This window comes from Pedobacter hiemivivus (assembly GCF_004331685.1).
GTDB classification, from domain to species: domain Bacteria; phylum Bacteroidota; class Bacteroidia; order Sphingobacteriales; family Sphingobacteriaceae; genus Pedobacter; species Pedobacter hiemivivus.
In genome coordinates this window covers 1-57,671 of the sequence record NZ_SJSM01000019.1, presented here as the reverse complement: position 1 = coordinate 57,671, position 57,671 = coordinate 1, and the positions used below count along the sequence as shown (strand labels likewise).

At 39.1% G+C, this 57,671-nt stretch carries 46 protein-coding genes and 1 tRNA gene (1 of these 47 running past the window's edge); 26 read left to right on the top strand and 21 right to left on the bottom strand.

The features are described from left to right. The 3 genes in view from EZ444_RS21310 to tgt are tightly spaced (each overlapping or abutting the next) and all read right to left on the bottom strand, a layout consistent with a single transcriptional unit that may run on beyond the window. Positions 1-601 carry the 5' portion of a DMT family transporter gene (locus EZ444_RS21310; RefSeq protein ID WP_131611173.1) on the bottom strand. It extends 290 nt beyond the left edge of the window, so only the first 601 of its 891 coding nucleotides appear in the window; it begins with the start codon at positions 599-601; its stop codon lies beyond the left edge, outside the window. Next, positions 601-1,704: an LptF/LptG family permease gene (locus EZ444_RS21305; protein WP_131611172.1), complete on the bottom strand. Its 1,104-nt coding sequence runs from the start codon at positions 1,702-1,704 to the stop codon at positions 601-603. The genes EZ444_RS21310 and EZ444_RS21305 overlap by 1 nt, the downstream gene beginning before the upstream one ends. Further along, positions 1,705-2,835, bottom strand: a complete 1,131-nt coding sequence (gene tgt, locus EZ444_RS21300) for a tRNA guanosine(34) transglycosylase Tgt (RefSeq protein ID WP_131611171.1) — start codon at positions 2,833-2,835, stop codon at positions 1,705-1,707. 176 nt (positions 2,836-3,011) lie between these two features. Here tgt and EZ444_RS21295 point away from each other — a divergent pair, with 176 nt between their 5' ends. The 4 genes from EZ444_RS21295 (at position 3,012) to EZ444_RS21280 (ending at position 7,484) form a co-directional block, all read left to right on the top strand. Next, positions 3,012-4,157: a glycosyltransferase gene (locus tag EZ444_RS21295; protein ID WP_225874801.1), complete on the top strand. Its 1,146-nt coding sequence runs from the start codon at positions 3,012-3,014 to the stop codon at positions 4,155-4,157. Further along, entirely contained in the window at positions 4,154-4,780 is a 627-nt protein-coding gene (rsmG, locus tag EZ444_RS21290; protein WP_131611170.1) for a 16S rRNA (guanine(527)-N(7))-methyltransferase RsmG, read from the top strand. The genes EZ444_RS21295 and rsmG overlap by 4 nt, the downstream gene beginning before the upstream one ends. A gap of 98 nt (positions 4,781-4,878) precedes the next feature. Next, a complete protein-coding gene (dprA, locus tag EZ444_RS21285) occupies positions 4,879-5,970 on the top strand; it encodes a DNA-processing protein DprA (RefSeq protein WP_131611169.1) in 1,092 nt (363 codons plus the stop codon). Positions 5,971-6,122: 152 nt separating this feature from the next. Continuing rightward, positions 6,123-7,484: a pyridoxal-phosphate dependent enzyme gene (locus EZ444_RS21280; RefSeq protein ID WP_131611168.1), complete on the top strand. Its 1,362-nt coding sequence runs from the start codon at positions 6,123-6,125 to the stop codon at positions 7,482-7,484. 133 nt (positions 7,485-7,617) lie between these two features. Here the strand turns inward: EZ444_RS21280 and murA are convergent, their stop codons facing one another. The 3 genes from murA to EZ444_RS21265 form a co-directional block, all read right to left on the bottom strand. After that, positions 7,618-8,943: a UDP-N-acetylglucosamine 1-carboxyvinyltransferase gene (gene murA / locus EZ444_RS21275; protein ID WP_131611167.1), complete on the bottom strand. Its 1,326-nt coding sequence runs from the start codon at positions 8,941-8,943 to the stop codon at positions 7,618-7,620. 36 nt (positions 8,944-8,979) lie between these two features. Then, positions 8,980-9,657: a DUF4290 domain-containing protein gene (locus tag EZ444_RS21270; RefSeq protein ID WP_131611166.1), complete on the bottom strand. Its 678-nt coding sequence runs from the start codon at positions 9,655-9,657 to the stop codon at positions 8,980-8,982. Between the two features lie 210 nt (positions 9,658-9,867). Further along, the gene (locus EZ444_RS21265) at positions 9,868-12,180 is read right to left on the bottom strand and encodes an ATP-dependent helicase (protein WP_131611165.1); all 2,313 of its coding nucleotides are present in this window, start codon (positions 12,178-12,180) and stop codon (positions 9,868-9,870) included. Between the two features lie 397 nt (positions 12,181-12,577). Between EZ444_RS21265 and EZ444_RS21260 the strand changes: the two genes are divergently transcribed. The 3 genes from EZ444_RS21260 to EZ444_RS21250 all read left to right on the top strand — a co-directional run bounded on the left by EZ444_RS21260 (position 12,578) and on the right by EZ444_RS21250 (position 16,791). Next, entirely contained in the window at positions 12,578-14,311 is a 1,734-nt protein-coding gene (locus tag EZ444_RS21260; RefSeq protein ID WP_131611164.1) for a DUF4091 domain-containing protein, read from the top strand. A 30-nt stretch (positions 14,312-14,341) separates the two neighbouring features. Then, the gene (locus tag EZ444_RS21255) at positions 14,342-15,712 is read left to right on the top strand and encodes a dipeptidase (protein WP_131611163.1); all 1,371 of its coding nucleotides are present in this window, start codon (positions 14,342-14,344) and stop codon (positions 15,710-15,712) included. A 161-nt stretch (positions 15,713-15,873) separates the two neighbouring features. Beyond that, on the top strand, positions 15,874-16,791 hold the full coding sequence (locus EZ444_RS21250) for a glycoside hydrolase family 25 protein (protein ID WP_131611162.1): 918 nt from the start codon (positions 15,874-15,876) through the stop codon (positions 16,789-16,791). Positions 16,792-16,819: 28 nt separating this feature from the next. Here EZ444_RS21250 and cls read toward each other — a convergent pair whose 3' ends face one another. Further along, on the bottom strand, positions 16,820-18,274 hold the full coding sequence (gene cls / locus EZ444_RS21245) for a cardiolipin synthase (protein ID WP_131611161.1): 1,455 nt from the start codon (positions 18,272-18,274) through the stop codon (positions 16,820-16,822). A gap of 158 nt (positions 18,275-18,432) precedes the next feature. Here cls and EZ444_RS21240 point away from each other — a divergent pair. The 5 genes from EZ444_RS21240 (at position 18,433) to EZ444_RS21220 (ending at position 24,937) form a co-directional block, all read left to right on the top strand. Continuing rightward, positions 18,433-18,516: transfer RNA gene (locus EZ444_RS21240), tRNA-Leu, on the top strand. Positions 18,517-18,726: 210 nt separating this feature from the next. Further along, positions 18,727-19,311 (top strand): RNA polymerase sigma factor, encoded by a 585-nt coding sequence (locus EZ444_RS21235; protein ID WP_131611160.1) that lies wholly within the window; start codon positions 18,727-18,729, stop codon positions 19,309-19,311. A 109-nt stretch (positions 19,312-19,420) separates the two neighbouring features. Then, positions 19,421-20,425, top strand: a complete 1,005-nt coding sequence (locus tag EZ444_RS21230) for a FecR family protein (protein WP_131611159.1) — start codon at positions 19,421-19,423, stop codon at positions 20,423-20,425. A 221-nt stretch (positions 20,426-20,646) separates the two neighbouring features. Continuing rightward, complete coding sequence (locus tag EZ444_RS21225) at positions 20,647-23,865, top strand: TonB-dependent receptor (RefSeq protein ID WP_131611158.1); 3,219 nt, start codon at positions 20,647-20,649, stop codon at positions 23,863-23,865. A gap of 10 nt (positions 23,866-23,875) precedes the next feature. After that, positions 23,876-24,937, top strand: a complete 1,062-nt coding sequence (locus EZ444_RS21220) for a hypothetical protein (protein WP_131611157.1) — start codon at positions 23,876-23,878, stop codon at positions 24,935-24,937. 101 nt (positions 24,938-25,038) lie between these two features. Here the strand turns inward: EZ444_RS21220 and EZ444_RS21215 are convergent, their stop codons facing one another. The 6 genes from EZ444_RS21215 to EZ444_RS21190 form a co-directional block, all read right to left on the bottom strand. Continuing rightward, positions 25,039-26,358 carry a DUF4302 domain-containing protein gene (locus tag EZ444_RS21215; RefSeq protein ID WP_131611156.1) on the bottom strand — a complete coding sequence of 440 codons (1,320 nt, stop codon included), beginning with the start codon at positions 26,356-26,358 and terminating at the stop codon, positions 25,039-25,041. 5 nt (positions 26,359-26,363) lie between these two features. Continuing rightward, positions 26,364-27,692 (bottom strand): zinc-binding metallopeptidase, encoded by a 1,329-nt coding sequence (locus EZ444_RS21210; protein WP_131611155.1) that lies wholly within the window; start codon positions 27,690-27,692, stop codon positions 26,364-26,366. Positions 27,693-27,735: 43 nt separating this feature from the next. Further along, entirely contained in the window at positions 27,736-29,211 is a 1,476-nt protein-coding gene (locus EZ444_RS21205) for a RagB/SusD family nutrient uptake outer membrane protein (RefSeq protein ID WP_131611154.1), read from the bottom strand. 12 nt (positions 29,212-29,223) lie between these two features. After that, positions 29,224-32,826 (bottom strand): SusC/RagA family TonB-linked outer membrane protein, encoded by a 3,603-nt coding sequence (locus EZ444_RS21200; protein ID WP_131611153.1) that lies wholly within the window; start codon positions 32,824-32,826, stop codon positions 29,224-29,226. Between the two features lie 92 nt (positions 32,827-32,918). After that, positions 32,919-34,067, bottom strand: coding sequence for a FecR family protein (locus tag EZ444_RS21195; protein ID WP_131611152.1), 1,149 nt, complete (start codon positions 34,065-34,067; stop codon positions 32,919-32,921). Positions 34,068-34,171: 104 nt separating this feature from the next. Continuing rightward, positions 34,172-34,759 (bottom strand): RNA polymerase sigma-70 factor, encoded by a 588-nt coding sequence (locus EZ444_RS21190; RefSeq protein ID WP_131611151.1) that lies wholly within the window; start codon positions 34,757-34,759, stop codon positions 34,172-34,174. Positions 34,760-34,884: 125 nt separating this feature from the next. On the opposite strand from EZ444_RS21190, the gene EZ444_RS21185 reads away from it, so the two are divergent. From EZ444_RS21185 to EZ444_RS21155, 7 genes are all read left to right on the top strand, one after another. Continuing rightward, on the top strand, positions 34,885-35,067 hold the full coding sequence (locus EZ444_RS21185; protein WP_090780399.1) for a hypothetical protein: 183 nt from the start codon (positions 34,885-34,887) through the stop codon (positions 35,065-35,067). A gap of 91 nt (positions 35,068-35,158) precedes the next feature. Next, positions 35,159-35,767, top strand: a complete 609-nt coding sequence (locus EZ444_RS21180) for an RNA polymerase sigma factor (RefSeq protein ID WP_131611150.1) — start codon at positions 35,159-35,161, stop codon at positions 35,765-35,767. Positions 35,768-35,825: 58 nt separating this feature from the next. Further along, the gene (locus EZ444_RS21175; RefSeq protein WP_131611149.1) at positions 35,826-37,022 is read left to right on the top strand and encodes a FecR family protein; all 1,197 of its coding nucleotides are present in this window, start codon (positions 35,826-35,828) and stop codon (positions 37,020-37,022) included. Positions 37,023-37,330: 308 nt separating this feature from the next. After that, positions 37,331-40,762, top strand: coding sequence for a TonB-dependent receptor (locus EZ444_RS21170; RefSeq protein ID WP_205945322.1), 3,432 nt, complete (start codon positions 37,331-37,333; stop codon positions 40,760-40,762). A 17-nt stretch (positions 40,763-40,779) separates the two neighbouring features. After that, entirely contained in the window at positions 40,780-42,192 is a 1,413-nt protein-coding gene (locus tag EZ444_RS21165) for a RagB/SusD family nutrient uptake outer membrane protein (RefSeq protein ID WP_131611147.1), read from the top strand. A 5-nt stretch (positions 42,193-42,197) separates the two neighbouring features. Next, positions 42,198-43,019, top strand: coding sequence for a DUF4465 domain-containing protein (locus EZ444_RS21160; protein WP_131611146.1), 822 nt, complete (start codon positions 42,198-42,200; stop codon positions 43,017-43,019). Between the two features lie 20 nt (positions 43,020-43,039). Next, a complete protein-coding gene (locus EZ444_RS21155; RefSeq protein WP_131611145.1) occupies positions 43,040-44,173 on the top strand; it encodes a TlpA disulfide reductase family protein in 1,134 nt (377 codons plus the stop codon). A 66-nt stretch (positions 44,174-44,239) separates the two neighbouring features. Here the strand turns inward: EZ444_RS21155 and EZ444_RS21150 are convergent, their stop codons facing one another. Next, on the bottom strand, positions 44,240-45,337 hold the full coding sequence (locus EZ444_RS21150; protein ID WP_131611144.1) for a mandelate racemase/muconate lactonizing enzyme family protein: 1,098 nt from the start codon (positions 45,335-45,337) through the stop codon (positions 44,240-44,242). A gap of 82 nt (positions 45,338-45,419) precedes the next feature. On the opposite strand from EZ444_RS21150, the gene EZ444_RS21145 reads away from it, so the two are divergent. Beyond that, a complete protein-coding gene (locus EZ444_RS21145) occupies positions 45,420-47,441 on the top strand; it encodes a thioredoxin domain-containing protein (protein WP_131611143.1) in 2,022 nt (673 codons plus the stop codon). Between the two features lie 11 nt (positions 47,442-47,452). Beyond that, a complete protein-coding gene (locus EZ444_RS21140; protein WP_131611142.1) occupies positions 47,453-47,953 on the top strand; it encodes an FKBP-type peptidyl-prolyl cis-trans isomerase in 501 nt (166 codons plus the stop codon). Here the strand turns inward: EZ444_RS21140 and EZ444_RS21135 are convergent. From EZ444_RS21135 to EZ444_RS21110, 6 genes are all read right to left on the bottom strand, one after another. Next, on the bottom strand, positions 47,950-48,369 hold the full coding sequence (locus EZ444_RS21135) for a Fur family transcriptional regulator (RefSeq protein ID WP_090780106.1): 420 nt from the start codon (positions 48,367-48,369) through the stop codon (positions 47,950-47,952). The genes EZ444_RS21140 and EZ444_RS21135 overlap by 4 nt on opposite strands. Before the next feature lie 2 nt (positions 48,370-48,371). Beyond that, the gene (locus EZ444_RS21130) at positions 48,372-48,815 is read right to left on the bottom strand and encodes a hypothetical protein (protein ID WP_131611141.1); all 444 of its coding nucleotides are present in this window, start codon (positions 48,813-48,815) and stop codon (positions 48,372-48,374) included. Between the two features lie 23 nt (positions 48,816-48,838). Next, positions 48,839-50,104 (bottom strand): ABC transporter permease, encoded by a 1,266-nt coding sequence (locus EZ444_RS21125; RefSeq protein ID WP_131611140.1) that lies wholly within the window; start codon positions 50,102-50,104, stop codon positions 48,839-48,841. Next, positions 50,101-50,730: an ABC transporter ATP-binding protein gene (locus EZ444_RS21120; RefSeq protein ID WP_131611139.1), complete on the bottom strand. Its 630-nt coding sequence runs from the start codon at positions 50,728-50,730 to the stop codon at positions 50,101-50,103. Before EZ444_RS21120 ends, EZ444_RS21125 begins: the two co-directional genes overlap by 4 nt. Positions 50,731-50,963: 233 nt before the next feature. Further along, positions 50,964-51,980 carry an NAD-dependent epimerase/dehydratase family protein gene (locus tag EZ444_RS21115; protein WP_131611138.1) on the bottom strand — a complete coding sequence of 339 codons (1,017 nt, stop codon included), beginning with the start codon at positions 51,978-51,980 and terminating at the stop codon, positions 50,964-50,966. Positions 51,981-52,064: 84 nt separating this feature from the next. Then, positions 52,065-52,643 (bottom strand): Crp/Fnr family transcriptional regulator, encoded by a 579-nt coding sequence (locus EZ444_RS21110; RefSeq protein WP_225874800.1) that lies wholly within the window; start codon positions 52,641-52,643, stop codon positions 52,065-52,067. Positions 52,644-52,840: 197 nt separating this feature from the next. Between EZ444_RS21110 and EZ444_RS21105 the strand changes: the two genes are divergently transcribed. Continuing rightward, positions 52,841-53,794: an RpnC/YadD family protein gene (locus EZ444_RS21105; RefSeq protein WP_225874799.1), complete on the top strand. Its 954-nt coding sequence runs from the start codon at positions 52,841-52,843 to the stop codon at positions 53,792-53,794. 182 nt (positions 53,795-53,976) lie between these two features. On the opposite strand, the gene EZ444_RS21100 is transcribed toward EZ444_RS21105, so the two are convergent. After that, positions 53,977-55,602, bottom strand: coding sequence for an ABC-F family ATP-binding cassette domain-containing protein (locus EZ444_RS21100; protein ID WP_131611137.1), 1,626 nt, complete (start codon positions 55,600-55,602; stop codon positions 53,977-53,979). 91 nt (positions 55,603-55,693) lie between these two features. Between EZ444_RS21100 and EZ444_RS21095 the strand changes: the two genes are divergently transcribed. From EZ444_RS21095 to EZ444_RS21080, 4 genes are all read left to right on the top strand, one after another. Then, a complete protein-coding gene (locus tag EZ444_RS21095; RefSeq protein WP_131611136.1) occupies positions 55,694-56,266 on the top strand; it encodes a hypothetical protein in 573 nt (190 codons plus the stop codon). Between the two features lie 51 nt (positions 56,267-56,317). Beyond that, positions 56,318-56,896: a nitroreductase family protein gene (locus EZ444_RS21090; RefSeq protein WP_131611135.1), complete on the top strand. Its 579-nt coding sequence runs from the start codon at positions 56,318-56,320 to the stop codon at positions 56,894-56,896. 3 nt (positions 56,897-56,899) lie between these two features. After that, entirely contained in the window at positions 56,900-57,346 is a 447-nt protein-coding gene (locus EZ444_RS21085) for a 3-oxoacyl-ACP synthase (protein WP_131611134.1), read from the top strand. Positions 57,347-57,420: 74 nt separating this feature from the next. After that, positions 57,421-57,671: helix-turn-helix domain-containing protein (locus EZ444_RS21080; RefSeq protein ID WP_131611133.1), on the top strand; the 251-nt coding region annotated here is incomplete at its 3' end.

Below are 57,671 nucleotides of genomic sequence, written 5' to 3'. Positions count from 1 at the left end.
GGCTTTGGTCGAATACACGGTACAAACTGATCCAGAAAAACGCCCCGATGATCTCATAAAAACTGATGACAAGTGGATTGCTTTTTTGTACTAGCGTAGAGTTTATAGTGCCAAAAAGGCTAGAGGCCAGGGCTGCAGAAAGGCCGAAAATGATCCCTTCTGTATACTTGGATTCGAATTTAAAGATGAGATAAATGCCCAGGATGATGATTAATCCGATGATGATATCGGCTACCTGCATCCTTTGTTTCTTGATCAGTGGCTCTAATATGGCCGTAAAAAGGGTAAAGGAAGAGAGGCATACAAGGGTAACGGAAACGGTTGAAACCTTAATGGCATGGAAGAAAAGAATCCAGTGGAGAGCAACGATACTTCCTGTGAAAAAGAACTGTAAAAACTGCTTTTTCGTAACTATAAGGCTTGTTTTGCTCAGTTTGAAGTAAATGAAAAGAGAGATGCTGGCAATCAAAACCCTATACCATACCATTTGTACAGCATTAACGGAGATTAATGCGCCGAGGATGCCTGTAAAGCCCCATATAAATACTGTGAAGTGTAAAATCAGCAGGTTTTTGTTGGGCGTTACAGGTAGCTTTGTCATTATTTTGGTGCTTTTCGAAGTAGATAATAGCCCAATAAACCGAAGCATATGGTGGGCATTAATACTGCCAGGAGCGGCGGAACGCCTCCTTTTAGTGAAAACATTTTTGCGAATTGGTTAAATACAATATAGCCAAAGCTTAGTATTATTCCTATTCCGAGTGGTAGTCCAACGCCCCCACGTACCTTTCTAGAGGATAATGCAACACCAATAAGGGTCAAAACAAAGGCTGATAGGGGGTGTAGATAGCGTTTATATTGCTCAAATAACAGGTCGTTCCATATCCCTGATCCTCTGATTTTCTCTTTTCTAATCTTCTCTGAAAGCTCTTTGTTGGTGAGGTTTTCAAAGATGTTATCATAAGCTGAGAAGTCGTCAGGACGCATATCTAGTACTGTGTCTTTAGTTAGAGATGCGCCGCTCACAAACGTTTCTTTTAGCCCATTGATGTATCGTATAGAGTAGTTAGTTAGCTTCCAGGAGCGTTTTAAAGAGTCCCATTTGATTTCGTCAGCAATCAGCTTCTTAGTTAACACGTCTCCTTTAAAGTTATCCAGAGAGAAGCGAGTGCCTGTTTTACTCTTGCTATCGAAATTGTCCATGAAGATGTAGGTGTTGTTATCCAGTTTCATGTGGATATTACTCTTACTGGATGGATCGTTTTTCTTTACGTAAGTGTTTTCAAAGCTGTTTTTAAGCTGATTGGTATAAGGTAGGATGTATAAATTGGAAGCTAGATTGAATGCAAAGATGATGAATGCCGATACGAAATAGGGCATTAGGAAGCGATTAAAGCTCACTCCTCCGCTTAAAATGGGTACAATCTCGGTCTGGTCAGCCATCTTTGCTGTGAAAAATATTACAGCGATGAAGTTGATCAGTGGTGAGAGCATATTGACATAATATGGGATAGAACCCGCATAATACAGCGATATGACCTGCCAGAAGCTAAGATTGGAGCTTAAAAAGTCGTCCAGTTTCTCAGATAAATCAAAAATAACGATGATCACAACAAATAAGGTTAGGGTATATAGAAATGTACCCAGGTATTTGCTGATGATGTACCAGTCAAGAATTTTGATTCTGTCTTTGATGAAGTTCATTTATAATTTATTACCTAAGATAGTAACCATTTTGTTTTTCCATGCGTAAAATTCGCCGCTTATGATCTTCTCACGGGCTGTTTTAACCAGCCATAGGTAAAAATGCAGGTTGTGTAAGGTAGCTATTTGAGCACCAAGCATCTCTTTTGAGTGCATTAAGTGCCTTAAATAGGCTTTAGAATATACTTTATCGGCAATTAGGTCACTATCAGCTTCAATTGGAGAGAAGTCATCAGCCCACTTTTTATTACCGATATTGATGATACCATTTTTTGTAAATAGCATCCCATTTCTGGCATTTCTGGTTGGCATTACACAATCAAACATGTCTACACCTAATGCAATGTTCTCTAGTATGTTAATTGGTGTACCAACGCCCATTAAATAACGTGGTTTTTCTTCTGGAAGTATATTACATACTACCTCAGTCATACCGTACATCTCTTCTGCAGGTTCACCTACTGATAGTCCGCCAATGGCATTACCTTCGCGGTCCATTGAAGCGATAAACTCTGCAGATTTCATCCTTAAGTCTTTATATACAGAACCTTGTACGATAGGGAACAGGGTTTGATTGAAGCCGTATTTTGGTTCGGTAGTATCAAAACGGTTGCAGCAGCGCTTTAACCAGCGGTGCGTCATGTTGATAGAATTTGCTGCGTATTTATAATCACATGGATATGGCGTACATTCATCAAAGGCCATAATGATGTCGGCCCCAATAGTACGTTGAATATCCATTGCGTATTCTGGTGTAAAAAGGTGTTTTGATCCGTCAATATGGGAGCGAAACGTTACACCTTCCTCTTTAATTTTACGAACTTTACTTAAAGAATACACTTGATAGCCACCACTATCGGTAAGAATTGGTCTTTCCCAGCCAATAAATTTATGTAAACCACCGCCTTTTTCAATGATGTCAAGTCCCGGTCTTAAATATAAATGGTAGGTATTGCCTAAGATGATTTGCGCATTGATGTCATTCTCTAGCTGCTGCTGATTAATTGATTTAACCGTTCCAGCAGTACCCACAGGCATAAAAATAGGCGTTTGTATGTCGCCGTGGTCTGTAGTAACTGTTCCTGCTCTTGCCTTCGAATGTATATCTTTCGCTTCTAAATTAAATTTCATCTTTATGTGTTTATTGTTTTTTTGAGCCTCACCCGTAATAAATGATGATTTTAATGCATTCAAAAAATCTGCGCAAAAATAGCAAAAAACAAGCTATTTATGGGTTAAATTTTTTATCAACATAAAGGAACATTACAGATTAAAAATCAGAAATTTGGCTGCATCAAAATTACGTCGTGGAATTAACCTTTATAGAGGGCGCTTTAGCTGAGCGCTTAGCATATTGCCTGCTCGGCATCTTAGTTTTTTGTTTTCTGATACAGCTGTATTTTAGCTTGTTTGTGCACCTTAAGTTGGCGCGTTTAAAAGTTGCACCTATTCCTGAAACCGGTAAAAAACCTTTAAGTGTGGTGATCTGCGCCCGCAATGAGGCAGAGAATCTGGTTAAATATTTACCTACAGTGCTTGAACAGGATTATCCTGATTTCGAGGTTATTGTGGTGAATGACAGGTCTTGGGATGGGACAAAGGATATCCTTGAAGCCTTTGCAAAGGAATACAAGCACCTTAAAGTTGTAACAGTTAATGATGGTAGTAAGTTTATTGCTGGTAAGAAGTTTGCCGTAACAATGGGCATAAAAGCTGCTGCTCATGAATGGCTGGTTTTTACGGATGCAGACTGTATGCCTGCTTCTTCGAAATGGTTATATGGTATGCAGCAACCCGATCAGGATGATGTAGAAATTGTCCTGGGCTATTCTCCTTATATAAAGAAAAGAGGGATTTTAAATGCCCTGATTCGTTTTGAAACCTTCTTTACAGCTGTAAATTACCTATCGTATGCTATAAAAGGTATGCCTTATATGGGAGTAGGACGGAATATGGCTTACAAAAAATCACTGTTTTTTAACAATAAAGGTTTTGCAGCGCATATGCACATTCCATCGGGTGATGATGATCTTTTTGTAAATGCGCATGCTCATGATGGCAATACAGCTATATGTATACATAAGGATGCACAGGTTTGGTCTGAGCCAAATATCAGCTTTGGGGCTTATTTGAAGCAAAAGAAACGTCATTTTGGTGCAGGTAAATTGTATAAGCCAAAGCATAAGTTCATTTTGTCAGCACAGATTATCATACAATTCTTATTTTATGTTACCTTAGTGTTATCGATGTGTTTTAAAGCAACGCTTTATCCGGCCTTAGGGGTGCTGGGACTGAGTATTATCATCAGATGTTTTGTTTATCCACGAATTTTAAAGCGACTAAATTATGCCGATTTAAGGTGGTGGTTCCCGATTTTAGACATGCTATTATTCATTTTTTTAGTCTTTAATGGCATTCTATCTATATTTGTTAAAAAAGTTCAGTGGAAATGAAATCAACGCTAATACAGAAATACTTTAAAGACTTAACTGATCAACAGATTGCTCAGTTTGATCAGTTGTATGATTTATACAGCTTTTGGAATGCACAAATCAATGTGATTTCGAGGAAGGATATTGATGAACTTTACGAACGCCATATTTTACATTCATTAGGAATTGCTAAATTCTGTACTTTTAAACCCGGGGAAACGGTTTTAGATGTGGGTACAGGTGGTGGTTTTCCTGGAATTCCATTGGCTATTTTGTTCCCGGAAACGGAGTTTCACCTGGTTGATTCTATTGGAAAGAAGATTAAGGTTGTTGCTGAGGTAGCTTGGTCTTTAGGTTTAAAGAATGTTACAGCGAGCCATTTAAGGGCTGAGCAGGTGGTGGATAAGTACGACTTTGTGGTTTCAAGAGCCGTAACGAGACTTATTGATTTCTATCCATGGATACAAGGTAAATTTAATAAGGAGTCTAAAAATTCCATTCAAAATGGGATTCTTTACCTAAAGGGAGGTGATTTAGCTGAGGAAATTGCTGAATCAAAATTAAAAGCTGAACTATATCCACTTTCGGCTTATTTTGAGGAAGAGTTTTTTGAAACTAAATATGTGGTTTATATCCCTCAGTAAGCGCTTTTTTCTGATATCATTGATGAATTTATACCTGTTTTAAAAATAAACAGGATCTAAATTGTGGATGCTTTAGGGCTAATTGCATAAGTTAGCCCATGAGTCTAATCCATAAAATTGCCCTCACGCTAATTAAAAGTGTAGGGCATATACACGCTAAGAAATTACTTGATCATTTTGGTACTGCCGAGGCTGTCTTTAAAGCCAGTAAGGAGCAATTGATAGAAATTAATGGTATAGGTGAGGTTATTGCAAACCTAATCTTGCAAAGCGATGCGCTATCTGAAGCTGAAAGGGAAATTGCTTTCATTAAAAAACATCGTATAAAAGTACTTTTTTACGCAGACGATGATTATCCTCAGCGATTAAAAAACTGCCATGATGCACCTATTTTGCTGTATTATAAAGGTAGTGCGGATTTAAATCACCCTCGAATTATTAGTGTTGTCGGTACAAGAAAGGCAACCGCGTATGGAAGGCAGCTGTGTCAGCAGCTAGCAGAAACACTGGCGCCCTATAACGTGATTATCGTGAGTGGACTGGCTTATGGAATAGATGTGGCCTCGCATAAGGAAAGCTTAGTGCATAACATTCCTACAGTAGGTGTAATGGCACATGGTTTAGATCGTATTTATCCTGCTTTGCATAAGCAGCTAGCTCGAAAAATGGTCCTAAATGGTGGTTTGTTGACGGAGTTTTTGCCAAATACCAATCCAGATAAGGAGAATTTCCCCAAGAGAAACCGCATCATTGCAGGGCTTTCCGATGCTACGATTGTGGTAGAAGCTACCGGAAAGGGTGGGGCCTTGATTACAGCAGATATTGCTAATTCTTATAACAGAGATGTATATGCCTTTCCGGGCCGAACAACCGATCCATTTTCCGAAGGCTGTAACTTCCTAATAAAAACCAATAGGGCAGCCTTAATCAATCACGCAAAGGACTTGGTTTATTACCTGGGTTGGGATGATGTATTGCCAGAAAAGGAAGGGATACAGGTGCAATTACCTATAAAACTCTCTAAAGACGAGCAGAAGGTCGTCTTGCTTTTGAAAGATGCATCCTTGCGGATTGATGAATTGGCTATCTGTCTAAATGTGAATCAGAGTAAGCTGGCGATGCTCTTATTGAACCTCGAAATGCAGGGGATTTTGATTTCTTTACCAGGTAAAGTATATAAACTGAATTAACATATTTTTTGTTCTGCATTATTAACGTTGGTTTGTAAGTCTATTGGAATACTAGATTAAAATGTTATTTTGTTTATTTTAATAATGTAATATTATATATTGAATGTTTGTTTATATGTAAAATTCTAATCTTCAATACGTATTTTTGCATCATGTGGTACAATAATATTTTAGAAACCATTGGCAATACGCCACTGGTAAAATTGAATAACATTACTAAAGAGATTTCCGCTACAGTACTTGCTAAAATCGAAACAACCAACCCTGGAAATTCTATAAAAGACAGGATGGCTTTGAAGATGATAGAAGAGGCTGAGAAGAATGGAAAGCTTAAACCTGGTGGTACAATTATAGAAGGAACATCTGGAAATACAGGTATGGGACTAGCTATGGTGGCCATAATTAAGGGCTACAAATGTATTTTTACAACTACGGATAAGCAATCCAAAGAGAAAGTAGATGCATTGCGTGCTTTTGGTGCTGAAGTAATTGTGTGTCCTACTAACGTAGAGCCAGAAGATCCACGGTCTTATTACTCGGTATCTTCGCGTTTGGAGCGTGAAGTTCCAAACTCATGGAAACCTAATCAGTATGATAATCTAGACAATTCATTGGCGCATTACGAGCAGACAGGACCGGAGATTTGGAAACAAACTGAAGGAAAAATCACACATCTTGTTGTTGGTGTAGGTACTGGTGGTACTATTTCTGGAACAGGAAAATATTTGAAGGAGCAGAATCCGAATATAAAAGTTTGGGGTATTGATACTTACGGATCAGTTTTTAAGAAATATAAGGAGACTGGTATTATGGATAAAAACGAGATTTATCCATACATCACTGAGGGCATTGGTGAGGATTTCCTTCCTAAAAACGTTGATTTCGATATTATAGACCTGTTTGAAAAGGTTACGGATAAGGATGCGGCTTTGATGACTCGTGATATTGCGCGTAAGGAGGGGATCTTTGTAGGTAACTCCGCAGGTTCTGCTATTGCCGGATTGTTGCAGTTGAAAGATAAGTTAAAACCTGAAGATGTGGTTGTTGTGATATTTCATGATCATGGAAGTCGCTACATGGGTAAAATGTACAACGAAGACTGGTTAAGAGAACGCGGTTTCCTTAAAGATGAGAAGCTTACAGCTCGTTCTATTATTGCAAAGAAGGAAGATACGGAGATCGTTACAATTGATTGTGAGAAATCGATTCACGATGCATTTAACAGCATGAGTACGTTGAAGATCTCACAAATACCTGTTACCCAAAAGGGCATGGTGATAGGGAAATTGGCTGAAAGTGACATATTGAAAGCCTTGTTGGAAAATCCGTCCTTAAGATCTGCCCCTGTTCAGCAAATCATGTCGGCCGGATTTCCATTTGTAGACCTGAATACTTCGATAGATAGGATTTCTTCTTTGATAAATAAAGAGAATAGCGCGGTTTTGGTTGAAGATGAGCAAGGAAAAATTGAAATTATCACCCAGTACGATATTATTAACGCGATTTCTGGCTAAAGTATTGAATGCAAGCTGAGAGATGCTGAAATAAATTCAGCATGACGATAGCATATAAAAAAAGCCCCAATTGGGGCTTTTTTTATATGCTAAATTAAGAGCAGTAGCTTTTGCTAACAATGTATTTTTCTTATTAATGCGTTGGAGCTGATGCTTCTACACGCTTAATGTCTGCGCCAAGGGCACGTAATCGAGTGTCAATATCCTGATAACCACGCTCAATCTGTTCGATGTTGAAAATGGTTGATTTCCCTTCAGCAGATAATGCTGCAATAAGCAAGGAAACTCCTGCACGGATATCTGGAGAGGTCATACTGATACCTCTTAGTTTATATTTCTTATCAATACCATTCACAGACGCGCGGTGCGGATCGCAAAGAATGATCTGTGCGCCCATATCGATCAGCTTATCCACAAAGAATAACCTGCTTTCGAACATTTTCTGGTGGATCAATACATTTCCTCTAGCTTGAGTAGCTACGACAAGAACAATACTCAAAAGATCTGGAGTAAAGCCCGGCCAAGGTGAATCGGCAATGGTAAGCATTGAACCATCTATAAATGATTCAATTACGTAGTGCTTTTGAGAAGGGATGAAGATGTCATCACCTCTTAATTCAAACTTGATACCTAGTTTTTTAAATACATCAGGAATTACACCAAGCTCTGCATAACAAACATTTTTAATGGTGATTTCAGACTCTGTCATAGCCGCTAAGCCAATAAATGAGCCAATTTCGATCATGTCTGGAAGCATTCTGTGCTCAGTTCCACCTAGTTTTTTAACACCTTCAATGGTTAGTAAGTTAGAGCCAACACCAGATATTTTAGCCCCCATGCGGTTCAGCATCTTACATAATTGTTGCAGATAAGGCTCGCAGGCAGCATTATAGATGGTTGTAGTTCCTTTGGCTAGTACAGCGGCCATTACAATGTTAGCTGTACCGGTTACTGAAGCCTCATCCAATAGGATATATGCACCAGTTAAGTTCGTTGCATCTACATTAAAGAACTCTTTTTTACTGTCGTATACAAATTTGGCACCCAGTTTTTCAAAGCCGATGAAGTGCGTATCTAATCTTCTACGACCAATTTTATCACCACCTGGTTTAGGGATGGCGGCCTTTCCAAAACGTCCTAATAGTGGGCCAACGATCATAATTGATCCTCTTAAACCACCACCTTTAGCCTTAAATATATCCGATTGGAAAAAATCAAGGTTGATGTTTTTAGCTTCAAAAGTATATGTGTCTTTGTTCAGGCGCTCAATGGTAACGCCCATATCTCCCAGTAGTTCAATAAGTTTGTTTACATCCTTAATGTCTGGGATGTTGCTGATGGTAATCTTCTGATCGGTTAATAAAACAGCAGCTATGATTTGTAATGCTTCATTCTTTGCCCCTTGAGGTTGAATTTCGCCTTTTAATTTCTTACCGCCAATTATTTCAAATGCGTTCATGTTATTCGTAAGATGTATGGATAAAAACTGGTAAGATTAGTGTCGTTGTTTAGGATTGTTATTGTTGCGGGCAGGACGATTGTTGTTGTTATTTTGTCTGCCTTTATTATTGTTGTTTTGTCTACCGCGATTGTTGTTATTTGAAGGTCTTACCACTGGCGGTTTAAACTCAACTTTATTTAAATTGACATTCTCATCTAGCTCCAATTGGCCACCAGATAGTTCGCGAAGGTTTTTTAAAATAGTTTCATCCGCTACACTGTCTTTGTTCCAGGTTACATAGGCCATTTTCATGAAATTGGCTATCCCCTGTACCATTGCAGCTCTACGCTCCGGTTCATCAACAGCTTTGGCTTTTTCTATCATCATTTCAACCGTTTTACCATAGTGTTTATAGGTAATTCTTTGTTGAGGATAGCCAATATGCTGAGGTTTTACCAATGCATCTTCAGGAGTAGGCTTAGGATAAGGGCAGTCTACATCAATTTTATAACCCGAAATGATGTGTAAGTGATCCCAAAGTTTATGTTTGAAATCTGCTACATCACGTAAATGTGGGTTTAAAAAGCCCATTAGGTCGATTACTGCCTGGGCGTATCTATTACGTTCTTCAAGATCGGGAAGTTCGATAATGTACTTTACCATGTTTTGTACATTACGGCCATATTCGGCTAAAATCAACTCGTTTCTTGTGGTGTTATATTCGAAATTCATTTATATGTTTTCGTTAATATTTTAATTTCTATAATAGTTCTGATTCATCGGGAGTGCTTAGTATGCGTCTCTATTTTATGTTTCAGACGCATTTATAACCGACAAGTTATTTAAAGAAATAACGGCAAAAGGCCGGTTTTTATATATTATAATCAGTTTTTTATTTATTACGGAGCCCATAAGGCTCCGTAAGTCCTGTAAATATAAGGGTTATTTAACAATTCGCAACTTAGCAAATTTTAATAACAATTGCTTGTTACCCAGACCTTGGAAAAATACGGTCGCTTTTACATCTGGTAAAGTGCCTTCCAGGCTGATGATTTTCCCAAAACCAAACTTCTCATGTTCTACCTCCATGCCATTTTGGAAAGCATTTGCTGCATCAGGCGCAAAGCCTGGTGTAGGTACGTGTGCCTTTGGTAGCATTGAGGTTGTTTTTGGACGCTGAGCTGGTGTAGTTGCTGTTCCAGAGGGGGATGACATACTTGGTTTTGGTTTAGTGAAAGTATCACGTTGTTGTGTCCAGGTGCGTCTTTCTTCGTTAAATGAACCTTCGCCCAGTGTACTTTTGGCAGGTTTTACAACTTCAATTTCAAGGAAACGTGCATCGATTTCGTCAATAAAACGACTAGGCTCACAGTTGGTAAGCGTACCCCATCTATAACGTGAAGTAGAGTAGGTGAGGGTAAGTTTCTTTTCTGCACGGGTCACTGCTACATAAAACAGCCTGCGTTCTTCTTCCAGATCGGTTCTTGAATTGAGCGACATTTGTGACGGGAAAAGGTTTTCTTCCAATCCTACTACATAAACATTCTTGAATTCCAGACCTTTAGAGGAGTGTATTGTCATTAATGAAACTGTATCCTTCTCCTTATCGTCTTTTTTATCGTCATTGGTTAATAAGGCAATATCTTGCATGAAAACAGCTAGACTACGGTCTTCAATGTCCTCACGTTCACCAAATTCCTTAATACCATTTAATAACTCTTGTATGTTTTCGTGTCTACCACGACCTTCTTCAGATTGATCGGCGTGTAATTCCTTTAAAATACCAGAATGTTGTGCAATATATAAGGCTGTTTCATAGGCATCCTGTTTTTTTGATTCTGCTGCAAAGCTCTGAATCATTACCGCAAAGTCATTCAATTGGTTGGCAATTCTACCCGGTATATATTGCTGTGGATTACAGATTACCTGCCACATAGTGATGTTGTGCTGGTCGGCTGCTACACTGATTTTCTCAACTGTAGTATCACCAAGTCCTCTTTTTGGGTAATTGATGACCCTTTTGATGGCCTCCTCATCTGCAGGATTAAAGGTTAACCTGAAATAGGCAATTAAGTCTTTTATCTCTTTACGTTGGTAGAAGGATAATCCACCATATATCTTATAAGGAACATTCAGTTTCCTTAAAGCCTCCTCCATAGCCCTTGATTGGGCGTTTGTTCTGTAAAGGATGGCAAAATCATTGTAGTTATAACCTTTGGTGGTACGGTCTTGAACAATAGAATCAGCTACAATCTTACCTTCTTCGTTGTCGGTAAAGGCACGCTGAACCTTGATCCTGTCGCCAGACTCGTTATCGGAGAATACGTTCTTTTCTAATTGGTTTTTGTTGTTGGCAATAATACTATTGGCCACCTTAACTATGTTTTGCGTTGAACGGTAATTCTGCTCCAGTTTGTATACTTTCAAATCTGGATAATCGCGTTCAAAGTTTAATATATTCTGGATGTTTGCACCCCTAAAGGCATAGATACTTTGTGCATCATCACCCACTACACAGATGTTCTGATAAGCGGCAGCGAGTTTTTTTACAATCGTATACTGTGAAAAGTTAGTATCCTGGTACTCATCCACCATCAGGTATTTAAATTTCTGCTGGTATTTATTTAGTACATCGGGATGCGTTTTTAGCAAGATATTCGTTTTAAACAACAAATCATCAAAGTCCATAGCACCAGCTTTGAAGCAGCGTTTGGCATATGTTTCGTAGATCACACCAATTAAAGGTCTTTTATTACTGATATCCTCGGCCTGAATTTCAGCATTTTCCATATATTCTGTATAGGAAACAAGGTTGTTCTTTGCTGATGAAATCCGGTTGTAGACGAAGTTTGCATTGTACAGTTTATCATCCAGCTGCAGTTCGCGTAGGATGGTTCTAATCAGGCTTTTACTATCGTCTGTATCGTATATAGTAAAATTAGAAGGATAACCGATTTTTTCAGCCTCAACTCTTAATATTTTAGAAAATACAGAGTGAAATGTACCCATCCAGATGTTTTTAGCTTCAGCTCCCACCACTTTCATGATACGCTCACGCATATCTTTCGAAGCTTTGTTGGTAAAGGTAAGTACAAGGATATTGAAAGGATCTACTCCTTTTTCAATCAAATATGCCACCCTATAGGTGATTACTCTTGTTTTTCCCGAGCCTGCACCTGCAACGATCATTGCTGGGCCTTGTGTGTTTTCTACTGCTGCGCGTTGTTGGGGGTTTAAACCTGCTAAATAATCCAAAATCCGTTCCTGATATTTAAAGTATGCTGTTTATAGATACATTCTTATACAATTGCAAATTTAAGAAATTATGTGCGTTTAATAGAATGTGTTGGTAAATTAGAAAGAAACTGTTCATCTAAAGTGTTGAAATCGCTAAGGTAGCTTATAAAGATAATTTATTTTACTCATAATTAATGGATGTTAAGCGGACATTGGACGGGCCAGTCCGTTCAGTGTCCGTTCAATATCCGTTCAATGTCCGTTCAAATGCCGTTCAATGTAAGTTGCCTATAAGGAAACTTATAGGTAATAAACGCTTCTTTTTTATGATAGAGAAAAAATGAAATAGTAGAAAGAAATCTCATTGGGGTGTTTTCATTCTGCCCCTTATATTCCAAATGGTTAACTTAGAGTTATGAAACATCTCTTTTTTATTTGCCTATCCTTTTTATATTTAACTGTTAAGGCACAAGACGCAAGCATAGCCTTGCAAAGAAAGCCCTTATTAAACGCACAAATTATCGATAGTGAATGGCGCAAAGTACCCAATGGATTAAATGTCAGTTTTGCATCCAGCAATACGCGCTTTGCAAGAGAATTACCGCCCAAAGTGAATTTAGAAAAGGTGTGGGAAGCAAAAGCCTGGAAAGGCGAAAAAATACATACACAACTGCTGATCTGGGCCAACAGGAGTTTAAATAGTATCAGTTTACAGGTCTACGATCTGCAAGCTGAACAAGGTCAGTTGATTAAAAAAGAGAATATTACGATTGGTTTTTTAAAATATGTAATTACCGATGAATTTAGAGATGGTTGTGGCAACCGAAAAGCAAAGGATTTTGATTCTTCGTATGTGGCAGATATCATTGATACAAAAACTAAATCTGTATCAGTAAGAAAGAATAGTACGCAACCCATCTGGCTAAGTATCAAGGTGCCAGCTAATGCAAACGCAGGAAGTTATAAAGGCATAATTAAAATAAAAGGAGATAAGGATTATACCTTACCTATAACTATACAAGTATTAGATAAAACACTGCCTAGTCCTCAAAAATGGCAATACGATTTAGATTTATGGCAACATCCGGCGGCTGTATCTCGGCTGCACAATGTACCGATGTGGGGGGCGGAACATTTTTTATTGATGAGAAAGTACTACGAGATGCTGGCAAATGCAGGTCAGAAAACCATTACCGCAAGCATAGTTAATGAGCCTTGGGGGCATCAAACTTATGACGATTATCCGAGTTTGATTAAATGGACCAGGAAAAAGGATAGAAGCTGGACATACGATTACAGTTTATTTGATAAATATATAGCCTTTGTAATGGATTGTGGTATTACCGAGCGCATCAACTGTTACAGTATGGTGCCTTGGAAAATCGCTTTTACTTATTATGACGAAAATTCACGAAAAGAAGCCGTTTTTAAAGACGCTATTGGTACGCCAGCTTATAACGCTTTCTGGAAAACCATGCTTGTCGACTTTACTCAGCATCTGAAGCAAAAAGGATGGTTTAGTAAAACTTATATTGCAATGGACGAAAGGCCAATGGAGGCCATGAAAGCGGTTATTAAATTGTTGAAAGAGACGGATAAAGACTGGAAAATAGCATTAGCTGGCGAATATCATTCAGAAATAGAACAAGATATAGATACCTACTGCATCGCTTCTAAATGGGATTTTCCAGCGGCTACTTTGCAAAAACGTCAGCAAGAAGGTAAAATTAGTACCTGGTATACCTGCTGTGTCGAGCCTTATCCTAATGCGTTTACTTTTTCATCTCCAGCAGAGGGAGTATGGATAGGCTGGTACACGGCAAGTAAAAATATGGACGGTTATTTACGGTGGGCTTATAATAGCTGGACAAAAACGCCATTAGCAGATAGTCGTTTTACCTCATGGCCAGCTGGCGATACTTATCTCGTTTACCCTGGTCCGCTTAGTTCTATCAGGTTTGAAAAATTAATTGAAGGCGCCCAGGATTTTGAAAAAATCAAGCAATTAAGAGCGTTTTACTCAAAAAACAGGCAGATTAAGGAGTTAAATGAGTTAAATCAGGCTTTGCAAATTTTCGACATAAAATCATTGGCTAGTACCACAGCTGATGAAATGCTAAAAGGAGTAAAACCCCTTCTTAATCGATAAATAAATTATATTTGCCCAAACTAATTTGTTATGCAAGAAATTAAAAAATATGTTGAAGAAAACAAGCAGCGCTTTTTAGATGAGCTGTTTGAATTGTTGCGCTTTCCGTCGGTTAGTGCAGACCCAAAATATAAAGCAGATGTACTTAAAACTGCTGACTTTGTAGCTCAAAAACTGAAAGATGCTGGTGCTGATAATGTAGAGATCTGCGAAACTGCAGGTTATCCTATTGTCTATGGCGAAAAAATCATTGATGCGAGTTTACCAACCGTTTTAATTTACGGACACTATGATGTACAGCCTGCTGATCCATTGGAGTTATGGAAAACACCTCCATTTGAGCCAACTGTGCGTGATGGAAAGATTTATGCACGTGGTGCATGCGACGATAAAGGGCAATTTTACATGCATGTAAAAGCTTTTGAGTTGATGATGAAGACCAATACACTTGCTTGTAACGTGAAATTTATGATCGAAGGTGAAGAGGAAGTTGGTTCTGCAAATCTTGGCATTTTTGTGAATGCAAATGTTGATCGTTTGAAAGCTGATGTAGTTTTAATCTCTGATACTTCAATGATCAGCATGGAAAATCCGTCTATTGAGACTGGTTTACGTGGATTAGCTTATATGGAAGTCGAGGTTGTTGGCCCGAACCGCGATTTACACTCAGGTGTATATGGTGGTGCTGTAGCTAACCCTGCAACTATCTTATGTAAAATGATTGCTTCGTTACATGACGAGAACAATCACATCACCATTCCTGCTTTTTATGATAAGGTTGTCGAATTGACTGATGCAGAGAAAAAGGCTTTAAATTCTGCTCCATTTGATTTAAACGAGTATAAAGAAGATTTGGATATCAATGCGGAGTGGGGAGAAAAAGGCTATTCAACATTAGAACGTACAGGAACCAGACCTACATTAGAGGTTAACGGTATCTGGAGTGGTTATATTGGTGAAGGTGCTAAGACTGTCCTTCCTTCTAAAGCTAATGCTAAGATTTCTATGCGTTTGGTACCTAACCAGACTTCTTATGAGATTTCTGAGATCTTTACCAAGCATTTCGAGCGTATTGCTCCTGATTATGTAAAGGTTAAAGTCACTGCTCATCATGGTGGTGAGCCAGTAGTGACACCTACAGATAGTATTGCTTATCGTGCTGCCGAAAAAGCTATTGTTGATTCGTTTGGTAAATCGCCAATTCCTACACGTGGCGGAGGAAGTATTCCTATTGTTGCTTTATTTGAAAGCGCATTGGGTATTAAATCAGTGCTTTTTGGCTTTGGCCTGGATAGTGATGCTTTACATTCGCCAAATGAGAAATACGATATTTTTAACTATTATAAAGGAATAGAGACTTTGCCTTTGTTCCACAAGTATTTTGCTGAATTGAGTAAGTAATTGCTTTGGTATTGTGCGTTTTGCATGATGCTTAATTTTTTTGTAAAAACACCAATATTCCTGCTCTCCTCGCAGTCCTGAAGAAGTACTGCGCATGTCGATCAGGAACATTGGTGTTTTTATTTTGGATGCCTCCTTGAAAGGTGTATTTTTGCGACATCATGCCGCCAGCACCTAAGAAAACACCCACTCCCAGAAAACCTACTTTCCGCCAAACTTACGAATCAGATGCATCTGGTCGTCCACGCAGAAAAGCTACTCCACGAAAGAAAGTTGTAAAGAAAAAGCCATGGCCATTAGCCCTTAAGTTTTTAATTGCTGCTGTAGTGTTGGTGCTACTTTCTCCATTTTATTACGGCTACGTCATTAAGGGCTTCAGTTCAACCTGGAGCTGGATTAGGGATATTGGTGAAGACCCAAATTACCGCACTTATAGTAGCTTTAATATCCGCATCCCTAAAGGATATAATATTCATGGTATTGATGTTTCTTATTATCAGGGTAAGATAGACTGGAAGAAAGTGAAGTCTATGCAGGAAGATGATGTAAGAATAGATTTCGCTTTTATAAAGGCTACAGAGGGGTTATTTCTGGTAGATCCGTATTTTCAACGGAACTGGCGTGAAGCTCCAAAAGCCGGTGTGATTTGTGGCGCCTACCATTTCTTTCGTCCCCAAAAACCGGGAGAATGGCAAGCTAAGTTCTTTCTGCAGACCGTTAGTTTTGAAACAGGGGATTTACCGCCTGTTGTCGATATAGAGGAATTGAACGATGTCCCGGCCTCAAAAATGCGTATAGAGCTTGCAGCATTTGTAAAGTATATAGAAAAGAAGACGGGAGTGAAGCCTATTATATATACTGGTCTTTCTTTTTATAAGGACTATTTGCGGGGGCATTTTGATGAATATCCATTATGGATTGCCCATTATCATCAGCCTAAGTTAAAAGTAAATAAGGCTACGAATTGGCATTTCTGGCAACACTCTGATAAAGCTAAAATATCGGGTATCAATCATGTCGTAGATTTTAATGCTTTTAATGGCGATAGTCTTGCTTTTGATCGGTTGTTGATTAAGTAAATGGTTTGTGCTTTTACCTACGTTTTTATTAAAGTAAAGGGGATAGTAACCTTGCTGCTTTTTCAAGTAATTGCTTGTATAAAGGACGATCAGCCCATTGTTCGGGATCAATTCTTACGGCGTTTTTAACATCGTTATAAAAATTAGCACTCAATTCAGTGGCAATTTGAGCGTCGTAAATAATTGCATTTACCTCAAAGTTTAGATCGAAGCTTCTGAAATCCATATTTGCAGTGCCCACCATCGCTACTTTTTTATCCGTTACCATTGTTTTTGCATGTATAAAGCCTTTTTGGTATTGATAAATTTGAACCCCAGCTTTTAGGAGATCATTGTAATATGACCTGGCCGCAGAGTTTACTAAAATAGAATCTGATTTGCCAGGTACGAGCAGTTTTACTGAAATTCCGCTCAGTGATGATATGATGAGTGCATCAAGCAAACTTTCACCAGGAATGAAATAGGGGCTGGTAATCAGGATTTCATTGGTAGCCAGGTTAATGGCTTGCAGGATGGAAAATAAAATAGTTGGGGACTCTGAATCGGGCCCACTGGCAGCAATTTGTACTATTTTGTTTTCTTCAGCGATTTTTGGAATTTTAGTAGGGAAAAAGTTGGTGTTTGGTTCCAGTATGGTCTCAGCGCAGAAGTTCCAATCGCACAGAAAAAGATATTGAAGGTATTGTGTACCGGGGCCATCAATGCGTAAATGGGTATCACGCCAGTACAATTGCTTAGCATTGCCATTGTTAATGTACCTGTCACTCACATTAATTCCGCCTACAAAAGAGATGTAGCCATCAATTACAATTATTTTGCGGTGATTTCGATAATTGAGGCGATTGGCTAGTAAAATGAAGTGGACTTTTAGGAAAGGGTAGGCCTCTACTCCGTTTTCGATAAGCCATGGTACTATTTTTTTACGAATGTCTCTACTGCCAAAATCATCGTAAATAAAGCGGACTTTAACACCTTCTTTGGCTTTTGCGATCATAGCTTCAGCAAGTGCCTGGCCAATTTCATCATCCTCAAATATGTAATATTCTATATGGATATGGTATTTGGCTTCCTGAATTGCTGTTAATACTTCTGGGAACTTTTGTTCTCCATTTATTAATAGTTTTACTGCATTTTTAGCCGTTAATGGACTCATTGAGTCATTTAAAAGCATAAAGGCCAGCTCTTTATTACTAAGGACTTCGGCATTGCTTTCTTTAAAGGTTTTTGCCGATGAATGAAGGAGGTCGCGTTTAAATTTTGCCGCGAGATCGTCGTTTTCAAATAGTTTCTTGGTATACATTTTTCGGTGCCGATAATTGATTCCAAAAAAGAAATAAAAGATCATTCCAAAAAAAGGGACAAATATTGCGAAAAGTAGGTAAGCAAGGGTTTTTGTCGTGCTCCGGGTATCGTAAATGATGCGCAGGCAAACTAAAATTAAGATGAGCACGTAGGCGATTTCAGCAATCAGCAGCCAGTTCATATTTCTAAGGTTACACGAGTAGATGTGCTGTAAGTTAAGAAATTCAGCTTAATGTTTCCAAATAGAAAAGAGATGAATTAATTATACGAAGGTTATTCGTAAAAATGGCCAATAATACTATATTTGCGGCATTAAAGGATATTCTGAACTTTATTAATGCCCGGATGGCGAAATTGGTAAACGTTGCGGTCTCAGAAGCCGTTGGAGTACAATCCTTGAGAGTTCGAGTCTCTCTTCGGGCACTAAGAGAGACAAATCTATTTTTTTAGAATTTGTCTCTCTTTTTCTTTGATCTAACTCTTTTGTTAATCTGAACCCTTTCCTAGGTGCCTGCGGACTGGTCACCTTTAGCCGACTCAATAATTAAAGATATTAATCTAAATTGTACAGTCACATAAACTTAACCTTAACGTAATATTAGCTGCCTTACTTTGCCATGAGAATTCGTTCAAATGACATTTAAAGAGCTACCCGATCATATACTGACGAAACAATGCAAAGAAGGCAATGAAACGGCCTTCAATGTATTATTTCGTCGTCATTTTGATGACCTGCTCCAATACGCGGGAAGGCAGCTTAAGGATCGTGAGTTGGCTGAAGAGCTGGTGATGGATCTGATGTTAAAACTCTGGCGGCAGACAGAATTTGCAGAAATACAGCATTTGAATCAATACCTCTACAGATCGTTAAAAAATGCGATCATCAGTCATTGGCGTAAAAAAGCATTGTCATTTGTACCTCTTGAAAACATGTCGGCTTCCAATGAACCCTTAAGCCGTTCGGCAGATTACGCTATAATTGATGCTGAAGTGCAGACGTTGTATCAGGATAAACTGGCGGAACTTAGTCCTCAGCGTCGTTTGGTTTATACGATGAGCAGGGAGCTCGAAATGTCTCATGCTGAAATCGCAGCGGAAACAAACCTCTCGGTTAATACAGTGAAAAATCATATAAAAGCTGCACTCAATTATTTCAGAGAAGATCTGAAAGCCTATACCGAAGCAACTTTAATCCTTCTTTTATTATTTCTTTTTTAATTTATTCTGATTGTATATCAGTTGTTTACGTGTTTTGTTGAAGAAATAACATTTCCAATTAGCCCTTGTCATCACTTTCTGCGTGTGTATGTATGAAGGGCAATAATAAATGGAACAGGAAACAGATAAAATACTGATCAGGAAATTCATAGCAGGCAACTGCACACCGCGGGAGCAGGAGTATATAAAAAGACTGATGCTACAAACCGGTGGTCAGGAACTTTTTGAGCAGGTGATGGACGAAGACTGGCAGGAGTTTAAAAATGAAACACCAGCAACAGATCAGTACATTCAAGACTTTCAGCATAGGTTAAACAGTCGGCTGGATGATGTAAAACCAGATTTGGTAATCAAAAGGAACCATTTTTATAAATACGCAGCAATATGGACAGTATTGATTCTTGGGATAGCAACTTATGGTGCATTACAGCTCAATAGCACACAGACGGTTGCCAGCATAGCCATGCTTTCGAGCCATAATCCAAACGGACAGCGTTCAAAAATTACTTTATCCGATGGTTCGGTAGTTACCCTGGGCGCAGGTAGTCACTTAACTTATCCTGAACATTTTGGCAACAGTACCCGTGAAATTTCATTGGAAGGAGAAGCCTTTTTTGAGATCACTAAAAATCCTGAGAAACCCTTTATTATCCATACCGGAGAGGTGCAAACACAAGTATTAGGTACCTCCTTTAAGGTCGATGCTTTTAAGGGAGAAGATGTGCAAGTCGCAGTAGCTACAGGGAAAGTAAGGGTAGACCGTAAGACCGAAAATACGGGCAAGCTGGAATCAATTGCGGTATTGTTGCCCGGAGATGCGGTAGACTGGAACCCCGCCACAGGCACAGCAATTAAAACGAAGCAGGCAATAGAAGAGCTGACCGGCTGGCAAAAAGGAAAACTCAGCTTTACCGGCATGCCTTTAAAAAATGTTGTCAATGTCCTTGAACGCTGGTACAATGTAACCATCGAAATCCGCAATAAAGAAGCCGGCGAGTATAAAATGAACATCATACTGGATGGTACACAGCCGCTAAAACAATTGATGGAGGTACTAAAGGTGACGACCAAAACACACTATAAGATGAACGGTAAAACGATAACCATTTGGTAGAAATTAACAATCACACAAAGAACAGGAACCCATAAAAACAGGAGGAACATGATATAAGCCACTAACTTATAAAAAAACCGCTCCCGAACCGGGAACGGCCTTACAGTTTTACTAAGCCATTGGTTTGACCGCCTGGCGGCTTAGCAGAATAACAGTACAGCAATAAAGCCGTACTGATTAACAGATCTTTCGTAAGAAATAACCCGATAACGCACAAAATTATGCAAAATGTAGTAATAAGCTACGATGACACACTAAATAAACTGATATTCCTGATGAAGCTATCTTTTATCATTCTCGCGCTACAACTCACCTTTGCCGGGATGCTGGTAGCGGCACCGGCCAGTAGTCAGGATTTAAGCAAAGTAAAGGTAAACCTGGAGCTGAAAAATGCAGGAATAGCGGAAAGCCTGCTGATCCTGCAAAAGAAAAGTGGCATTAAATTTTCCTTTTATGAGCAACTGCTGGATAAGGAGACAAAAAAAGTAACCCTTCATTCCGCTGATATTTCGGTAAGTGAGGCACTGAAAAGTATATTGAACAATACCAATCTCCGCTACAAGCCATTTAATGATTTCGTAGTCATTGAAGCCAAACCTGTTCCTCAGCAGCCGGGACGGATCTCCGGTAAGATTGTTGACGATAAAGGCGAAAACCTGCCCGGAGCTTCTGTTAAGGTGCTCGAGACCGGCCAGTCTGTACAGAGTACCGTAGATGGTGGCTACAACATCAGTTTAAAGCCAGGAAATTATACCCTGGAAATCAGCTATATCTCCTTTCAAACCCAGCGCATTACCGGTGTAACGGTTACTGCAGGTAAAAATACCGCATTAAACGTGGCGATGAAAATAGATGCCAAAGGGCTGAAAGAGGTAACCGTTACCTCGGGCTATAAAAAAGCCTCTGCTGCAGGACTACTGACCAGGCAGAAGAATGCTTCGGAGATGACCAACGGGATTAGTGCGGAACAGATTGGGCGCACGCCTGATAAAAATATTGGAGAGAGCTTAAAACGCATCAGCGGCGTAAGTACTATGGATAACAAGTTTGTTGTGGTCCGCGGTATTTCAGACCGTTATAATGCTGCTGTTCTGGATGGTACAGCCCTGCCCAGTACTGAGGCACAAGGCCGCAACTTCTCCTTCGACATGATTCCCTCAAATCTGGTGGACAATGTTGTGGTGAGTAAAACCGTAACTCCGGATATGAACACCAGCTTTGGTGGTGGCCTGATCCAGATCAATACGAGGGATATGCCTACCGAAAATTTTATGAGTTTTTCTGTCGGCACATCTTATAATGACCAGACTACCGGCAAGCCCTTTTTTACGCACAAACGTGGTAAATATGATTATCTGGGTTTTGACGACGGTGGAAGGAGTGCTCCGGATAACCTATTGGTTACTAATCCCGCTGTTTCCGGTCCGGGAACGATCAAAGGAAATGAAACTTTATCCGCTACAGAATTTCAGGATCGCATAGATGCGCAAAGCCGACGTTTTAAGAACGATCATTTTACACTTTACAAGGTTCCGGCTGCCGCTGGCCAGAATTACCAGTTTAGTTTAGGAAGACTGTTAAATCTAGACACTGCCAAAGCTAACAACATGGGCTTCACAGCAGCCTTAAGTTACCGGAATACACAAAATAATACCATTTTTAAAGATTATCACCGGGGTAAATGGGCCAATGAATACAACAATAATGGTAATTCCTATAGTTTTAATACCACCTGGGGTGCCATATTAAATGTGGGCGTGAAACTGGGGAAACACCGATTTAGTTCGCGTAATACGTATACCCGGATGTTTGATAATGACCTGGTAAGAACAAAAGGTTTCACGAGTGATTTTACCGATGAGATTGCCGTTCGTCCGCCAAATATACGGGAGAACGACAATCCCATATTCACAAGTTTGATGCAAAACAAGCTAATTGGCCAGCACCAATTGGGTAAAGTAAAATTGGAATGGGATGCCGCAAGAACAGGGATCAACCGTGAAGAAAAGGCGATAAGCACGGCTGAACAGGGGCCGGAGTTAATAGATGGGCAATTTGTATACCTCTACGCTCCAGGTAGATATTCTGAACCCAGAGTAGCCCCGATGTCTAACCAATATTATGAAAATGATGAGCGTCATTATAGCTGGGGTATGGCAGGGACTTTACCTTTTAATATTGCTGGTTTACGCAATACGCTTAAAATGGGCTTCTATGGTAACCGTAAAAAAGGAGGGTTTAGCTGGCAAATTGTACCTTTTGTTCAGAGCTCGAATGCAATTAATCCCGACATCAGATATATTCCAGTAAGAGAGATGCAGAAGCCAGAAAATCTGCGCCTGGATGGTTATGGATATCAGATGTGGTTTAATGACCGTTATGCTGGCAAAAGCCGGAATGATGCAGCTTATTTAATGCTCGATAACCGTCTGGGTGAAAAATTACGTATGGTATGGGGAGTACGTGCAGATTATTATAAGTATACTGAAATCAGTAATCCAAAACTTGGAGGTTCAATGACGACTTTTGTTCCAAAGCCGGATCCTGCATGGCGATGGTTGCCATCGGCCAATTTAACGTATAGCATTACACCTGAGATCAATTTCAGGACTTCATGGTCTATTTCCGTGGTTCGCCCGGAGTTGAATGACAACAGTAGCTTTTACCGATATAGTCCATATCTGGATGGCATGATTGAAAATGCCGGATTAACCAGTGTAAAGATTAACAATTATGATGTTCGTGCCGAATGGTTTCCTTCACTAGGAGAAACATTTTCGATAACCGGATTTTATAAACATTTCGATAGACCTATAGAATTAACTCAGTATGCGAATGCAAATACGTTTTACCTGATCTCGAACTCAGAATGGGCGAAAGTATATGGTCTGGAATTTGAACTCCGCAAGAGCTTAAATTTTATTGCGCAAAAGGAATGGTTAAACAATTTAACCTTGTTTGGAAATGCGACTTTACAAAAGTCGGAAGTAGAAGCTAAGTATAGGCCACTGGATCAGGCTGCCGAAGAGATTATTTCGAGAATAAAAAGGCCTATGACTGGTCAAGCTCCATATTTAATAAATGTAGGTCTGCAATACCAGGCATCACGTTTCGGTTTTAACGTGGTTTATAACAAAGCCGGAAGAAAAACTTACATCGTGGCACCTGAAGCAAGATTAATTGACTATGAAATGCCCCGGAGCCAGACCGATCTTCAATTGAGCTATAAATGGTTAAAAAACAAGATGCTGGTTAAATTAAATGCGGGGAATATTTTTAATAAGGCCGCGGCGTTTTATAAAAATTCTCCTGATCCATTGGAATTTAAAAAAGAAGGCTATAAAGAAGGTACTTCTGATAAGTACGAAGCAGGAGAGCAAAAAACTTTTACCCGTAATTATGGACGAACTTTTAGTCTGCAGTTAAACTATAATTTTTAATTCAAAACACATGAAACTCAATATAAAATTCATCTTTTATTCATGCCTGGGGCTGCTTTGGCTATCGATATTTAGTTGTAAAAAGTTAGAATTGGCAGAGTCAGATCCTCCCAATGTAATTGATTTGTTTGTGAAGGGAACCACTTTAACAGATACGCTGGAATTCCTGAAAGATGGAAAAGTAATCGGGCAAACCTATTCAGAACATGGAGAATTTAATGTTAAAGTGGTAATGGAAGATGTAAGTGCAGAATTAAAAATACGCCGTAAAGGACAACAGGAAATTTTGAGTAAAAGAACAATTTCAGCCGAACAAAAGCAGCAAAATATAATCTATTATTTTGATGGTGAGAAAATGTATGCGGACTTCGTCACGGTAAATGTGAAGGGCTTTGCGCAAGGAGAAGTGGAGTTTACTGTTGATGATAAGGTAGTAGGTTCCGGTAGCGGCAAAGATTTCCCGGTCATCAATATAGGTGTTGACGCTGGTCAGACCCGGCTGCTGCAGGTTCGTAAAAAGGGAACGACGGAATCCTTAATGAACAAAGAAGTTAAAGCCGGGTCCTCTGCAATACCTTGGGTATTCTATTTCGACGGGGAAAAAATTTTTGATAAAATAGATGCGGGCCTTCCCGCAAATCCCGTGAATATGTTGCTGACCGCTTCGTTTACATCTAAGCTAAATATATTCCGTGGCCCGGCAGATCTGGTAATTTATGAAGGGAGACGATCGGGGCTGCCTTATCAATCAACAGCAACCACCTTCAGAATTGAATTACCTGAAGATGGTACATTCAGTAAAAGTATAGAGATTCCTCCGTTCCCGGAAGGTGCGTTTAAAGCCTATGTTTTTAGGATCGTTAAAAGAGGGACCCTGACTGAACTGCCCTATGATGTGACAAACGAGATTCTACCTATGCTGCCGTCAACTGGTTTTTCTGGAGGTAGCTTATCATTTACACCCGGAGGGGCCGCTATTTTAACGATTAGTGACGTCAAAGAATATGATGATTGGGACGGCGGTACTTGGATATACTTCAGACATATCGACATTGCATCTTACTTTAAATAATCTAGATAAGGGGGCTGTCCAAAAAGGTATTTAGACAGCATACAAAAAAGGGCAGGCATTTTAATAATGCCCGCCCTTTTTAATGAATTACTGTATGTATATTATTTCAATTCTCCTGACAAGTAATAATTTGGATCATCAACGCTGGTAATACTACCTACCTGACCTTGAACCGGATCTAATTTATAATCCAATGTGAATTTATGATCATTAAAGATCTTTGTTAGCGGCAAAACTGCATTCAATATCACAGCAGTCCTTTCTTCGGTATTCACAAATTCAAAATCATAAGTTCCATCTACAGTCTTAGTGTAGTTGTAAACAAATTCCGAAACTGTAGGAAGGATACTTCTGAAAGTAGTAACCGTTATCTTCATCTGTTTAATTTCGTCATTGAAAATGAAATTAATATTTCCCAGTCTTCTCGTGTTAAGTGTTAATGATGTAGACATGGTAGCACGCATGGCTGTAAAGCTTGTCGACCAAGTCTGGAATGGGGTAGAGAACACTGTAATAGTTTTAAATCGATCAGTTCCCATTAAAATATGCAATGGAATGATTGGAAGATCGCCTCTTAAAATATCAATTTGCTTACCAGTGGTCGTTGTTGCGGTAAGCAGGTTCTTACTTTTATCCCATGTGATTGTTTTAAACGCAATGTTGTTAAAAACAAGTGGTTTATTGAAGAACATACCATTGGTGGTATAGGCAAAAGGCGCTTCTGCAGTTTTTACCACGCCATTTTCTACCCAGGTGAAAAAGGCTTTTTTCACATTTAGCGCCATATTCACAGAAAACTGAACTTTGCTTACCTCAGCGTTACCTGTGATGTAAAGGTTTTTGTTGGCATTGAAATAGGTTGTTAGATCAGATACTAACGTTTTAAGTCCACCTTTTAAGTAAAAATCTTGCTGTTCTGCATTCAGTTTCACTAGAAATAAATCGCTCCTTCTCTTTTTTCCGACAAGTTTAACTGTGTCTCCCTTTAGGCTAGAAAATTCGAATTCAAAATCAGATTTAAAACCTACGCCCGCAGTTCCACCAACAACATCCGAATTTGGATCTGCAAGTAAATGCAGGTAGTTATAAGTGTCGAATATTAATGACGGTCCCATAACTGCCTTAAGTCTATAAGTGCTTTCCATGATGTCTGTGGCCGTGCCAGCATCAATTTCAGCAAGCATGTTTACGCGATCCTGGTCATTAAAGTCCATATAAAAGCCGTAGCCGCCACCACCTTCAGTAAATAGGTAGCCTGCCCAGCCGTTTGAGGCAGAAGTAAGTGCCTTGCCGTAGGTTTCTAAACTTTCTTGTGATCTTAATTCTGGCAGTTTTCCGTCGATCATTAAATCTTCTGATCCTTTTTTACAGCTGCTTAGTGCCAGTGCTAAACAGAATATGCTTAATATTTTGATTTTCATAGTAATTATCTGATTAGTGATCCGTAAAAATAGTTTGCAGTATTAACCTCACCTTTAAATCCACCCTTTGTTAGATTTTCTGGGGATAAAAATGATGCTATTGAAGCTTGTTCAATGATATCCAGCAATGGTTTTAATTGAGGTCTATATTTGGTTCCTTTATCTGTTTCTACTCCGGTAATCGTATTATCCGGTACAAAAGTCACTTTATCACCTACAACAGTTACTTTATAATTGAAAAACCATTCTTCATTTGTACTGCCATTTTTAACCGTCATAACCAGGGTTGCAATCGGTTTTCCAACCAACATACCAAACCTCAACTCAAACTGATCTGCTACAGTAAGCGCGGCGCTTGCTGCTTTTACCGCTACAGCTGCAGCAGTATACGCGGTAGTAAATGTAGCGGATTGACTTATATCGCTTTTTGCTACGGTCATCTTACTATAAGTATTTCTGGCTAAGTTAGAAGCAAACGTTGTGGTACGACCAGTCTCTCTATCAAAAGAAGCCTTAACTTCGGCTTGTAGCTTTCTGAAATTGATGTTGTAAGCCATTTTAAAGTAGTTTACAATCATTTGTTCCTTTTGTCTTAATCTAGGTTTTCCTAAGTCACCTGCGGTATTTACATAAGCATCAAACCAATCCTGACCTTCTACCAACAGAAATGCAATCATTTCTACAAAATCCTCGTTGTCATTGCTTCTTGAGTATCTGGAAACAAAACCAAGTCTTTTCGCTTCATTGGCAGTATTTACGTTAGCGGTCCAGTTTGCTGCATATTCCGGAGATATTCTTGGGAAATCTTCAGGTATAGGTGAGTTTTGGTGAAGTATATGGCCAAACTCATGATGAATCGTATGCATCATTTGTTCTACATTGGCTGTATTTGACTTCTGAAAACTATTAATGATAAATAGATTAATTCTTCTACCTGCATCAGCAGTTCCAAGTGTAATGGTACCATCGTTATTGTATTCGGCGCTTCCAATTAAAACAATTTGTTTAGGTACATAAGGCTTAATAAATTCTTTGCCGGCAACGGTTAAATAGGGGCTAAGCCAGATGGATTTTACGGTTTCCATAGCAGGGATAACTTTGCTCTCCAGCGGTGGTACTAAGTCCTTAGCCAGAGACACCTGATAGCGGTCCCAGCGATATAAAACTTCAATATTGAATGGATCAAGATATTCCCTTTTCAACCAGTCATCGGTTGGTCCACTTTTAAAAGAATCTATGTTAAAGTTGTCCATATTGGCGTTAAGTGGGCCATCTTTTTTACAAGATGCCAGCGCCAGACACAGAATAGCTATATAGTTTATTAATCTTTTCATTTGAAAATATATTTTTTTAATGTTTATTTTAGGTCTGCCTGGTTTAACGTGGATTTTGTGTTACTCCCGAAAGGACAACTTCTTTAGGTAACTGGAACAGTCTACGAGGATCAGTAGGAGTCAGCTCAACAGTTTTCTCTTTTCCGTTAATATCCAATATGTTGTGTTTCACCGTCATTTTATGTCTTAAAATGTCAAACCAACGCATACCTTCGGTAATGAATTCCATTTTCTTAAAATCAAGAATCCCTTTGATCAATACCTCTTTTTCATTGGTACTTCTGTAAAAACCTTTAAGTTTATCCAACGTTAAAGCATCAGTTGCAGGATTAAAATTCACAATTCTGGTACTGATAAAACTGTTAAGGTCTTTTAAAGCCAGTTCTGTACTTCCTAGCTCCACATAAGCTTCAGCTCTGTTTAATAAAGCCTCATCAGTAGTAAAGGCGGGTAGAATGGTATAACCAATACCCGAGCTTGAATTTACACTCGTAAGCGAGAAGTGTTCTTTCCATTTAGCCATGGTATAATGTGGTGCACCACCAAACGAGTATAGCTTATGTGCCCATACTCTGCCGGTAGCATTACTGCGGTTAAAGATCTCATCCGCCAATTTCTGACCGAAACCAAATCTTTGTGAGCCTCTTCTTGCCCACCATGAAACTGTTTCTATTAGCAATAGGTTAGATTTTTCGGTAGTTTGTGAAAACCTGGCGCGCAAATCCTGTGGGGTTAATGCAAAATATTCTGTACTCCATGGGCGTAAGCTTGTCTCTACAGTTTCACCGGTAAAAACATTACCAGCATGGTCTATTACTTTGTTGTAATCGCCCTTGAAAAGATAGAAACGGGTAGCGAATGCATTTGCTGCAGCAATGTTAAAGTGGTATTTCTGCACTTTGTAAGCTGTGTTTTTGATCAATGGCAAGCCTTCTTCTAAATCACGTTGTATTTGCTCATAAACAGATTTTACCGTTCCTCTGTCGTATTTCTGAAAAACCACGGTTTCTGGAGCAGTAACATAAGGTACACCTGGTGCATCGTTTGCGCCATTGATATCATATGCTGTTGCATATAGGGTTACCAACATAAAATGTGCATAAGCGCGGGCAACTAAAGCTTCTCCTCTATAAGGACGAATCTTAGGATCGTTCATGTTTTTGTCGACATAACTTAATGCCTCATTTGCTGCTGCAATAGCCGTATAGCATGCATTCCAGTAAAAGTCTGTAGAACCCTGCGCTCGGTCTCTTACTTCCTGCCACATATAAGGATCTGTATTGGTCGGGTCTTCTGTACCTTCACTCGGACCTTTGTCTTCTGCTGCATCAGAAGCTGGTTCTGTAAAACTGATGTATTCTGCTTTAGGGTAGGCAGAGGTTAATAGTTCGGCTACTTTTTCAACGGAGTTCAATTCCGAACGCATATCAGGAACTGTGTCCAGGTATTTCTCGCAACCTGTGGTAGAAAGCGCAAGTGTTGCAAGCAGTATATATTTTAAGTTTTTGTTTAAATTCATGTTAATCTGTGTTTAGAAACCTAATTTTAATGAAACCGTAAATTGACGTGGAACAGGAAGCGATACTCCACCTGAAGTATAGAACTCAGGATCTTGTCCATTTAAGCGTTTATCAGCATATAATAAGGCGATGTTGTTTCCTACAACACTAACTGAAGCGTTGTTTGCGCCAATTTTTCCAGAGATAAGCTTTGGTAGATTGTAGCTAAGCATAATTTGCTTAAGGCGGATAAAACCTCCATCAGCTACTCTTACATCAGTGTAATTGTATACATTATAAGGATAATCAGACCCCAGATTACTGTTTACAAATTTATCCGCAATACTTGGGATGTTGGTTTTAAGCTCATCTCCCGGTTGCATCCATCTGCCAACAAAATCGTTAGACATAGAAGAAAGGTCGTTATAGCCTGCAGAGAAGGCGGGGTTTAACCTGATTTTATTTCCTGCACTAAAGGTTAATAAAGCGCTTAAAGAGAAACTCTTGTAAGAAAAAGTGTTGAAAAAACCACCATTCATCAGGGGATCTGTTGGGCCTTCATATTTCAGGTGAGAAATATTATCATCCTGCAAATAAACATTGCTTACATGACGTTCGCCATTTACACCAACAAATGTAGGGGTACCTGTTTGTGGATTTAATCCATCAAATTGAACAGAGAACAATCCTCTTTGTGGATAACCTTCCAATGCATCACCACCTGCAGCGATGAGGTTCCAAACCAATGGAACACTTTCCAGTTTGGTTATTTTACCTTTATGATAACCGAAATTCAATTGAGAACGCCATTTTAATCCGGTTCCGTTCAAAATCTGACCTGCTGTTGTTACCTCAATACCTCTAGATTTCATGTCGGCATAGTTGGCATATTTTATAAACTGACCACCGATACCTGATGTTCTTACTGCACCAATCAGATCGTAACCATTTCTTTTGTAAAGGTCTACCGTAAGACTTAAACGGTCTTTCAAAAAGCCCATATCAAATCCGATATTGGTTTCTAATTGTTTTTCCCAGGTAAGCTCTGAATTTTTAAGTCCTCCAATAACCAATGCAGTTTCAATATCACTTAAAAACGGTCTTTTTGTGCTTTGGTTATTCAGGATTAAACTTGCATTTGTTGCAGGGCCCATGCTGGCTGTTAAACCGTAAGTTCCCCTTATTGTAGCTCTACTCAGTACATCTTGTTTTTCAAAGAAACTTTCCTGATCCATGTTCCATGCACCACTGATGTTCCATGTTGGTAACCATCTGGCTGTAGTTGTACCACCCAGTAAGTTCGAGCCATCATACCTCATGGTAGCGTTGATGCTATACTTGCCTTTATAAGAGTAAGCCACTCTACCCAGATAAGAAAGGTATCTTTCTTTCATCGTATTCATGTTGTAATAGAAAAAGTTACTTTCTACACTTTTCTTAAAATAGTCTGGGTCGATAAACGGTACACCACCACGATCGTATTGATAACCTACTCCATCAAATGCGCGACGTTGTCTGTCTGTAAAGCGCATTTCTGTGGATAAGAATGCATTTAGCAAATGGTCACCATTGTATTCTTTATTCCATTCCAAAGAGTTTCTCATGTAATAGTTTTCCATATTGTCGCTGTTTACATTGTAAAAGCCACCTGCAGGTAATATTACTCTTGGCAAAGCATTTGGATTATCCGGATCCTTATAAAGGAATTTATTGTTATTGATTACGTAAGAATCACCAGCCGCTCTATAGGCCATTGGCATATTAGAATTGTCATTAATTCGGTGCTCATTATCGCTTTTTACATAGCGGTAAGCTGCATCAAATGAATACTTTAAGCCATTGATAATTTTGTACTTTAAACCACCCTGAATTTTAAAATCTATCATTTTAAGCTGCATGGTGTTGTTTTCAAGCTCATGCAAGATATTGAAAGGAGCAAAGTTTTGTACAAAGAACTCTTTATTCCCCTGTTCGTCGAAAGCAGCAAGCGTACGACTGGTATTTAGGGCATACGTGAATGGATTGATGTCAAATTCTCTGGTAAACTGACCGCTAACGGCACTGCTTCTTCTTCCCAGTGAACCCGGTGTAAATTGGTTACGGATTGATCCTTGGGTAATTAACTCAATGCTTAGTTTATTAGATAAGTCAAAGTTACCCCTTACATTTCCTGTAAATCTTTCTACGCTGTTTCCAATGGTCCAGCCATTATCACCTAGGTAACTGGTAGATATATAGAATTTCGATTTATCCGTTCCACTGGTTACGCTTAGTGCATGTTCCTGCATAAATGAATTTTTAAACAACAGGTCAAACCAATCTGTATTACCGTTGGCATATCTCGTTAAAAACTCTTTTCTGCTAGGCGCATCATTTCTTAAATTGAACTGATCAGTCGCCCCATCATACTGGTACATTTCATTGTACATTTTGTAAAATACACCACCACTTGCACCTCTCGAAACCTCTGAGTGGTTTAACCAGCCTTTGTTCATCATTTCTGCAAACACCGACATCTGATCAGCTGAGTTCATGATGTCATACTCATTATAAGAAGGCTTTAAGTAGGTCGTAAAGTTTCCTGTATAAGAAAGCACAGGCTTACCATCTGTCTTTTTACCTTTTTTAGTCGTCACAACAATTACCCCATTCATTGCACGGGCACCATACATTGCTGTCGCCGAGGCATCTTTTAATATTTCAAAGCTTTCGATGTCATCGGGATTTAGTCCGGCTACAGAAGATCCGACTAATGTACTTGGATCACCGGTAGAAAGTTGTTCATTGGAAATGTTCACCACGTCTTCTAATATGATACCATCTACCACCCATAATGGTTTATTTTCTCCATTGATGGAAGTTGCACCTCTTACCCTGATTTTTGGTGCGGCTCCGAAAGTACCAGAAACATTTTGTACAGAAACACCAGCAACACGCCCCTCCAACATCCTACTTACATCGGGAACACCGGCACGCTCAGCCTCTGATGCTTTAATTTTTGCAGATGCTCCTGTAAAAAGTCTTTTATTCAGGTCCTGGTATCCTGTCATTACAATGTTCACCTCGTTCAGACTGCTGGTTTGTAAAGTCAATCGAATGACTTTCAAATCCCTTGCAGCCTTGATTTCCTGATTTTCAAAACCGATATAAGAGACTACTAAAGTAGCGTTCTCATCTACACTGGCTAATACGAAATCACCGTTGGCATTTGTTTTTGTTACTTGAGACGAACCTTTTACGGCAATTGTAGCGCCGGGTAAACCTTCATTATTTTCATTTACTACTTTTCCTTTTACATCAATTGTAGCGAAACGATTAATCACGCGATCAATAAAAGAGCTCTCCTTCTCTTTTATGACCACTGTTTTTTTCTCTATCGTGTAGTTTAGGTTTTTTCCTTTCAACAATTCATCCATTACTTTTTCAAGCGGGGTATTGTTGAATTTTACATCTATACGCTCTGTGCTTTTGATCTTTTTTGAAATCAACAATACATCATAGCCAGTTTGTTTTCTGATTTCTCTAAATACCTCATCAAAAGATACTTTGTTTTGGTTCATGGTTAGCTTTTGGGCGAAGGAGGCCGCGCTAACCTGCAGTAGGGTAGTAATTAATAAGAAGGCGGTTAACCTCATTATTAATAGTGATTTGTGTATGCAGCGCAATTGCCTGCATAAAATTTTGGTATAAATTTTATACATGGGTTTCTATTAGGGTGTTGTTTGTTTTACTTTTTCAATACAATGATTTTATTCCCTTCAACTTCAAAGTTTACGGCTTCTGTAAGTTCTAAAAGGTTTAATACATCGCCTATGTTGCTGAAACGGCTCAATGAACCATAAACATTTCTATTCTTAATGTTCGGGTCTTTATAGTCAATAGTTACGTTGTACCAACGGGCAATTTTATTCATCGCTTGTTCTAATGTCTCATTGTTGAATCTGAAATAGCCATTTTTCCAGGCTATAGCATCTTCAGTGTTTACCTGGTCCACATAGATTTTATTTGCTTTTATATAAGCTTGCTCGCCCGGCTTAATGATTACCCCGGTTTCATTTTTGTTTGATGAAAAGCCAATTGCAACAGATCCTTCTAATAAAGTTGTTTTGGTGTTTCCATCTTCTTTATAAGAATTGACATTAAAATGGGTACCGAGAACTTTGATTTCCTGGTCGGCTGTACGGACTATAAAAGGATGTGAACTGTCCTTTGATACTTCAAAGTATGCTTCTCCATTAAGCTCAACTTTTCGTTCATTAAGTGAGGCAAAAGAAGCCGGATAGCTAAGAGAAGAAGCTGCGTTAAGATATACCTTAGTTTGATCGGGTAGGGTAATGGTATAGGTTTCACCTTTAGCGGTAGCGAGTGTATTTATTTTATCCTTTGCTGAAGCCGTACCCTTTGTTTCATATAGAATCTGGCCATCTTTAGTTTTGGTAATTCGAACGCCCTCTTCATTGGCTAATTCTCCTTTGGTAGCGGCATCTAGTCTGATTTTACGACCGTCAGCTAAGGTTAGTACAGCCCCATTCCCGCCTGGTTTTATATTTTTCAAATAAGCAGTTTGTCTCATTTCATCAGCTTGTTTGGCGGAGTAATAGAATACACCCATTCCAATAACCAAAGCAAATGAAGCGGCAACAGCAATGCGAGGCCACATTTTAATGCTGTGAGGTTTTGAAATCTGCAGGTTAGCTTCAGTTGTTATATTTTTAAATATGCGCTCCGCTAAGGCTTCCTGGTTTTTGTCAGTAGCTACGTTTTGCTCCAAACTTTCGTAAGTAGCATACCAATCGTTAAATTCTTCCATTTCCTGTTCGGAGATGGTTCCCTTAACGATTTTATCGGAAAGCATATTTATTTTATGTTCGTCCATTTTTAGGGCAGTTTAGAACATAGTCCCACGAGTACTGCTATACCCTACCTTTTATTTTAAAATATTTTGATTTTTTTGAACAGGAGTTCCGGACAAGGCAGCTTTCAATTGAGGAAGAGTATAAATATCAGGGATAAACCCAGTTTGGTTTTTAAAACTTTTAGGGCTTGTGTGACATGCTTTTCTACAGCTTTTTCAGAGATACCCAATTCAGCAGCGATCTTTTTATTGGTGTAATTCTCATCTCTACTCATGTTAAAAACCAATTTACATTTTGGAGGTAAAGTGTCTATAATTTTACTTAAACGGCCTTGAAGTTCTTCTAAGTCGTATTGGTTCCAATCGTAATTTTGGTTTTGAAAGTTCTCCAATTCAGCTTCAGTTCCAAGTTGTTGTTCAATAATAGATCTTTTAAAACGTTTAGCTCTTCTTTTAATCACCTGGAATTTTATAGCTACGGCCAGATAGTTCTCGAAATTAACTTTAAGCTGAAAGGATTCTCTATTTTTCCAGAGATTCAAAAAGATATCCTGAACGGCTTCTTCTGCTTCAGCCGGATCATTTAATCGCTTCGAGGCGACAAAATAAAGTTTACTCCAAAAGCGGTCGTAGATAATTTTAAACACGGTTTCATTGCCATGCCTTAAAAGGTCTGCCAGTTCCTGATCAGAAAGTGAAGCATAGCTTGCCATTTTTTATCCCTAAAGCTGCAAGTTTACAGAAATTTAATAGTTTTTTAAAACGGAGGATCAATCTTATACTCAACATTTTGCTGTGGTAAGACCAATAAGTTGTATCATTGCCAAAAAAACAGACCATGATTAGATTGAATAGTGAAACACCATCAGAAGTACTTCAGGAAGTTAAGAAGGGAGACCTGGTAACGGATACTTTTAGCAAGACTGGCCTGGTTGAAAGTATTGAGACTTCTGATGATGGTTTATACCGGATTTATACCTTTCATTTGGTTACCGGCCGAACCATTGTCATTAAGCGATAGGCATAAGGATAAGCTTAAGGGCTAAGCCATAGCAACTGGATAATTTTTGATAGCTATCTAATTATAAAAGATATGTAGATATATTTGGCGGATGAAAGATGGGGCAGATCTGATATGGTTAAAATTTAAGGAAGGTGATGAGGAAGCTTTTTTGGAGCTCTATCGCATGCATTATCTAGGCCTTATCAATTACGGAATAAAACTTACCGGAGATAGAGAAATTGCCAACGAATGCTTAACCAATATGTTAATGCAGTTGTGGGACATTCGATTAAAGCTGCCTGAAGTAACCAATGTTCGTGCCTATCTGATTACCTGTCTTAAGCGTGTTGCATTCTCCCATTTTAAATCTGTACAAACAAGGAGAATCAAGGAAGGGAAAGCTGTTGATCTGATGGAAGAGGGGCTTAGTCAGGCTGATTATTTTGATGCCATCCAAAATAATTCGATACTTCGTTCGGCCTTGCTCAAAGCTATGGAGGTGTTAACTGAAAGGGAAAAGGAATTGATTAAACTCAAGTTTTTTGATGATCTGGACTATGATGAAATCGCCGAAAAATGCGGTATCACCAAAAGGACTGCTTATAACATCACTCACGATGCCATAAAAAAACTTCGGGAGAATTTAAAAGAAAAAAATGGTGAAGATTATTACAGTCTACTCTGCATTGTGATCTTTTTAACACTTTATTTGAAATAATTTTAATTTTTGTAGTAAAAAGGAAATGGTTTATTCCTCTATAGCTAAATTTTAATAAATGGACCATTTAGCTTACGACATAGAGGACTTTTTATGTGATGTCTCTTTCCAGCGTTATTGTTTGGGGAATGACGATGCCGATGTTGTTTATTGGAGCAGATGGATTGCAGCTCATCCAGAAAAAAGGCCTCAATTAGAAAAGGCCAAAAAGTTGTATTTCGAATTAAATGGGGATATTACTGATCAACACTTTAGTGCGGATTATGCTGCATTTAAGGAAGCCTTCTCAAAGAGACAGGTTGGTTACATAGAGGAGGAGGATAGCCATGAACCAGCAAAAGTAAAGCTGTGGTCGAAGATCATTGTTGCGGCTTCAATCGTATTTGCAATTGGTGCCGGACTTTGGTTTTATCAAACTGCTCTTCATAAGGGAGGGGAAGCCACAATCGCGTTTTCGACCAATGATATTAAGCCCGGAAAAAATATAGCGATAATGACACTGGGTAATGGGCAAGCCATTAATCTAAGTGAGGCAAAGCGGGGAGTAGTGATTGATGCCGCTAAGCTGAGTTACAGTGATGGAAGTAGTCTGGAGCATTTATCTGAAGGAAATACAATAAACAATCTTGAGAAAATTATGATATCCACTCCACGTGGAGGGCAATACCAGGTGGAACTACCCGACGGAACTAAGGTTTGGCTCAATGCGGCTTCTTCTATTAGTTTTCCGGCTTCTTTTTCTGGGCTAAGCCGACGAATGGTTGAATTGAGTGGCGAGGCTTATTTCGAAGTGACTAAAACAAAGATAAAACATATACCTTTTGTGGTAACTAGTAATGGACAGGAAGTAGAGGTTTTAGGTACGCATTTTAACATCAATGCTTATGCAGATGAAGGTAGCGTAAAGACAACCTTATTAGAAGGTTTAGTGCGTGTAAGTAAGAAAGTTGTAATTCATCCTGGCGAACAGGCACAGTTTGCTAATGGGCAGATTAGTACCAGTAAAGTTGATGTAGGGGAGGTGATGTCCTGGAAAGAAGGCTATTTTCAATTTAATAATGCAGATATAAAGGCCATCATGCGACAAATTTCAAGATGGTATGATGTGGATGTGCGTTATGAAGGGCTTACACCTGAACTGGCATTTTCGGGGGAAATTCAAAAGGACCTTAGCATAGCTCGGGTGCTTAAAATACTAAACAAAAGTGGAGTTCATTTTAGAATAGCAGGAAGGGAGGTGATTGTTATGCCATAAAATCTACTTTCTTATTACAAGTAAATACCCTAAAAAAAAACCAGAAGTGCTCGATACACTCCTGGTTCCGTTTCCTGATTAATCAGTAAAGGTATCTGGGTCTACTGTACAATTTTCGTCAACCATATTATCAACCCAAACTAAACAAATGTATGATTTTTTTTAAGTCTGGCGTATGCTGTGAAAACAGTCGCCATAAGGAGGCGTATTATACCTCTCCGAATCTAAATACTGATAATCAGAACCAGTTTTGGAGTGTTCTGCTCCGATTTCCAAAACAAGTATTATCAGCTAAACTAGTACTGATTATGAAATTGACTTTTTTCTTAACCGCATTGATGGTGATGAATGTTTCTGCGAGCAGTTATTCACAAACGGTTACTTTTACAGGGAAAAATGTGCCTCTGGAAAAGGTTTTTACAGCCATAAAAAAACAAACAGGATACGTCTTCTTTTACAATTTTAAATTGCTCGACCAGGCAAAACCGGTAACACTTGATGTATCCGCTGTACAGTTATCTGAAGTGTTGAAGACCTGTTTTAAAAATCAATCGCTGGATTATAGTATAGAAGATAAGACTATTGTAATTACGCAAAGAATTTCTTCTGCTGGAGCGGGTTTAAATACCCAGATTAAAGTAGCACCTCCAAAAACTATTAAGGGTAGGGTTGTGGATACTAAAGGGAAACCATTGCCAGGTGCCACCGTGAAAATCAAGAATGCGAATAAGGTGGTGCAGACGAATGCACAGGGCGAATTCGAACTGAAAGATACGGAAGATAAGGTGCTCCTTTATGTTTCATTTATTGGTTATAAACCTCAGGAAGTTATAGGGAGGAGTTCTGACGCAGTTACGATTATCCTTGAAGATGTTGAAGGATCCTTAAATCAGGTTGTTGTAGTTGCTTATGGTACTTCTAAAGTAAAAGACGTAACCGGATCTGTATCACATCTTGGTACTGCTGAGATTGCAAATGCACCAATGGGGGCGAGTGTTCAGAGCCTGTTACAGGGTAAGGCTGCGGGGGTAAATGTAATGATCCAATCGGCATCACCATCATCACCTGTTTCTGTAATTATCCGTGGTGCATCTTCACTGTCTGGCAATAATCAACCCCTTTGGGTAATTGATGGTGTTCCTGATTATTCAAATACATCCTTTGAAAAAGATGGAAGAATTAATAGTTCTATATCTGGAAATATTGCAAACAAGTTGTATAACCTTAATTTAAATGATGTTGAATCTATCGACATATTAAAGGATGCTTCAGCTACCGCTATTTATGGTTCACGTGGTGCTGCAGGTGTGGTGCTCGTTACCACTAAGCATGGCCGTGAAGGAATGAAACCTACCATTGAATTCTCCACCCGCTATGGTAAACAGTTTATCGATAAAAGTAAAATAGGGGTATTGGTTGCTGATGAATACATTAACCTATCTAAAGCTTCTGTTAGAGAGGCTGTAATGACGGTAGGTGGTTTAGACTACTTTACCAGACAATTTATTGATGAAGCTAAATTCAATAATAAGTTTAAGAATACCAGTCATTTAACTAAAGGCTGGATTACCGATGACTTGTTTAGATCGGATGCTTATTTGAGTGGGAATACCGATTGGTGGGACTTAATGACGAGAAATGAAGCAACTCAAGATTATTCATTGTCTTTAAGAGGTGGAACCAAGCAGTCCAGTTATTACACCTCTGTATTTATGAAAGATCAGGATGGAGTAGTAATTGGGGGGAATAGTAAGACTTACGGTATGCGTTTTAATTTTGAATCTTCAGTCAGAGATATACTTAAGCTAGGCATAAATATCAATGCAAATGCGAGAAGTATAAATAATAAGGATGCGATGTTGGGTGTAATTCTGAAAATGCGCCCAGATTTTCCTGCTTATAATCCTGATGGTAGTATCAATAAGATCTCTACTTATACGAAGAATCCTTTGTTAGAGCTTCAAGATAGAAATGAGGGGAAAGGGAAATCTGGCGCAGTGTCGATGTTTCTTGAGTATGATATTAGGAAGGGGCTAAAATTAAGAACAACCGGTACTGCAGACTACTCGACCAACAAAACCGATGTTTTTAGAAAAACTGCATACGATGGTAATTTGAACTCCAGAACTATTGATCAAAGTGAAAATACGGTATTGGTTTGGGAGAATACGCTGAATTATTTTAAAACCTTCGGTAAGCATGATATCAATGCTTTAGCGGGTTTCTCCATGGAACAAAATGATAGCGAGGGTTTCTCCGCTATAGGTACTAATTTCCCAGATGAGGAGGTGCTTATTGATTTAGGTAGTGCTGCCATAAAATCGAGTATCAGAAGTTCGCTTTATTCAAACTCATTGGTGTCTGGATTTGCTCGCCTAAACTATAAGTTTAACAATAGATATTTGATTACCGGAACGGTGCGTAAAGATGGCTCATCGCGTTTCGGGCTAGACAGACGGTGGGGGTTTTTCCCATCAGCGGCGCTAGGATGGATCATTACTGAGGAAGCTTTTGCTAAGCCTTACAGCCATATATTTTCTTATTTAAAGCTACGTGGTTCGATAGGTAAAACAGGTTCTCAGAATTTGGGTAATTACGCCTGGCAAACATTGATGGGCGCTAGAATTTACAATGGATTGCCAGGGATAGTCCCTTCTACACTGGGGAATGACATCCTTCAGTGGGAATCACAAAATCAAATAGATCTTGGCCTTGATTATGGATTGCTAAATGATCGGATCAGAGGTTCGTTCGGTTGGTACCAGAAAAAAGTAAGTAACCTATTGTATTCGGATCCAGTACCTACATCTTCAGCATTTAGTACGGTTACACAAAATATTGGAAGTCTTAAAAATCAAGGGTTGGAATTTGATGTAAAGGGGGATGTACTGAGTTCGGCGAATCTTACCTGGACGCTTGATTTAAACGTTGGCCATAATGTAGGTCGTTTGGAAAAATTAAACAGTAGTGCTAAATTTTATGGTGGTACTGCTAATGAATATTTTAGGGTAGATGTCGGTGGTAAATTAGGAGACTTCTATGGCTATAAATATGCTGGTAAATTATTCCGTACGCAGGAAGAAATTATTGCTTTAAAACCATTATTGCCAACCGGTTATCAGGATGTTTATCGTGATGCTTACGAAAATCCGGGTGATTTATATCTGATGGATTTGAATAAAGACGGTAAAGTTACTGTAGATGACAGGACTAATTTAGGAAATGCTAACCCTGATATCTATGGTGGCTTTGGTTCTACAGTGATCTGGAAAGATTTCTATTTCAACGCAACTTTTTCTTACGCTTTGGGCGGGAAAAGAATATTTGATTTAGAAAAATCCACTTCCGGCGATATGAATGTTTATAATGTACCTAGTATGGCACTAGATTCCTGGACCATGAAGGGGGAAGACGGTACTTTGCCGCGTCTAACTTATTACGGTAGAGGTGCTAATAACATTATGAGCGATAGGTATTTGCATGATGCCTCATATTTGCGCTTAAGTGCATTGAATGTTTCTTATCGATTGCCGAAAAAATTAATGAATGACAGGATGTTTAAAACGGTTGAGTTTTCATTCCAGGCGGCTAATCTATTTACAATTACGAAATACCCAGGTTTTGATCCGCAGGGAAACTTTAGCGCTTCTAGTACCGCTTTTATGAGTATGGGAGTTGATTATAGCACTTATCCACAGGCCAGAACATTTACGTTTGGTTTGAAATTTATCCTTAACTAAAATTTAATATTATACTGATGAAGAAAGTTAAATTGTATACGCTTTTAGCAGGATTAATCCTTTTTGCTTCGTGTAAAAAGTTCCTGGATAAGCAGCCTCCACATAATCTTACGCTGGACAATGCCGTGACTGATTATGCTGGTGCCAAAAATGTATTGAATGGCATGTACGGTACAGTGCAGAATCAAAATTTAGGGGGGAATTTGATGGTTCCGCTATCGGCAATGGCCGGATTTTATACCGGAGACTTCGCGATAAACTATAACATGGCGACAAGACAAGGGGACAAGGACTATGGTGATCGCTGGATAGGCATGTATGCGGCAATAAACGCAGCCAATGCTGCTATTATTGCCATTTCGGCACTTAGTGATGATCAGTTTCCTGCTGGATTGCCCAGCAAAAAGAATATGGTTGCCGAAGCGCGCTTATACCGAGCCTGGAACTATAGCTGGTTGTTGTGGACCAGATGCCATTGGTGGTCGGCACCGGAGAATCCGAATGGATTGATTTACCGGGATAAAATGGCCAACCTTTCTAATCTTCAGGTTGCCCGACTTACGGTAGGAGCGTCTTATGATAAAATATTTGAGGATATTGACGATGCGATAGCTAATGCTCCGAGCTATACGAGTTCCAAGTACTTATCAAAGGAAATGGCAATGGTGTTGAAAGCTAAGCTCCTATTGTATCGCGGTAAGGGAAACGACTACACAGAGGCCTTAAAATTGGTGCAGGCTCTAAAACCAAAAGCTTTTATAGAACCGAATGTAAAGAAGTTGTATGAGGATGCCTGGGATTCAAAAGAAGTCCTTTGGAGCAGGTATCTGGAGTCACCAGGAAGAACGCTATCTGAATTTGCTTATTCTTATGGGATCGTCTATAACCATAAATTCAATCTCGAATTTGCCACCGGCTGGTTAGTATTTGATCCAAGGTACCCTGAGGTAACAGGTATTGTCAGGTCGCCAGAATCCTGGGATGATCGAACCTTTCCTGCATTCACCAAATTGGCACACCGCGGCAGGGTAACTGGACCGGAGGATAAATACGCTACCTATTATTTCCGTTGGTCTGAGCTATACTTAATGGAAGCAGAATTGATTGCCAGAACCGGTGGCACAGTAACAGATGCTTTAAAACCAATAAATGCCATGCGTGCGGCTAAAACAAGTGTGGTGTTGCCGGCACTTACAGCTTCTTCTTTAAATGAGTTTTACGATGTGTTATTCAAAGAAATCTGGGTGGAGCTGGCTTTAGAAAATGGTAGTGAGTGGTTTGCTTCTTTAAGGTTTATGAAGGATGGAAAGCCTTGGGTTTACAGCCTAAAAAAGGATGTAAACTTTGATGAGAATAAATACATCTGGCCAATACCAGATGCAGAGATCATCAGTAACAAATTAGCCACTCAAAATCCAGACTTAAAATAATTTTAATGAATATGAAAAAATCTATTTATACGTTAATGGGCGGATTGCTCTTGTTAGCTGCATCCTGCGCTGATAAACATGACTTGCTGGTACCTGAAACAAATGACATCACATTCAATGAGCTAAAACTGAATGATTTTTCATTCGTTGTCCCTGATGCTGGATTCAAGTCTGGAATAGTAAACTTTAATACTAAAAAAAATACTGATGGCTCATTTTCAGGTTTTGCCTATTCCAATAGGAATAATCGGTCCTTTACCTGGACAAATACCCAGGCGGCCATAGATACCAATAGATTTAGCGTGTTCACGGCAAAGTATAACCGTACGGAAGCATTTGCTGTGGCCTCTGTGAAGGATGATGATGCTTTCTTTACTTTAAATACGCCATCTGTGATCGAACATATTCTGGTTGCCAACACTACCTATGGTTATTTACCTATGAAATATGGTGATGTTTATGGGACTGTTGCTGTACCTGAGGTTAATCCGAACATAAAGGGAGCACCTAAGGGCATATGGTATGCCAATGTACCTGGGGGAGTCAAGAAGATGGTTGATGCAAATAAGGACTATTTTAAAATTATTGCTATAGGTTATAAAGGCGGAGTTCAAACCGGGACTAAGGAGTTTTTCCTTTGCTCCATGACCTATGATCCGCTTCATCCAACGCAAAGCTATCTGTTAAACGATTGGTATAAATGCGATTTAACTTCATTGGGACAGGTAGATAAGGTGGTCTTTCATTTAGCCTCATCTGATAACGTAGCGGGTGTAATGAGAACGCCATCCTACTTTTGTATGGACGGTATAAGAATTAAAAATTAATCAATAAATTATATAAAACAATGAAAAGAATAATTGTATCCCTGTTGTTATCAGCTCCATTTATGGTGTTGGCACAGGAAACTCCTTACCAGATTAAGGGACAAGTTGGTAAACTAAGTGCTCCGGCAAAGGTGTTTTTAACCTATCGCTTTGATGGCAATACGGTAACAGATTCTGCGGCGCTAAAGAATGGTATGTTTGAGTTTAAAGGTGCTGTACAAGGGCCATTGCAAGTTCGGTTATTGCTTGATCGCGAAGGAAAAGGCTTACGTTCAGCATTCAAAAGCAATGATGTTTTGCCGATTTATTCAGATAAATTGGTGATGGTGAATGCATCAGATTCTCTTAAAAATGGAAAGATCAGCGGATCTAAAATTAATGAGGAAAATGCTGCTTATGTAAAAATGTTAGCAGCTCCACAAGCTATAATGACCGGATTGGATGCCCAATGGGCGGCGGCATCTGCTGATAAAAAACAAGACCTAGCTTTTAGGAAAAGCTTGCAGGATCAAAATAAGCCTGCTCAAGAGGAAAAAGTGAAACTGCAAAAAGCATATATTAAAGCTAATCCGAACTCTTACTTTAGTCTTCAGGCTTTAAAGGAAATCGCTGGAAGTAAAATGGACTTAGCTGTAATCGAGCCAATGTTTAATGGACTTGCACCGGCAGTAAGGAATTCGGCTTCTGGGAAAGCTTTAGCAAAACAGATGGAAACGACTAAGTTAACTACTGTGGGCTCCATGTCACTGGATTTTACACAGAATGATGTAAATGATAAGCCGGTTAAACTTTCTGATTTCCGTGGGAAATATGTATTGCTTGATTTCTGGGCTTCATGGTGTGGTCCTTGTCGTGCCGAAAACCCGAATGTAGTATCGGCTTTTCATAAATTTAAAGATAAAAACTTCACTGTACTAGGTGTTTCTTTAGATAACCCAGGCAGAAAAGCAGATTGGCTGAAAGCAATTGAAACTGATAAGTTAGAATGGACTCAACTGAGTGATTTGCAAGGATGGAAAAATGCTGCATCAGTCCTTTATGGTGTTAGAGGGATTCCTCAGAATTATTTAATCGGCCCAGATGGGAAGATTGTTGCGAGTAACTTGAGAGGGGAAGAACTTCATAAAAAATTAGAAGCATTACTTTCTAAATAAACGGTAATCATACCTATGAATAACATCAAAACGGGACATTCTGCTCAACAGCATGTCCCGTTTTGTTTATATCACCCATTTTTCACAGTCTTTCAAAAACATAGGATCGGCATCGGCGCCAATTCCAGGCGTATCCGGCACATCAAGGATGTAGCCGTTATAGGTTAGACCGCCAACGATGGGATCTATAAGGTGCCCCAAAAGGCAGCTGTCAAGATCGTGAAAAACCACATTTGGACTGGCCAGCGCAAAATGTAGATTGGCTGTTACGGCAAGCCTACTTTCCAGCATACCACCTATCATACACTTAATGCCAGTTTGTAGTGCAACCTCATGAATTTTTTGCGCTCCTAAAATCCCCCCTGATTTGCAAAATTTAATATTGAGGTAATCGCATGATTTGCTGTTGATCAGTTTTCTGGCATCATGGTGGTTATAGCAGCTCTCATCGGCCATGATTTTAATGGGCGAATTTAGACTGAGTTCTGGCAGTCGATCATCATACCAGGTCCGCATGGGTTGTTCACAAAATTGAATGTTTAGCGGAGCCATTTCACCTAATGCAAAAAGCGCATCATCAAAATCCCAGCCCTGGTTGGCATCTAGTCTTAAGATCATGTGCTCACCTACTGCCTTTCTGATTTGTTTTACACGGTCAATGTCGTCATGTACATTTTTTCCGAGTTTTATTTTTATCATCCTACAACCTTGCTGCTGATATTTTAAGGCTAAAATTGCCATGTTTTCAGGACTGCCAATGCCAATGGTCATATCGGTTTCGATGCTGTGTTTTTGTCCGCCTAAAAACTGATATAAGGGTAGGTTTTTATTTTTTGCAGAAATATCAAACAAAGCCATATCAAAAGCACTTTTAATGGTATTGTTATGATCAATATAGCCCAACAAGTCATTCATCCTTTCGGGGATATCAAGCGGATCTTTACCGAGAAGGATCTTCGCAAGGTCTTTGGCTACAGCCAGACAGGTTTCCTGGGTTTCGCCAACAATCATTGGAAATGCCGAACATTCCCCTACACCATAAATACCCGCATCAGTATATATTCTGATGAACACATTTTGTGCAAAGTGCATGGTCCCTGTTGCAATCACAAATGGCTCAATAGGGATGCTAAAACGGTAAATTTCGGTATGGGTAATCTTCATTTTTATGGCTTTGTTGGATTAATTGATAGCTTTATGGTTTCAAATTCGGTACTATTTATCTCATAATACATAATTCAATCTCATGTCTAATATAAATAAAGAATCCAATAATTTAATCCATGCATCATCGCCATATTTACTGCAACATGCTTATAATCCGGTAAATTGGTATGAATGGGGAACTGAAGCTTTGCAAAAAGCAAAGGATGAAAACAAATTGATATTGGTGAGCATCGGTTATTCGGCTTGCCATTGGTGCCATGTAATGGAACGTGAGAGTTTTGAAAATCATGAAGTCGCAGAGGTGATGAATCGCGATTATGTTTGCATCAAAGTGGATAGGGAAGAACGGCCTGATATTGATCAGATTTATATGTTGGCCATACAATTGATGACAGGAAGTGGTGGCTGGCCTTTAAACTGTATTTGCTTGCCTGATCAGCAACCTATATATGGTGGTACTTATTTTAAAAAGGAAGACTGGATAAATGTATTGTCGAGTGTGGCAAATATGTGGGCTAATGAACCGGATAAAGCCATACAATATGCCGATAGGTTAACTGATGGCATTAAAAATGCAGAGAAAATTATTCCAAATATCAAAGTTGATGACTATACCACAACGCATCTAAGGGAGATTATAGAACCTTGGAAAAGGTATTTTGATATTGCAGAGGGTGGATATAATCGTGCACCAAAATTCCCGCTGCCTAATAACTGGCAGTTTATGTTGCGCTACAGCCACCTGATGGAAGATGATGGTACCCATGTTTTGGCCTTGCTTACCCTCGAGAAAATGGCGATGGGTGGTATTTATGATCATATAGGTGGGGGCTTTGCTCGCTATTCTGTTGATGGTGCATGGCATGTTCCTCATTTTGAGAAAATGTTATATGACAATGGTCAATTGATCAGCTTATACGCGGAGGCGCATCAGTATTCGAAATCCATGCTGTTTAAAGAGATCGCCGAAGAAACGATTGTCTGGCTGGAAAGAGAAATGACATCGCCGGAAGGGCTCTTCTATTCTGCACTGGATGCCGATAGTGAAGGAGTAGAAGGCAAGTTCTATGTATGGGATAAAGCAGAATTTGATGCTGTGCTTGGCGCTGATGCCGTTTTACTTGCTGATTATTTTAATGTGACTGAGGAAGGGAATTGGGAAGAAGAGCAGACAAATATTTTACTCAGGAAATTTACGGTAGAGGATTATGCTGAGGTTAAAGGCGTTTCGATTATCATCTTGATAGAGAAAATAAAAGAGGTGAAGCTAAAGTTGCTTCAGGAACGTAGCAAAAGGGTAAGACCAGGATTGGATGATAAGTGTTTAACGGCCTGGAATGCGATGGCGATTAAAGGTCTGGCAGAGAGTGCCGGAATATTTGGTAATCCTCATTATTATGGACTTGCAAAAAGAGCGGCTTCATTCATCCTCGCAAATTTAAGGAAGCTTGATGGCGGTTTGTACCGCAATTATAAAAACGGTAAGGCAACTATTGCAGGTTTCTTAGATGATTATGCATTCTTTATAGAAGCCTTAATCACGTTGTACCAATATGATTTTGATGCGGAGTGGTTATTGGAGGCAAAGCGCTTAACGGATTATGTATTGGCAAATTTTGAAGATGTCGACAGTCCGATGTTATTTTATACATCTGGAACAGGGGAGGTTTTAATCGCCCGTAAACACGAGATTATGGACAATGTAATTCCTGCTTCTAACTCAGTAATGGCGCAAAACCTGCACAAGCTGGGCTTATTTTTTGATCATGATATCTATACGCTTAAGGCAGAAGGTATGCTGGCTGCGGTTCTCCCTCAAATTAAGACTTATGGCTCTGCTTACTCTAACTGGGCCATCCAGGTTTTGGAAGAAGTATTTGGTATAAATGAAATCGCGTTGACGGGTAAGGATTTCGAAAAAGTAAAAATGGAGCTGGATAAACATTACATTCCTAATAAAATTACATTAGGGGGAACAAATTCTGAACTTCCTTTGTTAAAAGATAAGGAAAGCAACGAAACAAAAATCTATATTTGCCGAAATAAAGTATGCCAGTTGCCAGTAGCTACTGTTGATGAAGCATTAAAATTGATAAATTAAAAAACATCACAATGAGTATTAAACCCAATACAGTAGTATCATTAACGTACGAATTGCATACGACTAATGAAGAAGGACAACAAGTTTTTGTAGAAAAAACGGATAAAGAAAATCCATTAGTTTTTTTATATGGTACAGGAATGATGCTTCCAAAATTTGAAGAGCATTTGGCTGGTTTAAATGTTGGCGATTCTTATGGTTTCGAACTTTCTGCAGCTGATGGCTACGGAGAAATTGATCCGGGAGCATTTGCTGACTTGCCAATCGATATGTTTAAAGAAGCTGGTTTACCTGCTGTTGGTGATGTAATTCCTTTACAAGATAACCAAGGAAATCATTTCAGAGCTGGTGTTACTGCTATCCATGAAACTGTGGTTAACGTTGATTTGAATCACCCTATGGCTGGTAAAGACCTGATTTTTGCAGGTGAGATATTGGCAGTACGTGAAGCTACTCAAGATGAATTAGCTCACGGTCATGCACATGGCGCTGACGGCCATTCTGGTCACTAAATAGCATTACATTTTTCGCAAATGCCGTAAGCAATAGAGCTTACGGTTTTTGCGGTAAATCCTTTCGGCATCTTAATTCTTGGCGCTTCTACTTCTAAGCAGTAAATCTTATTGCAATTTGTACAGTTGAAATGTACGTGTTCATCATGGTGGTGATCTTCTGAGCAGGAAGAGGTACAGACCGCATAATTGGCAGTTCCATTCATATCCATAATCCTGTGTAGGATTCCCTTCTCCTGATAAGTATTTAATATCCGGTACAACGTTACCCGATCAATCTCCTTACCTAGTTTTTTCTCCAGGTCGGGTTGTGAAATGGCTACTGAATCTAAAGCAATCTCTTCTAAAACGCGCACCCTTTGTTTGGTGTGTTTTAAATCATGCTCTTTTAATATGCTTACCGGATTGATATTCATGGTTATATTATTTTAGCGGCAATCAATGCAATAGGCGGATTGTCCATCGCATTGCCCGAGTTTAACTTTAACGTCCCTTTGATCGTTACCGTTTTGTACGTAAACTTGATAGGCTCTGTCATTTCTACCAGCACCATAATAGGTACACCATTTTTTCCGCAATAAAAACACTGATTGATAGGAAGGGTAGATAGCATAAACTTAGTTTGCTTCATTCCATCTTTAATCGGTACAATGTAGCCTTCTAGTTCAAATGGTTTATTGGCGTACTTTTTTATTTCAGGTGAAAAAATGGCCTGCATTTCGGTGTCCTTAACAATTTTAAAGTCTACGCCACCTACAACATCCCAGTTATCCGAGTTAATCTGATCGTTAGGATTGTGTTGTGCTTTAACAGCGAAGCCTGCAAAAAGTAAAACAACCAATATCATTCTCTTTATCATCATTGTCTCTATTTTATAATAAATTTCTAGTTCTTAGCTAATATCTTCGAAATGTTAGACTTGTAAGCCTGTATCGCAGGGATTATAGCAGCAAATATACCAATACCAAGTCCGGCAACAAATAGATATATTTCATTGTAAAGTAAAACAAAACCACTTAGCTGGGCCTGACTGCTCTCTTGATTGCTGCCAATAAACTCTAATACCAAATGCCCCAGTAATATCCCAATGATGGTACCTGCCAAAGTGAGCATAATACCTTCGGCAATAACGATGAGGAATAATTTTGTTCTCGAAGCACCTAGCGTACGCATAATGGCCAGATCATAATTGCGCTCTTTTAAAGAGTTATAAAGGTTTACGAATACACTGATGGCTGCAATGAACATAATGAGTATAGCGAACCACTGAAGGGTGTCTACCCCCACGCCAATTAGCGAGAAAAGGCGTGTGCTTTCTTGTGCAGGAGAAGCAGCTTGCATATTTGTAGTTTCGTTTACAAGCCTTGGGAACATGGCTACAGACATAGGCGAGCGATATTGAATCAATAAAGAGGTTAACTCGCGTGATTCATCGTTGGAGTGATCATCAGCCTCATGGTCATGAGCCTCGTGTGCTTTGTGATCATGCGCTTCGTGTTCATGCGCCTCTTTTGCATCATGGTCATGGTCTTCATGTTCATCATGCATTTTCCAAACACTGGCTACATTGGTCAGGATCAGGTTATCGGTTACATTTCCCTGTGGGGTCATAATGCCGGATACAACATAAGGATGGCTCTTGTGTACGTCACTGCTACTTGATAAACCATGTGCACCATAAAAAGTATCTCCAATTTTCAAGTTTTGGTTTTTAGCAACTGTAGCACCAATAGCCGCTTCAAAATCTTTTTGCCAGAACTTTCCCTGAGCCGTTTTTAATTGATAAAGACTTACAAAATTGCTGTCGGTACCAACGATGCGTGTACCGTTGTAATTGTCGCCTAAAGCTAAGGGTACAGCGCGCTTTACAAAAGGACTACGGGCCAGCTCCATCGCTTCTTTTAATGGGATGTTTCCAGTTGGAAAATCTATATAGTAAATACTGCTTAAAATTAATTGCAGCGGACTGCCCTTGGCACCTACCACCAAATCGATATCTTTTGAGTTGTTGTCTAATTTTTCACTAATCTGAGTAGATGCTAGTAGTAGAATGGTTAAAATTCCCGTTCCAAAGGCAATCAGCATAATGTTTAATGCCGAAGAAAGGGGCTTAGACCATAAGCTTTTCCAGCTGATTTTTAATGGGCTCATGCTAATTCGTAAGTATTTGTAAATGCATCTTTAACTCTTTTGTCGTGGGTAGCAACGACCAATGTGGCCTGGTTAATACCTGATTGCTGAAGTAAAAGCTCCAATACCGCTGCCGCATTTTTATCGTCCAGACTGGATGTAGGCTCATCTGCGATCAGCAGTTCTGGTTTATTAATCACAGCTCTTGCGATAGAAACACGTTGTAATTGCCCCTGACTAAGCTCATTTGGATAGGCTTTTTTCTTGTTTGCAATACCCAATGAGGTTAAAACCTCATTTACCCGGTCTAAATCAGTTGGCAGTCCTGCGAAACTTTGTGCAAGTACCAGGTTGTCTGTAATACTTAAACTTTTGATCAAATGAGGACGCTGAAATATAATCCCAATATTTCGCCCTCTAAACTGATCTAGCGCTTTAGAAGATAATCCATAAATGGAAGTTTCATTAATCCGGACTTCTCCAGCCGAAGGTTTTAGTATACCCGTTAGTACGTGTAGGAGGGTAGTCTTTCCACTGCCCGACTCACCTAACAACAACCATTGGTCGCCATGGTTGATCTGCCAGTCTTTAAACGCAATGCGATGCCCACCAGGATACTCGTGGGAAACGGATTTTAATGAAATCATAATGTTATTTATTGATATGGCTACTTGTACATTTTACAGCATGTTTTGTGCTGTCTACCTTACCGTGCTTGCAACCTGGGTTGATCATGCTTACAAATACTAATAGCGCGCCTAATAATAATTTCTTGTTCATACGATGTGTGTTCTACACAAAAATAGTATATGCAATTTAATTGCATATACTATTCATGTAAAGTATTTGCTACTGCCATCAAAATTATCTTATGACCGCTTTATTTTCCAAGCAATTGTTTGTTTTCCATCAAATATTTTAATGCTTCTTCAACTGCCAGTTCTGGTTTTTTCGGATTAAAGCCTAATTCGGTTCGGGCCTTTGAAATGTCGAAATTTTGCTGCAGACCAGAGAACATCGCAATATCCTTTCTTGTTAACAAAGGAGCTTTTCCACTTAATTTCGCTATAAATTCCATTAGTCCCGCAATAGCGAATAGTAAGGGTTTGGGAACAGCTGCTGGCACTTTCAATTTCAGTTCTGGATATAGCTTGTTGGCAAGTAAACTCGTATCGGTAATAGTCATACATTGTTCATTAGCGAGAATATAACGTTCCCCGTCCCGTCCTTTGATTGCTGCAAGATAACAACCTTCTGCCACGTCTTTTACGTCTATCCAGTTCAGAGCGATCTTGGTGTCAACCGGAATTTCCTTGTTCAATATTAGTTTTAGGATACCATAGGAAACATTCAAGGGTAGAAAAGCTTCACTGCCAATCATTGCGGAGGGCATAATTGACACCAATTCAATTCCAAGTGATTTTGCCAGATGGAATGCCATTATTTCGCCATCGTTTTTTGAATTGTAGTACATGTCCCTACGATCGGTATTATAACCGTAACTTTCTTTTGTTGGCAGTTTAGTATAATCCAAGGCGGCAATGGAGCTGACATACACAATACGTTTTACACCTGCTTCAGCTGCGGCTTCAATGGTGTTTCTTGTACCCTGAATATTGACATCGTAGATTTCCTTTTTGGGATTTTTTGCCCAAAGTTTGAATGAGGCACCCACAGCATAAAAGGTTTCGACCCCCTGTAATGCGCTTACAAATGATGCCTTATCTGTAATATCGGCCTGGATCACTTCACAATCCAGCCCTGTAAAAGGCGCTTTGTTTTTTATATTTCTTACAGTCGCCCTTACAGGTATCCCTTTTTTGATCAAGAAGCGAATTAAATTGTTGCCCAAATGTCCATTTGCTCCGGATACTAAGGCTAAACCTTTTTGTGTCATAATATATTCTTTTAATATCAGACAAAGTTCAGGAGCCTGTATTCGAATCTACTTGACTTTTGTTAGTTAATGGGGTTTTGAAAATCAGCTAGTCATTTTCCGGCGTATGCGACTCAGGCTTTCAGCTTTCATACCCAGGAAGGAGGCTATATATGAAATTGGTACATTATATAAAATATCTGGATGTTCTTCCATTAGTTTTCGGTAGCGTTGTTCAGCGGATAAGGTTCCAAGCTCTCTGGATCTCTTTTCGTTATAAGTAAGAGATTGCTGAAAGACAAAAATACTGAAATCCTTTATTGAGGAACTTTTAGAAGTGATTTCATCGAGATCATTTTTAGTAATCCGGAGCAACTCGCATTCCGTGATGCACTCCACATTTTCATCGGATTTTGTCTCGTTGATGAAGTTGGAGTAGGATGTGAAGAATCCAGGAGGGCAGTTGATATGCGTAGTTACCTCATCTCCATTTTTATTATAATGAAATAAGCGTAAGTATCCAGATACAATGTAGTAGAGATATTTCGGAACTTTGCCTTCTTCTTCAAGAATCCTGTTTTTAGGAAGCAATACCGGTTCAAAATATTTTTTACAAAGGGCTATATCAGTATCCGTTAGTGCAATTCTTGTGGCAATAAAATTTAAAAACTTATCGATCATCATAACAAATGTAAAACATTCTTCGGCAAGGCTGGGAATAATAGAACGGATATTTTGATCCTAGGATTTAACAAAGTGATATATTCAGTGGTTTAATAATTACAATTTTTATTTAACTTAATTGGTGGTTAATTTTCAATTAAAGTGTGTAGTTTGTTTTTTTAATTGAATTATTCCTGCGAAGTTTACAACTGAATATAATGCAGGAAAATTTAACCCAAATCACAGCCCAGCCACAAGACTCACCTCGAAAAAGGATCAGACGAAAGGATGATCTACTTTGGAAAGGGATACTAGAGGATGTTTTCGAGGATTTTTTGTGTTTCATGCACCCTGATGCAAATAAAATTTTCGACTTTAATAAAGGCTTTGAATTTCTTGATAAAGAACTTGAACAAGTTTCTCCTTTAGGAGAAGATTTATTCTCTTCCAAAGTAGTCGATAAGTTGGTGAAATTATACACTATTGATGGAAAGGAAGAGTGGATCTTGCTTCATGTTGAAGTGCAAGGCAAATACCAGAAAAATTTTAGCGAGCGGATGTATACCTACAATTACAGAATTTGGGACAAGCACCATAAACCAATAACAGCTTACGCAATTTTTACTGACCCATTTAAAGTAGAAAGGTCAAATCGCTACGAAAGAAAATTTTTAGGTACCAGACTGCTTTATGAATTTAATACTTACAAAATCTCCAATCAAAATGATGAACAACTACTAAGTAGCAATAATCCATTCGCCTTAGTGGTATTGATTGCTAAAGCAGCTTTCAAAATCAGTCGTATTGTGAACAAAGGGGAAAGAGATCGGTCACTACTTACCATAAAACAGGTCATACTTAAGGCTCTACACAACAAGGGCTTTAAAAATGATAAAATTAAGCATGTAATGAACTTTTTGAGACATTATGTGCGTTTTGAAACAGAGGAATTTAACAATATATTTGAACAAGAGGTTGAACAAATCACAGGAAGAACTGAAACAATGGGAATAGAAGAATTATTATTGGATAGAGCGACAAAGCAAGGAGTTGAACAAGGGATTACTCAAGGCCGGATTGAAGTTGCAAGAGAGCTTAAAAAGGAAGGGCTTAGCGTTGACTTTATAGCCAAAACAACCAAAATCGCCGTCAAGAAGATTAAAACACTCTAACTCCTTCTAAAAGACATTACAAAAAAACAGCCTGCGTCATATCTTGATTAACGATGCAGACTGTTTTTTTTAGCACCCCATACTTGGTGCAGTATTAAAACAAAATATTCCTTCTGTGAACAGGCCTAGGAAAATTTTGTCCTTCTTCAGGGCAAAAGATTCCAGACTGTGAATAGAACGGATTATTTTGAATACATTTTGGCTCTCAACTCCGCAACATCAGGACTAGTGATATACTCATCATACGTCATCATCTTATCAATCGCACCTTTAGGTGTCAATTCAATAACGCGTGTAGCAACAGATTCAGTTAACGCGTGATCTCGTGAAGTAAACAATGCGGTTCCTCTAAAATCTTTCATTCCGTTGTTTAAAGCGGTGATTGACTCTAGATCCAAGTGATTCGTTGGCTCATCAAACATTAACAAGTTCGCATGTTTCAACATCATTTGTGAGAACATACAACGCATCTTTTCACCACCTGATAATACCTTTACATTTTTCAATACCTCTTCACCAGAGAAAAGCATTCTACCTAAAAAGCTCCTTACAAATTGCTCGTCCTGATCCGTACCAGAATACTCGCGCAACCAGTCTACAAGATTCTCATCTTTACCTTCAAAATAAGGAGAGTTATCATTCGGGATGTCGGCCGTATTAATGGTTACACCAAACTTAAACTCACCAGTATAATTCTTTTCACGCCCGGTAAGTACATTGTAAAATGCAGTAGTAGCTAAACTATTTTGAGAAAGGATCGCAATCTTATCACCTTTATTAACCATGAAGTTGACATCCTTAAACATCACGTCACCATTTAAAGTACAAGATAAGTTCTCTACCTGTAAAATCTGGTCACCAGCTTCTCTACCTAAATTGTTGAATAGGATAGCAGGGTATTTACGGCTTGAAGCTTTAATCTCCGAAATATCGATTTTATCCAAAGCCTTTTTACGGGAAGTAGCCTGTTTAGATTTAGAAGCATTGGCACTAAAGCGCTGAATAAACTCCTGCAATTCTTTAACTTTCTCTTCCAGTTTTTTATTCTGGTCGCCACGTTGTTTTAAAGCCAGTTGACTCGACTCATACCAGAAGCTGTAGTTACCTGAGTAAATACTCATTTTGCTAAAGTCGATGTCTACAATATGCGTACAAACTGCATCTAAAAAGTGCCTATCGTGAGATACAACCAGTACGATGCTTTGATAATCAGCAAGGAAATTCTCTAACCATGCGATGGTATCAATGTCCAAATCGTTGGTTGGCTCATCCAGTAGTAAGATGTCAGGATTACCAAATAGGGCCTGTGCCAATAACACACGTACCTTTTGGTTACCATCTAGTTCTTTTAGTTGCTTATAATGATGTTCTTCTTTTATACCCAAGTTACTTAACATGGTTGCAGCATTGCTTTCCATGTTCCAGCCGTCCATTTCAGCAAATCTGTTTTCCAGTTCACCTGCACGTTCACCATCTTTATCAGAAAAATCTTCCTTTAAATAAATGGCATCTTTCTCTTTCATGATGTCGTACAATTCCTTGTGACCCATCATTACACATTCGATTACGCTAAATTCATCAAATTCATAGTGGTTTTGTTTTAAAACCGCCATGCGTTCTCCGGGGGTAAAAGCTACGCTACCAGAAGTTTGGTTCACTTCACCAGATAAAATTTTAAGGAAAGTAGATTTACCTGCGCCGTTAGCTCCAATTACCCCATAGCAGTTGCCCTGGTTAAATTTTAAGTTAACATCTTCAAATAAAGTTCTCTTTCCGTAACGGAGTGATAAATTAGAAACTGAAATCATATTGTTGAAAAATAAGTCGCAAAGGTAGGCATAATTTATAAAATGGTTTTCATGAGCGTATATTTGTTTTGATATTTAGATTTTTACAATTGTGAATAAAGAAGAGTTAATTGCAAGGTTAGACGCGCCAATAAAGTTTCAAATGGTGGCCGATTGCACATCTATTATTGAGAGTTACGATGTAGAGGTTGATATTGATGACGTGCTAGACATCAGCTTTCACAAAAAGAAAGAGATTGCTTTCAGGGCAGCATGGATGTTGGAATATATGATGACGCGCAAGGCTGCTCGCTTTTGTCCGTATGTACCTAAACTGCTGACTTTGTTACCTAAACTTGAAAACCAATCTGCTATGCGGCATTATGTTAAGATTATAGCATTAGTGACAGATAGGAAAGCCTTTCCAATATACAAAGAGCTTGTAAAGCAAATAGATTTTGAACCGGTAATCGAGGTGTTATTTGTATGGTTGCTTGAGCCAGAAACACTTGTTGCTACTAAAGTACATTGTATGCAGGCGCTTGCGAATCTGGTACCCCGTTACGACTGGATTGAAGAAGAGTTAGTGGAGACGATTGATTACCTAATGGGGGTAGAGAGCATTGCCTTTTTTGCAAGGGCTAAAATGGTCAAAAAGCAACTGAAAAAGGTAGCAGGGAAATAATAAGAAAGAAATTCTATTTTTGCAATAAAGAGGCGCTCGATCAGATGAATTATGGAAGAAGAAATAACAGTTTTAACCAACATTATACAACGCAGGAGAAGTATATTCCCTGTTAGCTATACCGGTCAGGAGGTTCCTGTAGCAGTAATTAAACAGATCCTGGAAAGTGCCAATTATGCACCAACACATAAACTTACTGAGCCTTGGCGTTTCATTGTATTCAGAAATGAGGGGAAAATAAAACTAGGAAAGGAACTGGCACGTCTTTATAAAGAAACAACTCCTGCACATCAGTTTCTGCAGAAAAAACAGGATAGCATCGTAGAAAAAGCCGAGCAATCGAGTTGTATCATCACTTTAAATGCGCAATTAAATTCGGACAAAGTTCCTGAATGGGAAGAGTTAGCCGCTTTGGCCTGTGCTGTACAAAATATGGCGCTTACTGCCGAAGCGTTGAAGGTTGGCGCTTATTGGAGTTCGCCAGGTATGATTGCAGATTTGAAAGAATATCTTAACTTAGGTACAACGGAAAAATGTTTTGGCCTCTTTTATATGGGTTATCATAACGAAGAACCTAGAGCCGCTAAGCGTACGCCAATAGAAGAGAAAATTAAATGGGTAGAGTCGTAGTTTATGAATAAGGAAAATTTGTACCAGCTTTGTTTAAAGTTTATTGAACAAAGAATTGAAACTGCTGAAACAGCGCTCAAACAGGCACGTGAGGCCAGTAATGACGATACCAAGAGTAGTGCGGGCGATAAATATGAGACCAGCCGGGAAATGATGCAACAGGATATTGACCGCAACAAACGACTGTTGATTGATGCGGAAGACAATAGGAAAGTGCTGGAATCAATTGGACATGCATCCGTAACGGATAGTATTAGAGGTGGAAGTTTGGTTTATACCAATCAGGGCATCTTTTACATTAGTATCAGTGCCGGTCAGCTCCTGTCCGAAGGCAAAACTGTCTTCGCTATTTCGGCAGCTTCACCAATCGGTAAACTGATGCTGGGTAAGAAAAAGAAAGACAGCTTTGATTTTAACGGTAAAACTTACTTAATTGAGGATATAGCTTAATGCAACAGCGCCTGTATCATGATTTCTGAAGTGAACCCCAAAAGTTGGACAAAAACTTTTGGGGTTCACTATTTATGGTAAAACACACATTTGAGGAGAAACTAGATATAGTTTCTCAAGTAAAAAACGGGAAGCCGATACTGCGCATATCCCGTGAACGCCATATAGGCGAACGGATGATCTTGGAATGGGTTCGGAAGTATAATCTTTATGGTGAAAATGGGCTACTCAAACAGCCTAATATCAGGGCCACACCTGATTTCAAGGAAGAAGTTGTAAGGACTGTTATAGAAAAAGAAGTATCTTTAGGACAGGTTGTTCTGCA

Coding starts and splice junctions, on each gene's coding strand:
- EZ444_RS21305 (WP_131611172.1), bottom strand. CDS start 1,704: ATGAACTTCATCAAAGACAGAATCAAAATTCTTGACTGGTACATCATC.
- tgt (WP_131611171.1), bottom strand. CDS start 2,835: ATGAAATTTAATTTAGAAGCGAAAGATATACATTCGAAGGCAAGAGCA.
- rsmG (WP_131611170.1), top strand. CDS start 4,154: ATGAAATCAACGCTAATACAGAAATACTTTAAAGACTTAACTGATCAA.
- dprA (WP_131611169.1), top strand. CDS start 4,879: ATGAGTCTAATCCATAAAATTGCCCTCACGCTAATTAAAAGTGTAGGG.
- EZ444_RS21280 (WP_131611168.1), top strand. CDS start 6,123: ATGTGGTACAATAATATTTTAGAAACCATTGGCAATACGCCACTGGTA.
- murA (WP_131611167.1), bottom strand. CDS start 8,943: ATGAACGCATTTGAAATAATTGGCGGTAAGAAATTAAAAGGCGAAATT.
- EZ444_RS21270 (WP_131611166.1), bottom strand. CDS start 9,657: ATGAATTTCGAATATAACACCACAAGAAACGAGTTGATTTTAGCCGAA.
- EZ444_RS21260 (WP_131611164.1), top strand. CDS start 12,578: ATGAAACATCTCTTTTTTATTTGCCTATCCTTTTTATATTTAACTGTT.
- EZ444_RS21255 (WP_131611163.1), top strand. CDS start 14,342: ATGCAAGAAATTAAAAAATATGTTGAAGAAAACAAGCAGCGCTTTTTA.
- EZ444_RS21250 (WP_131611162.1), top strand. CDS start 15,874: ATGCCGCCAGCACCTAAGAAAACACCCACTCCCAGAAAACCTACTTTC.
- cls (WP_131611161.1), bottom strand. CDS start 18,274: ATGAACTGGCTGCTGATTGCTGAAATCGCCTACGTGCTCATCTTAATT.
- EZ444_RS21235 (WP_131611160.1), top strand. CDS start 18,727: ATGACATTTAAAGAGCTACCCGATCATATACTGACGAAACAATGCAAA.
- EZ444_RS21230 (WP_131611159.1), top strand. CDS start 19,421: ATGGAACAGGAAACAGATAAAATACTGATCAGGAAATTCATAGCAGGC.
- EZ444_RS21225 (WP_131611158.1), top strand. CDS start 20,647: ATGCAAAATGTAGTAATAAGCTACGATGACACACTAAATAAACTGATA.
- EZ444_RS21220 (WP_131611157.1), top strand. CDS start 23,876: ATGAAACTCAATATAAAATTCATCTTTTATTCATGCCTGGGGCTGCTT.
- EZ444_RS21215 (WP_131611156.1), bottom strand. CDS start 26,358: ATGAAAATCAAAATATTAAGCATATTCTGTTTAGCACTGGCACTAAGC.
- EZ444_RS21210 (WP_131611155.1), bottom strand. CDS start 27,692: ATGAAAAGATTAATAAACTATATAGCTATTCTGTGTCTGGCGCTGGCA.
- EZ444_RS21205 (WP_131611154.1), bottom strand. CDS start 29,211: ATGAATTTAAACAAAAACTTAAAATATATACTGCTTGCAACACTTGCG.
- EZ444_RS21200 (WP_131611153.1), bottom strand. CDS start 32,826: ATGAGGTTAACCGCCTTCTTATTAATTACTACCCTACTGCAGGTTAGC.
- EZ444_RS21195 (WP_131611152.1), bottom strand. CDS start 34,067: ATGGACGAACATAAAATAAATATGCTTTCCGATAAAATCGTTAAGGGA.
- EZ444_RS21190 (WP_131611151.1), bottom strand. CDS start 34,759: ATGGCAAGCTATGCTTCACTTTCTGATCAGGAACTGGCAGACCTTTTA.
- EZ444_RS21185 (WP_090780399.1), top strand. CDS start 34,885: ATGATTAGATTGAATAGTGAAACACCATCAGAAGTACTTCAGGAAGTT.
- EZ444_RS21180 (WP_131611150.1), top strand. CDS start 35,159: ATGAAAGATGGGGCAGATCTGATATGGTTAAAATTTAAGGAAGGTGAT.
- EZ444_RS21175 (WP_131611149.1), top strand. CDS start 35,826: ATGGACCATTTAGCTTACGACATAGAGGACTTTTTATGTGATGTCTCT.
- EZ444_RS21170 (WP_205945322.1), top strand. CDS start 37,331: ATGAAATTGACTTTTTTCTTAACCGCATTGATGGTGATGAATGTTTCT.
- EZ444_RS21165 (WP_131611147.1), top strand. CDS start 40,780: ATGAAGAAAGTTAAATTGTATACGCTTTTAGCAGGATTAATCCTTTTT.
- EZ444_RS21160 (WP_131611146.1), top strand. CDS start 42,198: ATGAATATGAAAAAATCTATTTATACGTTAATGGGCGGATTGCTCTTG.
- EZ444_RS21155 (WP_131611145.1), top strand. CDS start 43,040: ATGAAAAGAATAATTGTATCCCTGTTGTTATCAGCTCCATTTATGGTG.
- EZ444_RS21150 (WP_131611144.1), bottom strand. CDS start 45,337: ATGAAGATTACCCATACCGAAATTTACCGTTTTAGCATCCCTATTGAG.
- EZ444_RS21145 (WP_131611143.1), top strand. CDS start 45,420: ATGTCTAATATAAATAAAGAATCCAATAATTTAATCCATGCATCATCG.
- EZ444_RS21140 (WP_131611142.1), top strand. CDS start 47,453: ATGAGTATTAAACCCAATACAGTAGTATCATTAACGTACGAATTGCAT.
- EZ444_RS21135 (WP_090780106.1), bottom strand. CDS start 48,369: ATGAATATCAATCCGGTAAGCATATTAAAAGAGCATGATTTAAAACAC.
- EZ444_RS21130 (WP_131611141.1), bottom strand. CDS start 48,815: ATGATGATAAAGAGAATGATATTGGTTGTTTTACTTTTTGCAGGCTTC.
- EZ444_RS21125 (WP_131611140.1), bottom strand. CDS start 50,104: ATGAGCCCATTAAAAATCAGCTGGAAAAGCTTATGGTCTAAGCCCCTT.
- EZ444_RS21120 (WP_131611139.1), bottom strand. CDS start 50,730: ATGATTTCATTAAAATCCGTTTCCCACGAGTATCCTGGTGGGCATCGC.
- EZ444_RS21115 (WP_131611138.1), bottom strand. CDS start 51,980: ATGACACAAAAAGGTTTAGCCTTAGTATCCGGAGCAAATGGACATTTG.
- EZ444_RS21110 (WP_225874800.1), bottom strand. CDS start 52,643: ATGATGATCGATAAGTTTTTAAATTTTATTGCCACAAGAATTGCACTA.
- EZ444_RS21105 (WP_225874799.1), top strand. CDS start 52,841: ATGCAGGAAAATTTAACCCAAATCACAGCCCAGCCACAAGACTCACCT.
- EZ444_RS21100 (WP_131611137.1), bottom strand. CDS start 55,602: ATGATTTCAGTTTCTAATTTATCACTCCGTTACGGAAAGAGAACTTTA.
- EZ444_RS21090 (WP_131611135.1), top strand. CDS start 56,318: ATGGAAGAAGAAATAACAGTTTTAACCAACATTATACAACGCAGGAGA.
- EZ444_RS21085 (WP_131611134.1), top strand. CDS start 56,900: ATGAATAAGGAAAATTTGTACCAGCTTTGTTTAAAGTTTATTGAACAA.